At 64.8% G+C, this 40,821-nt stretch carries 38 protein-coding genes (1 of these 38 only partly in view); 29 read left to right on the top strand and 9 right to left on the bottom strand.

What is annotated here, in order from left to right; translation table 11 throughout:
• The 12 genes in view from C5689_RS09455 to C5689_RS09510 are tightly spaced (at most 13 nt apart) and all read left to right on the top strand, a layout consistent with a single transcriptional unit that may run on beyond the window.
• Positions 1–315: the 3' portion of a hydrogenase expression/formation protein gene (locus C5689_RS09455; protein WP_108917026.1), read on the top strand. 540 nt of this gene lie to the left of the window's left edge; the window shows 315 of its 855 coding nt (coding positions 541–855); the start codon falls outside the window, past its left edge; its stop codon occupies positions 313–315.
• Positions 312–509: a rubredoxin gene (locus C5689_RS09460; protein ID WP_108917027.1), complete on the top strand. Its 198-nt coding sequence runs from the start codon at positions 312–314 to the stop codon at positions 507–509. The genes C5689_RS09455 and C5689_RS09460 overlap by 4 nt, the downstream gene beginning before the upstream one ends.
• The gene (gene hybE / locus C5689_RS09465; protein WP_244594652.1) at positions 497–1,006 is read left to right on the top strand and encodes a [NiFe]-hydrogenase assembly chaperone HybE; all 510 of its coding nucleotides are present in this window, start codon (positions 497–499) and stop codon (positions 1,004–1,006) included. Before C5689_RS09460 ends, hybE begins: the two co-directional genes overlap by 13 nt.
• Positions 1,003–2,067, top strand: a complete 1,065-nt coding sequence (locus tag C5689_RS09470) for a nickel-dependent hydrogenase large subunit (protein WP_108917029.1) — start codon at positions 1,003–1,005, stop codon at positions 2,065–2,067. The genes hybE and C5689_RS09470 overlap by 4 nt, the downstream gene beginning before the upstream one ends.
• Entirely contained in the window at positions 2,060–2,401 is a 342-nt protein-coding gene (hypA, locus tag C5689_RS09475) for a hydrogenase maturation nickel metallochaperone HypA (RefSeq protein ID WP_108917030.1), read from the top strand. Before C5689_RS09470 ends, hypA begins: the two co-directional genes overlap by 8 nt.
• Positions 2,401–3,375 (top strand): hydrogenase nickel incorporation protein HypB, encoded by a 975-nt coding sequence (gene hypB / locus C5689_RS09480; RefSeq protein ID WP_108917031.1) that lies wholly within the window; start codon positions 2,401–2,403, stop codon positions 3,373–3,375. The genes hypA and hypB overlap by 1 nt, the downstream gene beginning before the upstream one ends.
• A gap of 13 nt (positions 3,376–3,388) precedes the next feature.
• The gene (hypF, locus tag C5689_RS09485; protein WP_108917032.1) at positions 3,389–5,581 is read left to right on the top strand and encodes a carbamoyltransferase HypF; all 2,193 of its coding nucleotides are present in this window, start codon (positions 3,389–3,391) and stop codon (positions 5,579–5,581) included.
• Positions 5,582–5,586: 5 nt separating this feature from the next.
• Positions 5,587–5,817 carry a HypC/HybG/HupF family hydrogenase formation chaperone gene (locus C5689_RS09490; RefSeq protein WP_024878496.1) on the top strand — a complete coding sequence of 77 codons (231 nt, stop codon included), beginning with the start codon at positions 5,587–5,589 and terminating at the stop codon, positions 5,815–5,817.
• A complete protein-coding gene (gene hypD / locus C5689_RS09495) occupies positions 5,814–6,947 on the top strand; it encodes a hydrogenase formation protein HypD (protein ID WP_108917033.1) in 1,134 nt (377 codons plus the stop codon). The genes C5689_RS09490 and hypD overlap by 4 nt, the downstream gene beginning before the upstream one ends.
• Entirely contained in the window at positions 6,944–7,993 is a 1,050-nt protein-coding gene (hypE, locus tag C5689_RS09500; RefSeq protein WP_108917034.1) for a hydrogenase expression/formation protein HypE, read from the top strand. The genes hypD and hypE overlap by 4 nt, the downstream gene beginning before the upstream one ends.
• A gap of 12 nt (positions 7,994–8,005) precedes the next feature.
• Positions 8,006–9,502 (top strand): sigma-54-dependent transcriptional regulator, encoded by a 1,497-nt coding sequence (locus tag C5689_RS09505; protein ID WP_174800224.1) that lies wholly within the window; start codon positions 8,006–8,008, stop codon positions 9,500–9,502.
• Positions 9,489–10,871, top strand: coding sequence for a PAS domain-containing sensor histidine kinase (locus C5689_RS09510; protein WP_108917035.1), 1,383 nt, complete (start codon positions 9,489–9,491; stop codon positions 10,869–10,871). Before C5689_RS09505 ends, C5689_RS09510 begins: the two co-directional genes overlap by 14 nt.
• A 63-nt stretch (positions 10,872–10,934) precedes the next feature.
• Here the strand turns inward: C5689_RS09510 and C5689_RS09515 are convergent, their stop codons facing one another.
• The 3 genes from C5689_RS09515 to C5689_RS09525 are packed head-to-tail and all read right to left on the bottom strand — an operon-like array spanning position 10,935 to position 16,878.
• Entirely contained in the window at positions 10,935–14,054 is a 3,120-nt protein-coding gene (locus C5689_RS09515; protein ID WP_108917036.1) for an efflux RND transporter permease subunit, read from the bottom strand.
• Between the two features lie 15 nt (positions 14,055–14,069).
• Positions 14,070–15,239, bottom strand: coding sequence for an efflux RND transporter periplasmic adaptor subunit (locus tag C5689_RS09520; RefSeq protein ID WP_108917037.1), 1,170 nt, complete (start codon positions 15,237–15,239; stop codon positions 14,070–14,072).
• Complete coding sequence (locus tag C5689_RS09525) at positions 15,229–16,878, bottom strand: efflux transporter outer membrane subunit (protein WP_108917038.1); 1,650 nt, start codon at positions 16,876–16,878, stop codon at positions 15,229–15,231. Before C5689_RS09525 ends, C5689_RS09520 begins: the two co-directional genes overlap by 11 nt.
• Before the next feature lie 170 nt (positions 16,879–17,048).
• Between C5689_RS09525 and C5689_RS09530 the strand changes: the two genes are divergently transcribed.
• Positions 17,049–17,684 carry a TetR/AcrR family transcriptional regulator gene (locus tag C5689_RS09530; protein ID WP_108917039.1) on the top strand — a complete coding sequence of 212 codons (636 nt, stop codon included), beginning with the start codon at positions 17,049–17,051 and terminating at the stop codon, positions 17,682–17,684.
• A gap of 93 nt (positions 17,685–17,777) precedes the next feature.
• On the opposite strand, the gene C5689_RS09535 is transcribed toward C5689_RS09530, so the two are convergent.
• The 3 genes from C5689_RS09535 to C5689_RS09545 form a co-directional block, all read right to left on the bottom strand.
• Complete coding sequence (locus tag C5689_RS09535; protein WP_108917040.1) at positions 17,778–18,179, bottom strand: four-helix bundle copper-binding protein; 402 nt, start codon at positions 18,177–18,179, stop codon at positions 17,778–17,780.
• Positions 18,180–18,204: 25 nt separating this feature from the next.
• The gene (locus C5689_RS09540) at positions 18,205–18,393 is read right to left on the bottom strand and encodes a DUF3008 family protein (RefSeq protein WP_108917041.1); all 189 of its coding nucleotides are present in this window, start codon (positions 18,391–18,393) and stop codon (positions 18,205–18,207) included.
• Between the two features lie 81 nt (positions 18,394–18,474).
• Positions 18,475–19,404, bottom strand: coding sequence for a DMT family transporter (locus C5689_RS09545; protein WP_108917042.1), 930 nt, complete (start codon positions 19,402–19,404; stop codon positions 18,475–18,477).
• Between the two features lie 134 nt (positions 19,405–19,538).
• On the opposite strand from C5689_RS09545, the gene C5689_RS09550 reads away from it, so the two are divergent.
• Complete coding sequence (locus tag C5689_RS09550; RefSeq protein WP_108917043.1) at positions 19,539–20,537, top strand: glycoside hydrolase family 3 N-terminal domain-containing protein; 999 nt, start codon at positions 19,539–19,541, stop codon at positions 20,535–20,537.
• Positions 20,538–20,553: 16 nt separating this feature from the next.
• Here the strand turns inward: C5689_RS09550 and nagA are convergent, their stop codons facing one another.
• Positions 20,554–21,714 (bottom strand): N-acetylglucosamine-6-phosphate deacetylase, encoded by a 1,161-nt coding sequence (gene nagA / locus C5689_RS09555; protein WP_108917044.1) that lies wholly within the window; start codon positions 21,712–21,714, stop codon positions 20,554–20,556.
• Positions 21,711–22,736, bottom strand: coding sequence for an SIS domain-containing protein (locus C5689_RS09560; RefSeq protein WP_244594653.1), 1,026 nt, complete (start codon positions 22,734–22,736; stop codon positions 21,711–21,713). Before C5689_RS09560 ends, nagA begins: the two co-directional genes overlap by 4 nt.
• Positions 22,737–22,897: 161 nt before the next feature.
• On the opposite strand from C5689_RS09560, the gene C5689_RS09565 reads away from it, so the two are divergent.
• The 11 genes from C5689_RS09565 (at position 22,898) to C5689_RS09610 (ending at position 36,073) form a co-directional block, all read left to right on the top strand.
• Positions 22,898–23,794 carry an N-acetylmuramic acid 6-phosphate etherase gene (locus C5689_RS09565; RefSeq protein ID WP_108917046.1) on the top strand — a complete coding sequence of 299 codons (897 nt, stop codon included), beginning with the start codon at positions 22,898–22,900 and terminating at the stop codon, positions 23,792–23,794.
• Positions 23,795–23,886: 92 nt separating this feature from the next.
• Positions 23,887–24,678 (top strand): TOBE domain-containing protein, encoded by a 792-nt coding sequence (locus tag C5689_RS09570; RefSeq protein WP_108917047.1) that lies wholly within the window; start codon positions 23,887–23,889, stop codon positions 24,676–24,678.
• 40 nt (positions 24,679–24,718) lie between these two features.
• Positions 24,719–25,585 (top strand): hypothetical protein, encoded by an 867-nt coding sequence (locus C5689_RS18210; protein WP_146188368.1) that lies wholly within the window; start codon positions 24,719–24,721, stop codon positions 25,583–25,585.
• Between the two features lie 173 nt (positions 25,586–25,758).
• Entirely contained in the window at positions 25,759–27,051 is a 1,293-nt protein-coding gene (locus C5689_RS09575) for an ABC transporter substrate-binding protein (RefSeq protein WP_244594654.1), read from the top strand.
• The gene (locus tag C5689_RS09580) at positions 27,048–28,367 is read left to right on the top strand and encodes a di-heme oxidoreductase family protein (RefSeq protein WP_108917049.1); all 1,320 of its coding nucleotides are present in this window, start codon (positions 27,048–27,050) and stop codon (positions 28,365–28,367) included. Before C5689_RS09575 ends, C5689_RS09580 begins: the two co-directional genes overlap by 4 nt.
• Positions 28,368–28,472: 105 nt before the next feature.
• Entirely contained in the window at positions 28,473–30,611 is a 2,139-nt protein-coding gene (locus tag C5689_RS09585) for a TonB-dependent receptor (RefSeq protein WP_108917050.1), read from the top strand.
• A 169-nt stretch (positions 30,612–30,780) separates the two neighbouring features.
• Positions 30,781–31,470 carry a histidine phosphotransferase ChpT gene (gene chpT / locus C5689_RS09590; protein WP_108917051.1) on the top strand — a complete coding sequence of 230 codons (690 nt, stop codon included), beginning with the start codon at positions 30,781–30,783 and terminating at the stop codon, positions 31,468–31,470.
• A gap of 158 nt (positions 31,471–31,628) precedes the next feature.
• Positions 31,629–34,235 (top strand): hybrid sensor histidine kinase/response regulator, encoded by a 2,607-nt coding sequence (locus tag C5689_RS09595; protein WP_108917052.1) that lies wholly within the window; start codon positions 31,629–31,631, stop codon positions 34,233–34,235.
• Entirely contained in the window at positions 34,232–34,774 is a 543-nt protein-coding gene (locus C5689_RS09600; protein ID WP_108917053.1) for a chemotaxis protein CheW, read from the top strand. Before C5689_RS09595 ends, C5689_RS09600 begins: the two co-directional genes overlap by 4 nt.
• Positions 34,774–35,139, top strand: a complete 366-nt coding sequence (locus tag C5689_RS09605; protein WP_108917054.1) for a response regulator — start codon at positions 34,774–34,776, stop codon at positions 35,137–35,139. The genes C5689_RS09600 and C5689_RS09605 overlap by 1 nt, the downstream gene beginning before the upstream one ends.
• Before the next feature lie 109 nt (positions 35,140–35,248).
• On the top strand, positions 35,249–36,073 hold the full coding sequence (locus C5689_RS09610) for a CheR family methyltransferase (RefSeq protein WP_108917055.1): 825 nt from the start codon (positions 35,249–35,251) through the stop codon (positions 36,071–36,073).
• Between the two features lie 181 nt (positions 36,074–36,254).
• Here C5689_RS09610 and ctrA read toward each other — a convergent pair whose 3' ends face one another.
• Positions 36,255–36,956, bottom strand: a complete 702-nt coding sequence (ctrA, locus tag C5689_RS09615; RefSeq protein ID WP_108917056.1) for a response regulator transcription factor CtrA — start codon at positions 36,954–36,956, stop codon at positions 36,255–36,257.
• A 625-nt stretch (positions 36,957–37,581) separates the two neighbouring features.
• On the opposite strand from ctrA, the gene rpmH reads away from it, so the two are divergent.
• The 4 genes from rpmH to yihA are packed head-to-tail and all read left to right on the top strand — an operon-like array spanning position 37,582 to position 40,711.
• Positions 37,582–37,716, top strand: a complete 135-nt coding sequence (rpmH, locus tag C5689_RS09620; protein ID WP_024878470.1) for a 50S ribosomal protein L34 — start codon at positions 37,582–37,584, stop codon at positions 37,714–37,716.
• A gap of 36 nt (positions 37,717–37,752) precedes the next feature.
• A complete protein-coding gene (rnpA, locus tag C5689_RS09625; protein ID WP_108917057.1) occupies positions 37,753–38,175 on the top strand; it encodes a ribonuclease P protein component in 423 nt (140 codons plus the stop codon).
• Positions 38,172–40,016, top strand: a complete 1,845-nt coding sequence (yidC, locus tag C5689_RS09630; protein WP_108917058.1) for a membrane protein insertase YidC — start codon at positions 38,172–38,174, stop codon at positions 40,014–40,016. Before rnpA ends, yidC begins: the two co-directional genes overlap by 4 nt.
• Positions 40,017–40,048: 32 nt before the next feature.
• Entirely contained in the window at positions 40,049–40,711 is a 663-nt protein-coding gene (gene yihA / locus C5689_RS09635; protein ID WP_108917067.1) for a ribosome biogenesis GTP-binding protein YihA/YsxC, read from the top strand.
• The last annotated feature ends 110 nt before the right edge of the window (positions 40,712–40,821 follow it).

Below are 40,821 nucleotides of genomic sequence, written 5' to 3' on the forward strand. Positions count from 1 at the left end.
GCGCATAAAGCCGGCGATCCGGCGCATGTCATCAATTTCTCGCTGCTGCCCGTGTCGGAGATCGACATGGAGCATTTGCAGCTCACGCTCGGCAATGGACCCGTGCAGCTTATCTCGCGCGGCTATGGCTCCGCCAAGATCACCGCGACCGGCGCCCGCAATGTGTGGTCGGTGCAATTCTTCAACGCCATGGGTACGATCATCCTCGACACGTTGGAGATCGGCGACACGCCCGCCGCGGCCTGCGCCGCCGACGAGGATTTCCACGATTCGGCGGAACGTCTGCGCGAGATTCACGAGGCCTATTTCACATGAGCGACGAAACGCTTCGCGATATCGCCCCCGACGCGCGCATGGAATGCGGCGTGTGCTGGCATGTCTATGATCCGGCCGAGGGCGATCCCGTCTGGCAAGTGCCGCCGGGCGTCGCCTTCGCCGATCTTCCCGCAGACTGGCGCTGCCCCGAATGCGACGCGCCGCAAGAGAAATTCTTGAGGTGCGAGAATTGAGCGACGCCGCGGCGAGAGGCGAGAAACTCGCGGATTTCTACCGCCGCGTCCATGAGACGTCGATGCGGGACTCCGGCCTCTGCAACGAGGCGCTCGCAGTGGAGCCGGTGGGCTTTCGCGACTTCGGCCCTTATGCGCTGGGCGTGATCGTCACGCCCTGGTTCGCCAATCTCGTCGTCACCGCGCCACGCGAGGGCGCCGATGCGCCCTTTCCCGATCCGGCGCGGCTGCAATTGCGCTTTCCGGCCGGCGACGTCGAATTCAATGTCAGCGAGATCGAGGGTTTCGGCCGCATCGCCGCCTGCTCGCTGTTCTCGCCCATGGATGATTTCGCCGATTACGAGGCGGCGCGGACCGCAGCGCGCGCGGCGCTCGACGCTCTGCTCGATCCCGCGATGAACGAGACGCCAAAGCGCGAGCCCGAGCCTACCGCGGCCCTCGATCGGCGCGCATTGTTCGGCGGCCGTCGACGCAGCGACGAAGAGGCCTCGCCATGAGCGTGGGCGCCGATCTCGGAGGGCTCGGCCCCGGCGCGATCTCCATCGTCGCCGAGCTCGCCGATGATCGCATCTGCTCGGTGCGCGTGCGCTCGAGCCGGCCCGCTCATCTCACGCGTCTGTTTCGCGGACGCCCCGCCGCGGAAGTCGCGCCGCTCGCCGGACGGCTGTTCTCCCTCTGCGGCCTCTCCCACGCTTTCGCCGCCTCGCGCGCCATCGCCGCGGCGCGCGGAGAAATGCGCAAGCCCACGCCGCAAAATCTCGTCGCGCTCGATTGCGAGCGCCTCTCCGAGACATTGCGCGCGCTGACGACAATGGCGGAGGACGCTGTTCCGCCGACGGCCCTGCGCGCGGTTCTGGCGCTGACGCGCGAGCTCGCGACAGGCGACGCGCGCGACCGCGGCGCGACCGCCGCCCGCCTGCGCGCCGAAGCGGCGAAGCTCGGCCTGCCGGACGCTTCCAACTCGGCCGCGAGCAGCGATACGCCTTTCGGCAAATTGTCGCGCGAGCTGGCGCGCAGCCCCGCCATAGCCGCGAGCGCGCCCGATACGCTGCGCGCGGAGGACGACGGCGCCGTGCTAGAAGGAATAAGGGCGCAGGGCGAAAGCTTCAGCGCTACGCCCAGCATCGCCGGCCGCGCACCGGAGACCGGCGCCTTCGCGCGTCATTGGCGCGAGACCGATCTCTCGCGCGGCGCAATCTGCGCGCGCTTTTCCGCGCGCATGATCGATCTCGATCGGCTCGTGACGCGCCTCTCCGACGGCGCCGAAGACGCCTCCCGCAGCGAGGCTCCCGCCACACGAGAAGCCTATTGCGCGGTCGAAACTTCACGCGGGAAGCTGTATCATTGGGTTCGGCTCACACCGGACGATAGGATCGAGAATTATGCGATCGTCGCGCCGACAGAATGGAATTTCCATCCCGCCGGACCTTTCGTCGCCGCTCTGCTCGGCGCGCGCATTCCGCGCGCCGCGGCGGCGCAGACGATCACACGGCTCGCAGGCCTCTTCGATCCCTGCGTCGCCTTTCGCGTCGAGATTCGCGAGGCCGCCTATGCATGAGATGGCGCTGACCGAGAGCATCGTCGAGCTGATCGAGGAAGAAAGCCGCAAGCAGGGCTTTTCGCGCGTACGCGTGGTGCGGCTCGAGATCGGCGCGCTCAGCCATGTGGAGCCGGAGGCGATCCGCTTCTGCTTCGAGGCGGTGGCGCATGGCGGAATCGTCCAGGGCGCGCGGCTCGACATTGTGCGCACTCCCGGCGAAGGCTGGTGCCTCGATTGCGCCAAGACCGTCGCCGTCGAAGAAAGATTTGGTCCTTGCCCGGACTGCGGCGGATACCATGTCCAAGTCACGGGCGGCGAGGATATGCGGGTGCAGGAACTGGAGGTCGACTAATGTGCACGGTCTGCGGCTGCGGAACTTCCAGCATCGAAGGAAAGCCAGAACATAGCCACGACCATCCGCATGATCATGCGCATGGCCACGCTCACGATCATCATCATGGTCATGACCACGATCACGATCACCACCATGACCACGATCATCATCATGATCACCCGCATCCGCACGATCATGACCATCATCATGCGCATGATGGCGATCACGCGCATGACGACCACGGCCATCGTCACGATTATGGCTCCGGCGCCGCGGGCGTTCATGTTCCCGGCCTCAGCCAGGAGCGTATCGTCCGCATAGAGCGAGATATTCTCTCCAAGAACAACGACCACGCGCGCGAGAACCGGGTGCGCTTCGAGCAATCCGGCGTCTTTGCGCTCAACTTCGTCTCCAGCCCCGGCTCCGGCAAGACGCAGCTTCTCGTGCGCACGATCACCGATCTGAAAGACCGCTTTCCCATTTCCGTCATCGAAGGCGATCAGCAGACGTCCAATGACGCGGAGCGGATCCGCGCGACAGGCGTTTCGGCCTTGCAGATCAACACCGGCAAGGGCTGCCATCTCGACGCGCATATGGTCTCTCGCGCGCTCGCCGAGCTCGCTGTCGCGCCCTCCTCGCTGCTCTTCATCGAGAATGTCGGCAATCTCGTCTGCCCCGCCGCCTTCGATCTCGGCGAGGCGCATAAGATCGTCGTGCTCTCGGTGACGGAGGGCGAGGACAAGCCGCTCAAATATCCCGAAATGTTCGCGGCCTCCGATCTCATACTGCTGAACAAATCCGATCTTCTGCCGCATGTGGAGTTCGACGTCGGGCGCTGTCTCGCCAATGCGTTGAAGGTCAATCCCGATTTGCAGACATTGGTCGTCTCCGCGCGCACCGGCGACGGCATGGCGGCCTTCTACGCCTGGATCGAGGCGCGCGCGGCGCGGGCCGCCGCGAGAAGCGCGCGCGCCGCCGCCGCGGCGAAGTGAGGAGAAAAGGCTTATGCCGTCGAGCGAGGCGACGAGGCTGAGATTGCGCGTGACCGGCGCCGTGCAGGGCGTCGGCTTTCGGCCCTTCGTGCATTCGCTCGCCGACCGCTACGCCCTCGCCGGCTTCGTGCGCAATGATTCGCAAGGCGTGCTGATGGAGGTGGAAGGCGCGCGCGTCGATGATTTCGTCGCGGCGCTGAAACGCGAGCCGCCGCCGCTCGCGCGCATCGACACGCTGGAATGCGAGACGATCACGCCGCTGCGCGACGCGAAATTCTCGATCGAGCCGAGCCGCGACGGCAAGACGCAGACGCGCATCACGCCGGACGCCGCCGTCTGCGACGACTGCCTGAGTGATCTCTTCGATCCGAAGAGCCGCTTCTATCTCTATCCTTTCGTCAATTGTACCCATTGCGGCCCACGCTACACGCTGACGCGGCGCCTGCCCTATGATCGTGCGCAAACCTCTATGGCGCCTTTCGCAATGTGCGAGGATTGCGCGCGCGATTACGCCGATCCGACCAACAGGCGCTTCCACGCGCAGCCGATCGCTTGCCCGAAATGTGGTCCGCGGCTCGATCATTCGATCGAGCAGATCGTCACGGCTCTCCAGAGCGGCGGAATCGTCGCGCTGAAAGGAATCGGCGGCTTTCACCTCCTCTGCGATGCGCGCAATGAAGCCGCCGTCGCCGAACTGCGCCGCCGCAAGGGCCGCGACGCCAAGCCCTTCGCCATTATGGTCGCCGACGCTGCGGCGGCGACGGGCGCCGGCCTCTTCGACGCGCAATCGCTACGCCTGCTGCAATCGCGCGCGCGGCCCATCGTCATCGTCGAAAAGCGCGAGGACTTCGCTCCCTCCATCGCGCCCTGCCTCTCGCGCATCGGCGTCATTCTGCCCTATGCGCCGCTGCATCGTCTGCTGTTTCACGCCGCCGCGGATCTGGCGCTCGTCGCCACCAGCGCCAATCCGAGCGGCGAGCCGCTGATCGTCGATGACGACGAGGCGCGCGAGAAGCTCGCCTCCATCGCCGATCTCATCGTCGGCCATGATCGCGCCATCGTCGCGCGCGCGGACGATAGCGTGATGTCCGTCATCGCCGGCGCGCCCGCTTTCTTGCGTCGCGCGCGCGGTTTCATTCCCGAGCCCGTCGCGCTTACGAATGACGGCCCCGACACTCTGGCGCTCGGCGCGCATCTCAAATCCACCATCACCGTCACGCGCGGACGCGAGGCTTTCGTCTCGACGCATATCGGCTCGCTCGACGATCGCGCGACGATCGATTTCTTTCGCGAAACCATCGCGCGAATGCTCGACATTCTCGATGTGAAGCCCGAGCGCGTCGCCTGCGATCTCCACCCTGATCTCGCCTCGACGCGCTACGCCGAAGAGACCGGCCTGCCCGTCATTCGCGTGCAGCATCACGCCGCCCATATCGCCGCGATCGCCGCCGAGCATAAAATCGAAGGCCCCGTCCTCGGCGCTGCGCTCGACGGCCATGGCTATGGCGACGACGGCGGCGCCTGGGGCGGCGAGCTGATGCTGGTCGATGAAGGCTATTGGCGCCGGCTGGGCCATATCGCGCCTCTGCCGCTGCCCGGCGGCGACCGCGCCGCGCGCGAGCCTTGGCGCATGGGCGTCGCCGCGCTCGCCGCGCAGGACCGCTGCGGCGATGTGTTCGATCGCTTTCCCGGCATGGAGCTCGCCGGCAAAGTGGCCATGCTGGCGAGCGCGCCAAATGTCGCGCGAACGACGAGCCTCGGCCGCATGTTCGACGCCGCAGCTGCGTTGCTCGGCGTGCGGCTCATGCAGCAATATGAAGGGCAGGCGGCGATGGAGCTGGAGGCGCTGTGCAAAAGCCCGCGCGCGCTCGACAATGGCTACCGAATCGAGAGCCACATTCTCGATCTGACCAAGCTCTTCGCCGCGCTGCTGAAGCCAGGCCTCTCCGCAGCGCAGGGCGCCGAGCTGCTTCATGGAACGCTGATCGAAGCGCTCGCGCAATGGCTCCGCGCGGCGGCGCAAGCGCGCGGCCATACGCGCGTCGCGCTCGGCGGCGGCTGCATGATGAACAAAATTCTCGCCGAGGGTCTCGTCTCGCGCCTTCGCGATTTTGGAATAGAAGCGCTGCTCGCACGCGCTGCGCCGACGAATGACGGCGGACTCTCGCTCGGCCAAGCCCATATTGCGCGAATGAGAAAGGTCTAACGCAGATGTGCCTCGCCATTCCCGCTCGCGTTGAGGAACTGCTGCCCGACGATATGGCGCGCGTCAGCGTCGATGGCGTCGGCAAGCTGGTGTCGGTCGCGCTCGTCGATGGTCTCGCGATCGGCGATTATGTCGTGCTGCATGTCGGCTATGCGCTCGCCAAGATCGACGAGGAAGAGGCGATGGCGACGCTTGCTCTGCTGCGCGAGGCCGCGGCGCTGGGAGACGCGCAATGAAGCATGTCGACGAATATCGCGACGGCAATCTCGCCCGCGCCATAGCGCAGCGCATCGCCGCAGAAGCGCAGAGCGATCGGCAATATCGCTTCATGGAGTTTTGCGGCGGCCATACGCATGCGATCTCGCGCTATGGCATTGAGGATCTGCTGCCCGAGAATATTCGCCTCATTCACGGCCCCGGCTGCCCCGTCTGCGTGCTGCCGATGGGCCGCATAGACGACGCCATTCGCCTCGCCGCGCGCGAGGAGGTGACGCTCTGCACCTATGCCGATCTGATGCGCGTGCCCGCCTCCGGCGGCTCCAGCCTGATGAAAGCCAAGGCGAACGGCGCTGATATTCGCATGGTCTATTCGACGCTCGACGCCATCGCCATCGCCGAGAAGGAGCCGCAGCGCCAAGTCGTCTTCTTCGCCATAGGCTTCGAGACGACGACGCCGCCGACCGCGCTCGCCATTCGCCTCGCGCAGAAGAAGGGCCTCAAGAATTTCTCGATCTTCTGCAATCATGTGCTGACGCCGGCGGCGATGCAGGCCATTCTCGACACCGATAATGGCGTCGAGATCGAAGGCTTCGTCGGCCCCGCGCATGTCTCCACCGTCATCGGCTCCGCGCCCTATCGACGTTTCGCCAGCGATTATCACAAGCCCGTCGTCATCGCCGGCTTCGAGCCGCTGGATGTACTGCAGGCCATTTTGATGCTGCTGCGGCAGATCAACGAGGGCCGCTGCGAGATCGAGAATCAATATCGCCGCGCCGTCACCGAGAGCGGTAACGCCAAAGCCATCGACGAAGTCGCGGAGATTTTCGACCTGCGCGAGGCCTTCGAGTGGCGCGGGCTCGGCGAGATTCCGCACAGCGCGCTGAAGCTGCGCGAAGCCTACGCCGACTATGACGCAGAGCGCCGCTTCGCCATGGAGACCAAGCCGGCGCGCGATAATCCGGCCTGCGAATGCGGCGCGATTCTGCGCGGGCAGAAGCGCCCGCAGGACTGCAAGCTGTTCGGCGTCGCCTGCACGCCGGAGACGCCAATGGGCTCCTGCATGGTCTCCTCGGAAGGTTCTTGCGCGGCCTATTGGGCTTATGGAAGATTCCGGCAATATCAAAACGAAGCGCGGAAAGCGTCATGAACAAGCATGAGCCGGGGGGCCGCAAGCTCGATCTCCGCAATGGCCGCGTGGAGCTATCGCACGGCTCCGGCGGACGCGCCATGGCGCGGCTGATCGGCGAGATTTTTTACGCCGCCTTCGACAATGAATGGCTCGCCGCTGGCAATGATCAAGCGGCCTTCGACATTCCCGCCGGACGCATGGCGATGACGACGGACGGCTATGTCGTCTCGCCCTTGTTCTTTCCGGGCGGCGATATCGGCAAGCTCGCCGTGCATGGCACGATCAACGACATCGCCATGGCCGGCGCGCGGCCGCTGCATATGTCGGCGAGCTTCATCGTAGAGGAAGGCTTTCCGCTCGCCGAGCTGAAGCTGATTGCAGAGAGCATGGGTGAAGCTTCGCGCGCGGCCGGCGTCGCCATCGTCACCGGCGACACCAAAGTGGTGGAGCGCGGCAAGGCGGATGGCGTCTTTATCTCGACGAGCTGCGTCGGGATCATTCCGGCCGGGCTCGCGCTATCAGGCGACAAGGCGCGGCCAGGCGATGTCGTGCTGCTCTCCGGCTCCATCGGCGATCATGGCGTCGCGGTCATGTCGAAGCGCGAGAATCTCTCCTTCGATACAGAAGTTCTGTCCGACACGGCGGCGCTGCACGAGCTCGTCGCCGCAATGGTGGAGACCGCTGGCGACGCGATTCGTCTGATGCGAGATCCGACGCGCGGCGGCGTGGCGGCGACGCTCAATGAGATCGCGCATCAATCACGCGTCGGCGTGCGCATCGACGAGAAAGCCATCCCCGTCGCGCCGCAAGTGGCCGCCGCCTGCGAGCTGCTGGGGCTCGATCCTCTGCATGTCGCCAATGAGGGCAAGCTCCTCGCCGTGGTCACGTGCGAGGCCGCCGATGCGCTGCTCGCCGCGATGCGCGCGCATCCGCTGGGCGCGCAAGCGGCGCGCATCGGCGAGATCGTCGCTGATGAGCATTGCTTCGTGCAGATGACGACCGCTTTCGGCGGCGGCCGCATCATCGACTGGCTCTCCGGCGAGCAATTGCCGCGCATCTGCTGAGCGAGAGGCGAGATGAACAAGCGCGAGAACCGCAGCGAGATGGAGAGCGAAGCGACGCCGATCTCCCGCGGCGCCACTGTGCTCATCGTCGACGACGAGAAGCGCTCGCTCGAATCGCTGCGCCGCGTGCTCGGCGGCGAGTTTCAGATCGTCTGCGCGAGCAGCGCCGCCGAGGCGGAGGCCGTGCTCGCCGGCGATTTGGTGCAGGTGATCCTCTGCGATCAGCGAATGCCGGGCGAGAGCGGCGTCGAATTTTTGACGCGCGTGCGCGAGCATTGGCCGGAGCCGGTGCGCATGATCATCTCCGGCTATACGGATGCGGAAGATATTATCGCCGGCGTCAATGAGGCCGGCATTTTTCAATATGTGACCAAACCCTGGGACCCCGACAAGCTCATCCAATCGGTGCGCGAGGCGGCGCAGCTCTACGCGGCGCAGAAGGATGGCGGCGCCGCGCCGCCGCTCGAGGCCAAGCCCTCGCATGAGCGATTACAGCGGCTCGCCAGCGACAGGCGCCGGGCCGAGCGACGCATGTTCGAATTCGGCCGCATCGTCCATGCGCCGGAAAGTCCGATGCGCCAGACGCTCGCGCTGGCGCGGCGCGCGGCGGAATACGACATCTCCGTGCTCATCACCGGCGCCTCGGGCACCGGCAAGGAGCTGCTGGCCCGCGCCATTCATCACGGCTCGGCGCGCGGCGAGAAGAGTTTCGTCGTCGAGAATTGCGGCGCGCTGCCGGATGAATTGCTCGAGAGCGAATTGTTCGGCTGTAAGAAAGGCGCGTTCACCGGCGCCTATCAGGATCGCGTCGGCCTGTTCGAGGTCGCCGATGGCGGCTCGATCTTTCTCGACGAAATCGGCGAGACCTCGCCGTCCTTCCAAGTGAAGCTGCTGCGCGTGCTGCAGGAAGGCGAAATTCGGCCGCTCGGCGCGCAGCGTCCGCGCCGCGTCGACGTTCGCGTCATCGCCGCCACCAATCGCAATATCGTCGCCGATGTGGAGGCGGGACGCTTTCGCCGCGATCTCTATTATCGCCTCGCCGCTTTTCCGATTCACCTGCCTCCCCTCAGCGAGCGGCGCTGCGATATCGCCATCATCGCCGCGCGCATACTCGTCGCCGTGAACCAGACCTTCAATCGGCGCGTGCCGGGCTTCGAGCCGGAAACGCTGCGGCTGTTGGAGCGCTATGGCTGGCCCGGCAATGTGCGCGAGCTGCACAATGAGATTCAGCGCATGGTGGCGCTGAGCGACGGCGACGCCAATCTGCCGCCAGGCCTGCTGTCGCCTTGCATAACCGATCATCGTGCGACGACCACATGCGACGACCAGCAGCGCTTCACGCTGAAGGAGCGCGTCGAGATGCTGGAATGCGCGTTGATCAAGGAATCTCTGGAGCGCAACGGACGCAACATCAGCCATGTGGCCGACGAGCTCGGACTGTCGCGCGTCGGCCTGCGCAGCAAGATCGCCCGCTATGACATCTCCCGCGTCGTCGATGACGAAAGCTGACGTCAAATCCTATGCCAAGCACGGCGATCTCATCGCGCTCGTCGCAGGCAAGGAGGAGATTGCGCTGTCGGAGGGCGGCGAGTCCGTCTGGCTCGAGGTCATCAAGAAGATGGACGAGGTCTATGCGGACCTCATCGGCTATGAGGCCGATCTCGAGCGCAAGAATGGCGAGCTGGAAGCAGCGCGCAATTTCATTCAGAGCGTCATCGCCTCCGTCTCGGACGTGCTGATCGTCTGTGACGAGCGCGGCGCCATTCTGCAAGTCAATCCCGCTTTCGAGGCGCTCGCTGGGCGCGGCGAGGAGGAGCTGAAAGGCGCCTCTGTGGCGACGCTGTTCATCGTGGAGGACGAGGCGCGCGCCGCCGCCATCGTCGCCGGACAGGCGCGCGAACCGACCAGCGTCGAATCGCGTTTCCGCACGAGCAACGGCCCGTCCGATCTGATGGCGATCAATTGCTCGCCTCTGTTCGATTCGGATGGGCGCAGAGCCGGCGCCGTCTTCACTGGCCGGCCGATCGGCGAATTGCGCCGCGCCTATGAGGCGCTGCATCGCGCCCATGTCGATCTGCAACAGGCGCAATCGCGCCTCGTCGAGCAAGAGAAAATGGCGAGCCTCGGCCGTCTCGTCGCCGGCGTCGCGCATGAGCTCAATAATCCGATCAGCTTCGTCTATGGCAATATTCATACGCTCGACCGCTATCGCAAGGCGATCGCCGCCTATCTCGAGGCGATTCATGCCGGCGCGAGCGCGAAGGAGCGCGAGACGCTGCGCCGCGCGAGCGGCATAGACGCCATTCTCTCCGATCTCCAGCCCTTGATCGACGGCACGCTGGAAGGCGCCGTGCGCATCAGCGAGATCGTCAAGAATTTGCGGCGTCTCTCCTTCAGCACCAAGGCGCCGCGCGAGGCGGTGTCATTGTCGAAAGTGGTGGAGACCGCCGCGCAATGGGCCTCGCGGAGCAAGAAGGCCAAAGCGCGCATCGTCGCCGATCTCGAGCCCGAGCTCTACGCCTCGGGACAGAGCGGCCAGATTCATTCGGTGCTGGTCAATCTCATCGACAATGCGCTCGACGCCGTGCGCGAGGTGGAGCAGCCGATCGTCTCCATCACCACGCGCGGCGAAGGCGATTGCGCGATCGTGGTCGTGGACGACAATGGCAAGGGCGTGCCGGAGGCGCTGCGCGGCCGGATCTTCGAGCCCTTCTTCACCACCAAGGCCGTCGGCGAAGGCACCGGGCTCGGATTGTGGATCAGCTATTCGATCGCCCATGAGCATGGCGGCTCGATCGAATACGAAGCGCCGCCCGAAGGCGGCGCGCGTTTCACGCTTCGATTGCCGCGCGCCGAGGACGGCGAGACGCGAACCTGAAGACCCGCGGCCCGGGGGTGGGGCGGTGGACCGCGAGTCTTCGGCTCCGCATATGCCGTCGCCTCAAGAGGCGACGACGCGAATCTTATTCTCGCCATGCGCGTCATGCGCATCATCGAAATCGACGGCGCTCGCTTCGCGCGTCTTCGAGTGATCTGCGGCGAGCACGAGATAGACCGCCGGCAGCACGAAGAGCGTGAACAATGTGCCGATCGACAGGCCCGAGGCGATGACGAGGCCCATATTGTAGCGCGAGGCCGCGCCGGCGCCGCTCGCCATGATGAGCGGCAGCACGCCGAGCACCATCGCCGCCGTCGTCATCAGGATCGGCCGCAGGCGGATCGAGGTCGCGTCTATGATCGCCTCATATTTCGACTTGCCGAGATGCTGCTGCTCATTGGCGAATTCGACGATGAGAATGCCGTGCTTGCTGATGAGGCCCATCAGTGTGACGAGGCCCACCTGCGTGTAGATGTTGATGCTCGCGCCGCCGAAGCCCAGCATGATGAAGACGAGCGCGCCGGCGATCGACATGGGCACGGAGACGAGAATGATGAGCGGATCGCGGAAGCTCTCGAATTGCGCCGCGAGCGCCAGGAAGATGATGATCAGCGCGAAGCCGAAGGTCACGGCGAAGCCGCTCGACTCCTGCACGAACTGCCGCGAGGCGCCAGCGTAGTCGATCGTGTAGGCGGGCGGCAGCGTTTGCGCAGCGACCTCTTTCAACGTCTCCAACGCCTCGCCGGCAATGACGCCCGGGGCAGCGACGCCGGAGATGGTGAAGGAGTTGATCTGCTGGAAGTGGTTGAGCGATTCCGGCACGACCATGGTCTGGAACTTCGCCACCGTCGACAGCGGCACGGAGGAGCCGTCCGCGGTCTTGATGTAATAGCTCAATATCTGATCCGGATTGAGCCGGAACTGCTGCGCCATCTGCGGGATGACCTTGTACGAGCGTCCGTCCAGCCCGAAATATTGCGTGTAGCCGCCGCTCAGCCCCGTGGTGAGCGCGCCGCCGACGTCGACCATTTTGAGCCCCAGCTGCGCCGTCTTCTCGCGATCGATGACGAGCGACATCTGCGGCTGGTCGATCTTCAGATCGGTGTCGAGGAACATGAACTTGCCCGTCGCCAGCGCCTTGGAGAGGAAGTCGCGCGAGATGTCGTTCATCTTCTCGAACGTGTCGGTGCTCTGCACCACGAATTGAATCGGCAGACCATTCGAGCCCGGCAGCGGTTGGGGCTGGAAGGTGACGAGACGCTGCCCCGGCACCGCCTGCGCCAGCTCCTGCTGCAGCGTCTGCTGCATCTGCTCGGCGCCGATCTTGCGCTTGTCGGCCGGCGTGAGAACGAGGCCGCCGAAGATGAGGCCGGGCGTGACGATCTGGAACGAACTCGTCATTTCGGGATGCTTGGCGAAGGTCTTGTAGACCTGATCGCCATAGAAGAGCTTCTGCTTCAGCGTGGCGTTGGGCGCGGATGTCGATTGCGCGAAGACGACGCCTTGGTCTTCGTTGGGCGCGAGCTCGTTCTTCGAGTTCGAATAGAGCCAATAGATGCTCACGAGCACGAGGCCGCCGAAAGCGAGCGTCACCGGGACGAAATGGAGCGAGCGCTCGAGCAGGCGCTGATAGCGCTCCTTGAGCCACTCCATTCTGGCGTCGATGGCGGCGACGATCTTCGTCTCCAGCGTCTCCTCGCCTTGTTGTGGCGCCTTCAGCACCAGCGCGCAGCTGACCGGAGAAAGAGTGAGAGCGATGATCGCCGAGACCGTCACCGAACCGGCGAGCGTGAAGGCGAATTCGACGAAGAGCGCGCCTGTGAGGCCGCCCTGAAAGCCGATCGGCACATAGACGGCGATCAGCACGATCGTCATGGCGATGATCGGCCCGGCGAGTTCGCGCGCCGCCTGCAAGGCGGCGTCGAACGGCCTCAATCCGTCGGCGAGATGGCGATTGACATTCTCGACGACGATGATCGCGTCGTCGACGACGAGACCGATCGCAAGAACCAGCGCCAGCAGTGTGAGCAGATTGATCGAGAAGCCGAGCGCCAGCAGAATGGTGAATGTGCCGATGAGCGATAGCGGAATGGCGACGATCGGTATGACCACCGAGCGCCAGGAGCCGAGAAACAGAAACACGACGCCGGTGACGATGAGGATGGCCTCGATCAGCGTGTGAATCACCTCGTCGATCGAGCTGTTCACGAAGTCGGTCGTGTCATAGACGATATCGCTGTTGAGCCCCTGCGGCAGCGATTTCAGAATATCCGGATAGGCCTCTTTGACGCCTTTGACGACATCGAGGAGATTGGCGTTGGGCGCGACGAGAATGCCGATATAGACCGCCTGCTTGCCGTTGAACGCCACGGCGGATTCGTAATCTTCCGAGCCGAGCGTGACATTGGCGACGTCGCGCAGCTTCACATTGGCGCCGTTCACCTGCTTGACGACGAGATTGCGGAACTCCTCGAGCGAATGCATCGAGGTCGCGGCGGTGAGCGTCACCTGCACCATCTCGCCCTTGGTCGAGCCGAGGCCGGCGATATAGTCATTGCCCTGCAACGACGCGCTGAGCTCGCTGGCGGTGAGGCCATAGGCGGCGAGCTTGACCGGATCGAGCCACGCCCGCAGCGCGAAAGTCTTGCCGCCGATGAGCTCGGCCGTCTGCACGCCCGGCACCGATTGCAGGCGCGGCTGCACGACGCGGATCAGATAATCGGTAACCTGGCTCGACGTCAGAATATCGCTATTGAAGCCGATATACATGGCGTCGGTGGTCTGGCCGATCTTCACCGTGATGACCGGCCGCTGCACGGCGGACGGCAGCTGATTGAGCACCGAATCGATCTTGGTGCTGATCTCGGTCAGCGCCTTGCCGGAATCATAGTTGAGCCGCAGATTGGCGGTGATCGTGCTCGTTCCGACCTGGCTCGTCGAGGTGAGATAGTCGATGCCGTTGGCCTGCGCGATGGCGTTCTCGAGCGGCGTGGTGACGAAGCCGGCGACAGTCGCGGGATCGGCGCCGAAATAGGAGGTCGTCACCGTGACGACGGCGTTTTGCGTACGCGGATATTGCAGCGTCGGAAGGGTGAAGAGCGAGCGCAGGCCCAGCACCAGGATCAGCAGGCTCACCACCGAGGCGAGCACCGGGCGACGCACGAAAATGTCGGTGAAACGCATATTCGTTGTCTCCGTTCACTGATCCACGGGCTTGGGATCGGGATCGACCGGCGGCTGCGGCGTGTCGGAAATTTTCAGCGGCGAGCCGTTTCTGAGCTTCACCTGTCCAGCGGTGACGACGGTCGCGCCTTCCGTGACGCCCTCCAGCACCGCGACCTCGTCGCCGCGCGTCGCGCCGAGGCGCACGAAAGCCTGCTGCGCGGAGAGGCCCGCGCCCTTGTCGTCGGCCGCCGCGCTCTTTTGAACGAGAAACACCGAATTGCCGAAGGGCGCATAAACGATCGCCGTCTGCGGCAGAGTGATGAGGCGCTCGGGATTTCCAGTCGCTATGTCGATCTGAGCGAACATTCCGGGCGTGAGCTTGTGATCGGCGTTGGCGAGGCTGGCGCGCACCTGAACATTGCGGCTCGCCTGATCGACCTTGGAGTTGATCGCGACGATTTTGCCGGTGAACTTCTTGCCCGGAAAAGCATCGACGCCGGCGTCGATCGATTGGCCGACCTCTATGCCGTTCAACGCCTGCTGCGGCAGAGTGAAATCGAGATAGATCGGATCGAGCGCCTGCAGCGTCACGATGACCGAGCCCGCGCCGATATATTGGCCGAGATCGACGCCGCGAATGCCGAGCCGCCCCCCGAAAGGCGCGCGCAGAGTCTTCTGCGCGATCACCGCCTCCTGCTGCGCGACTTCCGCCTCCGCGCTCTTGAGATTGGCGAGGTCGGTGTCGACGCTCGCCTGGCTCGCGGCGTGAATCTTCAGCTGCGCCTGATCGCGGCGAAGATTGACCCCGGCGAGCTCGGCGGAGGCCTTCAGCGCGGCGAGCCTGGCGATATCCGTGTCCTTGCGCAATTCCAGCAGCAGCTGACCCGCCTCCACTTGCTGACCGGACTGAAAGTGAATCTTCTCGACGATGCCGGACGCCTCCAGCGACAGATCCGCGCCGTTCACTGCGCGAAACGTGCCGACCGCAGTGAGCTTGGACCGCCATTCCTGAAATCCCGCAGTCGTGATCGAGACGGTCTGCGGCGGATTGGCCATGGAGGCGAGAAAGCCCTTGATCATCATGTTGCGGAAGGCGTTGAAGCCATAGAGTCCGCCAAAGACCAGCGCGACGATCGCGAGCATGATCGCCATCGGTTTCGCCAGGGCTCCGAAACGATCCTGCAGCAAGGTTCTAGCGACCATCTCGAGCGTCCTCCGCCTCTGCTCTGATCGCCGCGGCGATCGGCGATGTAGCGATTATATCCGTGGGCTTGGCCTGCGAGGCCGGCGTCTCGTCTATGCGGTTCCACCAGCCTCCGCCGAGCGATTGCAGCAGCGCCGCCGTATCGGCGAAGCGCGCCGCCTGCGCCTTGACGCGATTGAGCCGCGCATTGAGCAAAGTCTGCTCGGCGTTCAGCACGATCGAATAGGTCGTCGAGCCGGCGCGATATTGCGCGCGCGCGATCTCGAGACTCTCCGCCGCCGCCTTCTCCGCCGCCACTTGCGCGCGCAGCGTGCCGGCGTCGTGCTTCACGGCCTGCAGAGAATCGGCGACATTCTGGAAAGCGGAGATGACCGTGGAGCGATATTGCGCCGCCGATTGCTCGAAGGCCGCGACCTTGGCCTCGCGCGTGTGGAACAGCGAGCCGGCGTCGAAAGCCTTGCCCGAGGCCTGGGCGGCGAGCGTGTAGACCATGGTCTGCGGCGAGAACAGGGTGGTGAAATTCGTCGCCTGCGCGCCGCCCGTGGCGCTGAGCGTGAATTGCGGCAGCATATTCGCCGTGGCGACGCCGATCTCCGCGCTCGCCTGATGCACTTGATTCTCGGCGGCGAGAATATCCGGCCGCTGGCGCACCAGAGTCGAAGGCAGACTGACCGGCAATTCGCCAGGCAGGCGCAGGCCGGAAAGGTCGACGGCCTCGCCTTTGTCGGCGTTGGGAAGACGGCCGAGATAGGCCATCAGCAGATTGCGATTCTGTGCGCGCGCTTTTTCCAGCGGCGGCAGCGTCGCCTGCGCCTGCGCGAGCTGCGCGCGCTCGGACAGCACATCGGCCTGGCTGACGGCTCCGAGCTCGAATCGCTTCTCCAGCAGATCGAGCTGCGTGCGATAGGCGGCGATGAGATCGCGCGTCACCTTGATCTGCGAGGCGTATGAGGCGTCGGAGATCGCGGCGGTGACGACATTGGCGGTGAGCGCGAGATAGGTCGCCTCGAGCTGGAAACGCTTCTGCTCGGCGGCGGCCGTATCGCTCTCCAATGTGCGCCAGGATTTTCCGAACACGTCCGGCGAGAAGGACACGGACACATTAGCGTTGTGCAGCCCGTAGACAAAGGTCGAGGCCGAGCTGGACGAAGAAGACGACGACGACGAACTCGACGAGGAGATCCCGGCGTATTGCGCCGTCGTCGATTGCTGCCGCGTATAGCTGTCGCCGAGCGTGGCCTGCGGCAGAAAGGTGGCCGAATTGGCCTCTATCGTCTCGCGCGCCTGACGCAGCGCGGCCTCGGCCGCCATAATGTCCGGGTGATTCGCCACGGCCTCGGCGACCAGCGCCGATATTTGCTTGGAACGAAACAGCTTCCACCATTCTCCCGGCACGTCGCGGCCATGGGCGAAGCGTTGCGAAGCCCCGCCAGCGACCGCCGCCGCCTCCGTCCTGGCTCCGATCTTGCCATAGCCGGCGTCGGCGGGCGCCGGGGGCGGAACAAAATCCGGCCCGACAGCGCAAGCGGTGAGCGCCGAGGCCGCGAATGTGACTGCCCCAGCGGCGGCTGCGCGTGCTATCCCCCGCCTAGGCGCAGTTTTCGCTTCTCGGATAAGGCTTCGCGAAAATTTCGGCATGACCCTCTCGAAAACTGAACCGTTCAGTTTTAATATAAACGCAAAGGCAGAGTGTCAATGCTGAAACTGAACGGTTCAGTTTTTCCCGAGGCTGGCGAAGGCGCGCCGAGACTGAAAAAAGACCCGGGAACGGGCGAAGGGGACAGAATGGAACGGGCGGAACCGAGGATATGACCGAGGGAGCGGGATCGACCGCGACCGAGGCGTGCGCGGAGCATGTGCCGAACCGAAAGGAATGTCAGATCCTTTCGGCGGCGCGGACGCAATTTTTGGAGCAGGGCTTCGCCGATACGTCCATGGACGCGATCGCGCGCGCGGCCGGCGTGTCGAAAGCGACGCTCTACGCCTATTTTCCCAGCAAAGAGGCGCTGTTTCGCAATCTCATCGAGATCGAATGCAGCCAAAAATGCACCGATGTACCCGAGCCCGATTTCGGAGCCGGCGTCGAGCAGGCGTTACGCGAGCTCTGCGGACATTTCGTCGCGCGCTTCCTGACCAAGGAATGGGCGGCCTTTTTTCAAGCGGTGTCGAGCGAGCGCTGGCGCTACCCCGAACTCTGTCACCTTTATTTCAACAGCGGCAAGCAGAATGTCCTCGATCTGGTCTCCAACTATCTCGAGGAGGCGAAGGCGCGAGGGCTGCTCGCCATCGACGACGCCCAAATGGCGGCGGAGCATCTGTTGCATCTCACCGTCTCGGACCTGCCGATGCGCGTCGCGCTGGGATTGGACCTGCGCAGCGAGGCCGAATATCAGCGCGTGATGGAGTCTGGTCTCGCCGTATTTTTGAAGGCCTATAAAGCGTGAGCGCGATTCGCGCGACAGACGCGATGCTCTCCCCCTGACGGCAGGAGAGGGGCGAAGTCGCGATCGTTCGACGCGTTTCCAAACGTGTGCGGCCTAATGCGCGGAACCCATTGCGCGACGGCAGGCGCCTTCGCATTCCTTGCACACATCGGCGCAGATGCGACAATGCTCGTGATGCTTGGCGTGGCGGCGGCATTCCTTCTCGCAGGCGCGACACATATCGACGCAGGCTTGTAGAATGGCGCGCATCGCCGTCTCATCCGTCGCGCTGCGACGCGAGGCTATGGCGCCGGTCGCGAGGCATATGTCCGCGCAATCCTGATCGAGCCTGATGCAGCGACGCAGATCCGCGACATTCTCCTCCGAAAGGCAGGCGTCGGCGCAGACAGCGCAGGCCTGAGCGCAATCGAAACAGGCTTCGACGCAGCCGACGAGCGCCGCATCGGCGCGGCCGCGCATTTGCGGATGACTGGCGATGATGGCTTCCACATGCATTGAGGCGTCCTCCTCTATTGGGCAATCATGATTTGGCCGCGTGCTGTGGCTTGCCCTTGCGCTTGGTGGCGGCGAATTCCTCGAGCTGCTTCTCGCTCATCGAATCGAGCATGGAGCGCGAGGCTCCTTTGAGCTCGCTCTTCGGAATCTCGCCGCGCTTGGCCGCGAGCGCGGCGCCGGCCGCCATTTGCTGAGCCTTGGATTTGGCGGGCATGGACTCCCTCCCTTCGAATTTTCGCGCCGCGGGAAGGCGACGCGGGGCGGAGGATAACCCGCGCGGGCGGGCGTGGTTCCGTCAGCCGCGCCGCCCTATGCGCAGGCTGGGCGCTCTGCCGCCGCTCGCGAGATAAACGCCGAGAGAGACGCAGAGCAGCGCGATCTGCTCGATGAGCGACGGCGTTTCGCCGAGCAAGGGAATTGCGATCAGCGCCGCCATGGGCGGCACCAGCGCCGAGAAGGCGGCGCCGGCGGAAGCGCCGAGAAGCTCTATGCCCTTGCCGAACAGAAACAGCGCGACGATCGAGACCATGACGCCCTGAAACAAGGTCTGAATCACAATGTCGCGCAGCGGCGCATCCATGCCGTGCAGCCCGTGAAAGGCGAGATAGACGGGCCCGTAGAGAATGAGCGAGCCTGTCGACACTAGCGCCGCGGCGTGCAGCGAATCGAGGCCGGACGCGCGCAGCACGATGGCGTAGCCGGCCCAGACGAAGGCGCCGATGAGCAGCAGAATATGCCCCATCTGCGTGTCGCCGAACGATAAGGCCGTCGGCCCCGCTATGGCCGCGCCGCCGATGGCGATGAGCGCATAGCCGATGAGCCGGCTCGCGCCGAAGCGCTCGCGGGTCAGAAGAAACGACAGAAGCGCGACAAAGAGCGGCATGGAGCCCGGCAGCAGCGCGCCCGCATGAGCGACCGGCGCGAGCTTGAGCCCGCTGGCGGCGACGAGCACATAAGGCGCGCCCGCGCTGCAGACGAGAATGAAGAGACGCAATGCGCCGAGCCGCTCGAGCGCGAGCCCCTTGCGCAGCACGATCGGAAACAGCAATAGGCCGGCGGTGCCGAAGCGCAGCATTGTGAGATCATAGACGGAGAGCGTCGTCGTCACGCCGAGCCGTGTGACGACGAGCCAAGTCGCCCAGACAGTGACCGCGGAAACGCCGAACATCGCGCCTGTGGCGTATCGCGCCGTTTGCGGCGCGCCCTCGGCGACCTCCTCGCTCATCGCATATCTCCCGCTCGAAACTTCGCTGCGCCGCACTCATAATCGAGCGAGAGGGAAAGCGCGAGCTTCTCCTTTTCGCCGCAATTTCGCCCGGCGCGTTTGACGATGCGGCGCGATGCGCCATCTCAACTCGCATGTCCGCGCCAATTCCCATAGGCGAGCTCTTCCTGCTCGGCTTCCGCACGCCGCATGTTCCGCCCTGGCTGCGCGATTTCGCGCGCGACTATGGGCTCGGCGGCGTCATCCTCTTCGATTACGACTGCACGGATCGCAAATATGAGCGCAATATTTTCGATCCCGCGCAAGTGAAGGCGCTCTGCGCGGAGATACACGCGCTGCCGACGCGCCCGCTGATCTTCATCGATCAGGAGGGCGGCAAGGTGCGGCGGCTGAAGGAAGAACGCGGCTTCGCGCCGCTGCCGAGCGCGCGCCAATTCGGCCGGCTGACGGCGCAAGGACGGCTCGACGCATTGCGTCCGGCCTTTACGGAATTGCGCGATCTCGGCATAGACGCCGATCTCGCGCCCGTCGTCGATCTCGACATAAATCCAGACAGTCCCGACATAGGCTCGGCGCAGCGCAGCTTTTCCGCCGATCCGCGCGTGGTCGAGGATTGCGTCGGCGCGCTCGTCGAGGTCGCGCGCGCCACGGGGCTGAAGCTGTGTCTCAAGCATTTTCCCGGAACCGGCGGCGCCAAGGTCAATCCGCACGATCATGTGATGGATCTTTCCGACTGCCTCACCGATGCGCAGGTGAAGATATTCGAGACGCTGGCGCCGCGCGTTCCCATGGTCTTGTTCAGCCATGGCGTGGTGAATCAATGGGAGCAAGACACGCCCTGCTGTCTCTCTTCCGTCGCCGTGCGCAAATTGCGCCGATCGGCGCCGGGCGTCGTGATATTGACCGACGACCTTCAGATGCAAGGCGTGCAGAAGCTGATGACCACCGGCGACGCCGCATTATGCGCGCTACGCGCCGGCGCGGATTTCATCCTCATCGGCAATAATATGAAAGACGAGCAAGCGGAGTCGGCGCGCTATGCGCAAAATCTGCTCGACGCCTGCGCGAAGGATGCGTCGCTCGCCGACAATGCGCGCGCCGCGATCGAGCGCATAAGACGCCTGAAGGCGTGAAGCGCGCATCTCTCTTTCACCATTCGTCGGCGGAGCGCTCGCCGGCGACCCAGGTCGAAACGATGCGAAGAGTCTGCGGATCGAAGGCGGTCATATCGGCGCGATAGCCGGCGACGAGCCGGCCGAGCCTCTTGCCGAGCCCCAAAAAATTCGCCGGATTGGTGGAGGCGAAGACGAGCGCGCGCTCGAGCGGCAGATCGAGCAGCGACACGCAATTGCGCACAGCGCTCGCCATATCGAGCGAAGCGCCGGCGAGCGCGCCCTGCGCTGTCTCGCAGCGACCGTCCCGCACGAGAATCTCCTGGCCTTGCAGCGCAAATCCCTTCCCGCTTCCGCCGACCGGCGGCATTGCGTCGGTGACGAGCATGGGATGGCCGAGACCGGCGCGCAGAGCGAGACGCAGCATCGCCGGATCGACATGCTCGCCATCGACGATGAGCCCGTAATAGGCGGACGACGATTCGAGCGCCGCCGCGATCGGCCCCGGCTCGCGGCTGGCGAGCGGACGCATGGCGTTGAAGAGATGGGTGAAGCCGGTCAGCCCCTCCTTCATCGCTTCGCGCGTCTGCGCGTAATTCGCCATGGAATGGCCGAGCGCGACCTTGCAGCCGGCGGAAACGAGCTCGGCGATGAAACCCGGCGGCGTTTCCTCCGGCGCGAGCGTTACGAGCGATACGCCGCCACGCGGCGGCGCGAGCATGTCCACATGATGCGGCGAAGGCGCGCGGCGAAGATCGGCGCGATGCACGCCCAATCGCTCCGGCGAGATGAACGGCCCTTCGAAATGCACGCCCAGCACGCCGGGCGCATGAGGCATGATCTCGGTCACGGCGCGCTTGGCCGCGATCATCTTCTCATCCGTGTCGGTGATCAGCGTCGGCAGCAGCGACGTCGCGCCGAATTTGCGATGCGCATGGAGAATCGTCGCGATCGCCTGCGGCGTCGGCGCGTCATTGAACAGAACATCGCCGCCGCCATTCACCTGAATATCGATGAATCCCGGCGCGAGCCAGACGCCTTTCGGCAACTTGAGCACATCGGCGCCGCGCGGAATCTCACGGCGCAGAATGAGCGCGGCGATGTCATCGCCCTCTATCGCCACGGCGCAGTCGCGATGCGCCGATTCGCCGTCGAAGACGACATCGGCGGCGATCATCCGGCGCGGCTCCTCGCTCATCTTGTGCGCGTCACCTTCTGCAAATGGCGGGGACGATCGACATCGACGCCGCGCACGACAGCGAGTCGCGCCGCCATGGCGTAAAAGCTCTGAATGAGGCAGATGGCGTCGGTCTCGGGATGGTCGGGCGCGAGCGCCGGCAGGCGGCCGCGCGTCTCGTCCTCGCGATCGGTGGTGAAGAGCGCCGCGCCTTTGCCGCGCAAATCGTCGGCAAGACGGCGCATTCCGATCGCCGCTTCATCGGTCGGCGTCAGCATCAAGATCGGATAGAGCGGCGAGACCAGCGACACCGGCCCATGCATGAATTCCGCCGAGCTGAAGGCTTCGGCGTGGAGATTGGCGGTTTCCTTCAGCTTCAACGCCGCTTCGCGCGCAATGGCGAGCGTCGGCCCGCGCCCGATGGCGACGAGACTTTCCGCGCGCGCGAACGCCTCGACGAGGCGCGACCAATCGAGTTCGCAAGCGCGCGCGAGCCGCTCCGGCAGGCGCGCGAGCGCGTCATCGAGCGCGCGATCCTGCGACCATGATGCGACGAGACGCGCGAGCGCGGCGAGCGAAGCGATGAAGGTCTTGGTCGCCGGCACGGCGAATTCCGGCCCCGCCGCCATGGGCAGAACGAATTCGCATTGCGCGGCGAGATCGCTCTCCACTTCGTTCACGAGACAGACGGTGACGGCGCCGCTGCGGCGCGCGGCGGCGGCCAGCTCGATCAGATCATTGCTGCCGCCCGATTGCGAGATCGCCAGAAACAATTGGCCGTCGAGCCGCAGCGAGCCGCCATAGACGCTGGCGATGTTCGGCGCAGCGGCGGCGACGGGAACGCCGAGGCCGCGCTCGATGAGATGCTTGGCGAATGTCGCCGCATGAGCGGAGCTGCCGCGCGCGCAGGTGACGACGACGCGCGGATCGACAGCGCGCAAGCGCGCGACGAGCGGCGCGAGACGCGGAGCGAGCTGCTCCTGCTGCCGCGCGACCGCATGAGGCGCCTCGCGCGCCTCGATCGCCATTCGATTGTCTCGCATGATCATCGGCGGCTCTGCTGCAGCTTCGTCACGCCCCCCGCCCGCGCCTATATGTCACAAGAACGCGCTTCGGGCGAGCGCGAAATCCCCCTCGCGCGGCAGCGCCTTCGCTTGCGATTTCGCGTCGAGGGACGAATTCTTGTCTTCAAGGGAGACATCGCATGGAAACGGAGCGTCCGAGCCCGCGCTATTCGTCGATCGACGCATGGGAGCCGCGCGAGATTCTCGATGCGATGATCGAAGGGCAATTCGCCGCCGTCGCCGCCGTGCGCGCTGCGCGTCCGGCGATCGAGACCGCGGCGCTCGCCGTCGTGCGGCGCCTCTCGCGCGGGGGACGCATCGTCTATGTCGGCGCCGGAACCTCCGGCCGGCTCGCTGTGCAGGACGGCGCCGAATTGACGCCGACCTTCAGCTGGCCGCAGGAGCGCTTGCTGCTATTGATGGCCGGCGGCGACGATGCGCTGCTGAAAGCGGTCGAAGGCGCCGAGGACGAGGCCGAGCGCGGCGCCGAGCTGATGCGCCGCCATGCGATCGGCGAGGCCGATGTCGTCATCGCCGTCGCCGCCAGCGGCACGACGCCTTTCACGCTCGCCTGCCTGCGCGAAGCGGCGCGGCGCGGCGCACTGACCATCGGCGTCGCCAATAATCGCGATGCGCCGCTGCTCGCGGCGGCGGAACATGCGCTGTTTCTCGACACGGGCTCGGAGGCGATCGCCGGCTCGACGCGCATGAAGGCGGGCACGGCGCAGCGCATCGCCCTGCTGATGCTCTCCTCGCTGGTGATGATTCTGCAAGGACGCGTCTATGAAGGGCTGATGGTGGATGTGCAGGCCTCCAACAAAAAGCTCCTGCGCCGCAGCGAGCGCATTCTCGCGCGCCTCACGGGCGGCCGCGACGCCGCCGAAATAGACGCGGCGCTGCGTCGCGCCGATGGCAGCGTCAAGCTGGCCTATCTTCTTCTCCAGGGCCATGGACTCGATGAGGCGCGCGCCGCGCTCGAAGACGCGCGCGGCCATTTGCGCCGCGCCGTGAAGGCTCTGGCCGGCGCGCCGATTTGAAAAATCTTCGGCATCCGAGCCCCGACGGTTCGAATTTTGATGCGTATTCGACGAAGACGTATAATTATTCGCCGAAAAGGAATCGTGAGAGCATGACAGTCAACAAGATCGACGCGCTGCTGGCGCTTCGCAGCGAAGGGCGCTTTCTCGTCGGGCGCGATCGTATCAAGCTGCTCGAGGCTGTCGCCGAATATGGCAGCATCACCAAGGCCGCGAAGGTCGTGGGCTTCAGCTATAAGACGGCCTGGGACGCTGTGAACGCGATCAACAATCTGCTGCCGAGCCCCGCTTTTGTGACAAAGGCCGGCGGCCGTTCCGGCGGCGGCGCCGAGGTCACGGCGGAAGGGCGCCGGCTCATCGCCACCTTTCATCGTCTGGAGGAGCGGCTGTCGCGCATCTCCTCGCTCATCGCCGAAGAGGGCCTCGAGGATCAGGATGATTTTCTGCTCTGGAGCGTGGGCGTCAAAATTTCTGCACGCAATGTATTTCAGACGGAAGTCGTCTCGGTGAAGAAATGGCCCGTCGATGTCGAGGTTCTGCTGCGCGTCTCGCCGGAGACCTCCATTCACGCCATCGTCACAAACGATTCGGCGGTCGAGCTCGGCCTGGAGCCGGGACGCAAGACGCTGGCGCTGATCAAATCCTCCTTCGTCCATCTCACCACGCCCGAGCACACGCCCCCCGGCGTGCGCAATCAGTTCACCGGCGTGGTGCGGCGGCGAATCGACGCAGAGCGCAACAGCGAGGTGCTGCTCGACATCGGCGCGGGCAAGACGATGCACGCTGTCGTGCCGCGGCAGACGGCGGAAGATCTCGGCATAGCGGAAGGCGAGCGCGCCGTGGCCAGCTTCAGCCCGACCGACGTCATACTCGCGGTAGACTGACCTTGGCAGTCAATAAATAACAATTTCAAAGGACAGATTGATGAGCATTGAGTTACGAGACAAATTTATTGGCTACGTAGATATTCTCGGCTTTTCTTCATTGACATATGCCGTTGAAGAGGGGCGTCATTTTACATGGGATCAATTCGCAGAACTAATCAAGGCACTTGGAACGGAGTTTGATAAGAAAGCAATACACGATTATGGCCCGACCGTGTGCCCAACAGCGCCCCGCATCCAGAATAATTTAGACTTCCAACTGACGCAGGCATGGGATTCTGTTGTCATCTCTACCGAGACTTCTCCCGCCGGAGCGATTAGTCTTGTATCACACTGCTTCAAAGCCTGCGCTCGTTTACTTAGGCACGGCGTAATGTGCCGTGGCTACATCGCGCGCGGGAAAATTTTCCACCTGGATAATGTTGTTCTCGGCTCAGCTCACGTTAATGCAGTTATGAAGGAAAAGCATGTTTCCTTCTATCAACAAGAAGGGCAAGAAGATGGAACGCCATTCATCGAGGTAAGCCCTGATATCGTTGATTTCATAGACACACAATCTGACGAATGCGTAAAAGAGATGTTTTCTCGAATGACTTTAACCCATGACGGGCTTTGTGCAATTTTTCCGTTTAAGAGATTTAACGCCGAAGGCACCACAAGCGATTTGAACAAATTAAAAGCAAATAACATTGCTATTCGCAAAGAAATTCATATCCTCCAGCAGAGAGTCCAAAAGCTCGTTGAAACTAGCGCCGCCAAGGACATAGGCAGATCTCTTTGCTACCTACGAGCATTAGAAGAGCAGCTTCAAAGTTGCGACGAATTGGATCAGGACATTTCTGATTTACAGCAGCCGTTTGGCCACCGAATGACCGGAAGAGCGTTCCCAGGCCTCTTCCAGGATTGATAGGTGGTCGGCACCGACTGCAAGGAGCGCCGAACTTCCCGTTGGGTGGGCGAACTACGCCCTCGATTCGGAGAGCGCGGCGATTGACGTCGCCGCGGGCATAAGTATATGCTCTCGCTATGTATCATGAGCATATACCGACACAGAAAGAGTCTCGCCTGTCGAGGCGTAGCGTGCTCGCCGCACTGCTGTCTGCGCTCGGCGTCGCTCTGCTCGGCAGGCCCGCGCGCGCCGCGGACCAGCGCCTCGTGGTCGTCACCAGCTTCCCGGAAGAGCTGACGACTCGCTATGAATCCGAGTTCGAGAAGCTCCATCCCGGCGTTCACGTCCAATTCGTCTGGAAGCAGTCGCGCGACGCGCTCGCCATGCTGAGCGAGAGGGACCAGGGCGGCGCCGACGTCTATTGGGCGCCTGCTCTCGGAAATTTCCCTATATTGCGAGACCGCGGCGCCTTTCAGAAAGTCTCGGTCGACCGCGCCGCTCTGCCGGGGCGGCTCGGCGGGCAGCTTCTCTCGGATCCCAAAGGGCTGTTCGAAGCCTATGACGTCGCCGGCTATGGCATTGTCGTCGATCCGGCCGCGCTCGCCCGCGACGGGCTGAAGCCACCCGAGAGCTGGAGCGATCTCGCCGCGCCCGCTTACGCCGGACGCATCGTCATGCCGATTCCGGCCAAGGTCGGCTTCTCGCCGGCGCTCTATGACATCATCCTGCAGTCGGAGGGCTGGGAGCGCGGCTGGGCGTTGCTCGCCGAAATCGCCGGCGGCGCGGAGTTGCTCGGCTCCGGCGCCGGCCCGACGGCGGCCGTGAAAGAGGAGCGCGCGGCGCTCGGCCTGACGATCGACTTCTTCGCTTTCGGCGCGCTGGCCAATGGCGAGAAGATTTCCTTCGTCTATCCGCAGAAGACCGCCTTTCTGCCGGCCCATATCGCCGTCACCGCGGGGACGCGCCGCCTCGAGGCCGCCAAAGCCTTCGTCGATTACACGCTTTCGACCAAGGGCCAGAAGCTGATGATGGAGGCCGACAGCAGCCGCCATCCGGCCCGGCCGGACGCCTATGCCGACAAGCCGGCCGCCGTCGTCGATCCTTTCGCCCTGCCGCCGGGAACCTTCTATCCTTATGATTCCGAGATCGGTCGGCAGCGGCCCGGCGTCGTCAGCGTGCTGTTCGATTTCGCCATTACAGAGCGCCACGCCGAGACGCAGCGCCTGTGGCGCGCCATTCACGCCGCCGAGGCGCGGCTCGCCGCCGCCCCGGACGCCGCGGGAAGCGCCGCCGTCGCCAAGGCGCGCAAGCTCGCCGGCTTCACGCCCGTTACCGAGGCGCAGGCGAAAGACCCCGCTTTTCTCGATCGTTTTTCCAGCCGCGAGCTGAAGGACGGCGATCTCGCCGCCCGTTGGCGCGCAGAAATTTCATCGGCCCGAGCCGAGGCGCTGAGCCTCGTCGCCTCCGCCGAGCCGCGTCTGTGAGGCGGCGGCTTCTCCTCCCATTCGCGCTGTTCGTTCTGACCGCCGGCGCGCCCTATGAGAATCCCAAGCTCGACGGCGACGCTTTTTCCCGCCCCTTCGCCGGGCTGGACGAGGGGTTTTTGCGCGCCTTTCGGCAAGGGAACGCGTTGTTTCGCCAGGCCTGGGTCATCGGCCCTTCGCAGGATCAGAGCGAAATCACCGGGCTCGGGCCGCTCTATAATCGGCTCTCCTGCGTCGCCTGCCATGTCAAGAACGGCCGCGGCCCGGCGCCGGACCCGGAGAATGGGATCGCCCGCGCCATGGTGGTGCGGCTCGGCCTGCCCGGCCGCGACGCCCATGGCGGGCCGTCGCCGCATCCGACCTATGGCGGCCAGCTCAATCCGGAGGGCAATCCCGGCGTCGCCGGCGAAGGCCGCGCGATCGTGGCGTTCGACGAAGTCGAGACGCGCCTTCCCGATGGCGAGGCCGTTTCACTGAGTCGGCCGCGCCTCTCCTTTCGTGATCTCGCCTATGGGCCGCTCGGCGACGATGTGCGGATTTCGCTGCGCAATGCGCCTCCGGTCTTCGGACTCGGCCTGCTGGAGGCCGTGCCCGACGAGGAGATTTTGCGCTATGCGGCGGGCCAGAGCCGCGGCCGGCCGAACCATGTCTATGACATGGCGGCCGGCCGCATGGCGCTCGGCCGCTTCGGCCTGAAGGCCAATCAGCCCAATCTGCGCCAGCAGATCGCCAACGCCTTCGCCGAGGACATCGGCATCTCCTCCTATCTCTTCCCCGAGCCCAATTGCACCGCTGCGCAGCCGGAATGCCGCGCGGCGGCGGGACGGGAGATCGAACTCTCCGACGCGCGGCTCGAGGCTTCGCTCGCCTATATGCGCGGCCTCGCCGTTCCGGCCCGCCGCAATCTCTCCGATCCGCGCGTCGCCAAAGGCGAGACGCTGTTCCGCGATATCGGCTGCGCCGCCTGCCATCGCGAGACGATGACGCTCGGAGAGGTCGCCTACGCGCCCTGGCTGAGCGGGACGGAGATTCATCCCTATAGCGATCTTCTGCTGCACGACATGGGCGATGGGCTCGCCGACGGGCGCGAGGATTTCGAGGCCGGTCCGCGCGACTGGCGCACGCCGCCGCTATGGGGCCTCGGCCTCGCCGGGCGCTTTGGAACGCCCGCGGATTTTCTCCATGACGGCCGCGCCCGCAGCGTCACGGAAGCGATCCTCTGGCACGCCGGAGAGGCGGAGGACGCGGCGCAGCGGTTTCGCGGCCTGACGCGCGCGGAGCGCGAGGCGCTGCTCGCATTTTTGGGGTCGCTCTAATGGACGCGAAATCTCGATGAAGCGCGGAATCTGCCCCCTCTCCCGCTGAGCGGGGGATGGCTGGCGAGGGGGCGTCGGGACTATGGGACAATCGGGGGAAGAACGATGAAACTCAGCAAATTCGCGCCCTTGGGCGCCGCCAGCGTCGCCAGCGTCGCCGCGCTCATCGCGAGCGGCGCAACTCTCGCCGCCGAGCAGCCGCAGCCTTTCGATCTCGGCGAGATTCACGTCGGCCTCGAGCACAAGGCCCTTCCGCTCGACAAGAAGAAGGACGACGGCCCGGCGCCGCTGCAGCAGACCGACTCCTATGGCGGCGTGACAATCAGCAACCGCCAGAACGAGACCTTCCAGCGCGATTCGCTCGATCGCGCGGTCAATCTCGCCGCGGGCGTCGTCAGCAATTCCACCGGCAGCACGCGCAATGAGCAGAACATCTATGTGCGCGGCTTCGACCGCTGGCAGGTTCCGCTCACCATCGACGGCGTTCGCGTCTATCTGCCCGCCGACAATCGGCTCGACTTCGCGCGCTTCATGACGCCGGACGTCGCCGCAGTGCAGATCGCCAAGGGCTATGTCTCGGTGCTGGACGGGCCGGGCGGCATGGGCGGCCAGATCAATCTCGTCTCGCGCAAGCCGGCGAAGGAGATAGAGGGCGAGCTGCGCACCGGCCTCGAATTCGGCCGCGACGGCAGCTATGAGGGCATAAAGACCTATGCGCTGCTCGGCACGAAGCAGGATAATTATTATCTGCAGCTCAGCGGCTCCTGGCGCGATCTGCGCGGCTGGATGCTGCCGGAGAGCTATACGCCCACCAATAATCAGGGCGAGGGCTTCCGCGGCAATTCGGGGACCTATGATTGGAGCCTCAACGCCAAGGCCGGCTACACGCCCAACGACACCGACGAATATTCGCTGAGCTTCATCCGCCAGGACGGCAAGAAGGGCGCGCCCTATCACACGACCGACGGGCTGAACAGCCAGCGCTATTGGCGCTGGCCCTATTGGCGCGTGCAGAATCTCTATTTCCTGTCCAACACCAAGATCGGCGATTCGTCCTATGTGAAGACCAAGGCCTATTGGAGCAAGTTCGACAACGACCTCTTCTCCTACAACGACCCCTTCCTGGCCTATCAATCCTCGGCCAAAGCCTTCCGCAGCTATTATCAGGATTATGCGCTCGGCGCCGATGTGGAGGTCGGGCATGATTTCGGCGAGTTCGACACGCTGAAGATCGCCGGCCACTACCGCTTCGACGAGCACGCCACCTGGCAGGAATATTACGGCGTCAATGTCGCCAATAAATCGACCGGATGCGTCATAAACGTCATCTGCTTCACTCAACCGATCGTCTACACGCAGGAAGACACTTATTCGATCGCGGTCGAGAACACCTTTCATCCGACCAAGGACATCGATCTCGTCGGCGGCTTCGCCTATGACTGGCGCCATCTGCGCAAGGCAGATGATTTCGTGGTCGGCACGGGCGTCATCGGCTATCAGCTGCGGGATGTGCAGGCCCCCAATTTCCAGGGCGCGGCCATCTGGCGCTACAGCGACACCAACAAAGTCTATTTCAACGTCTCCGACCGCGAGCGCTTCCCCACCATCTTCGAGCGTTTCAGCTCGCGTTTCGGCGGCGCCACCTCCAACCCCGGACTGATGCCCGAGCGCGCGATCAATTTCGACATCGGCTGGGCGAGCGAGTTCGCGCCGGGCAGCCGCATTCAATTGGACGCCTTCCACTCCATCGTCCGCAATCTGATCCAATCCGTGCCGGCGCCCGCCTATGGCGCGAGCGTCACCCAGAGCCAGAATGTCGGCGACGCCAGCTTCTGGGGCGGGGAGGTCACGGTCGATTATCGCGCCTCCGACGAGCTGTCGCTGGGCGGCAATCTGACGCTGATGCGCCGCTCGGTCTATGCGCCCTACATCCTCAACTTCCAGCCGACGGGCGTGCCGGACGGCAAAATGTTCCTCTACGCCGGCTGGCGGCCTTTCGACGGGCTGACGCTGACGCCGAATGTCGAGATGAACAGCAATCGCTGGACCTCCAACACGGCGGGGACGATCTATTATCGGACCGGCGCCTTTTTCCTGGCCAATTTCACGGCTGAATATCAGCTGCATCCGAACTTCAAGATCGAAGGCGGGGTGCGCAACATGTTCGACACCGCCTACACATTCACCGACGGCTATCCCGAGGCGGGGCGCAGCTTCTTCCTCGGCGCCAAGGCGACGTTCTGAAGGCTCGCGTGGGGCTGGCCGCGCGCCGGCCGGCCCCGACGGCGACGCTTTGCAAGCGGGCGCGGCGCGGCTACCAATGGGGCAAATGGGCGCGGGTGATTCGTTTTAGCCGCGTTCCCGCTCTGGCCGGGGCCGCCATGGCGTTCCGGCAGATCATTCGGATGGCCTCATGACCAAATTCGCGCTCGACTCCCTCGATCTCGCCGCGCTGCTCTCCTCCCGCGTCTGCCATGACGTGATCTCGCCCGTCGGCGCCATCGTCAACGGGCTGGAGGTGCTGGAGGAGGAGAAGGACGCCGAGATGCGCGGCCATGCGCTGGCGCTCATCAAATCCAGCGCGGCGGAGGCGTCCGCCCGGCTGCAATTCTGCCGCCTCGCCTTCGGCGCCGCCGGCTCCAAGGGCGCCGAGATCGACACCGGCGACGCCGAGCATGTGACGCGCCAGCTGCTCGCCGACGAGCGCACCAAGCTCGAATGGAGCGTGCCGCGCGTGCTGATGTCGAAGAACAAGGTGAAATTGCTGCTCAATCTCTGCCTGATCGCCGATGCGGCGATTCCGCGCGGCGGCGTCATCTCGGTCGCCTCCACCGGCGCCGGAGACGAGGTCGCCTTCACCCTCGAGTCGAAGGGCGTGAACGCCCGCATCGCCGCGGCGATTCCGGCCCTGCTGGCCGGCGAGCCGGAGGAGGGCGTCGTCGACGCGCGCGCCATTCAGGCCTATTACGCCGGCCTCGTCGCAAAGGCGAGCGGGCTCGAGGTCGAAATCTCCACAGAGCCGGAGCATGTGACCATCACCGCGCGGCCGGCCGCCGCGCAGGCTGAGCAGGAGATCGAGACGCCGACGGCGCTCGAGGCCTGAGACGAGAGCGTCTCCGGCCGAAGCGGACGCCGGTTCGGCGCTGGAAACGAGTCGGAACGAGAACTCGGGGCCTTTCTGCGCTTCGACGACCACAGAAAGCCCGCGCCTTCGACCTCGAGCGTGGGAATTTCACTTCTCTTAACCAGAATGCGTCAAGAATGGCGTCGACGCTGCTCATGCGGCCCGAGATCGACGACGCCATGGACGAACTTCTCAACGATTTCCTCGTCGAGACCGCCGAGCACATCGATGCGGCGACGATGGAGCTCGTCTGTCTCGAGAAGGACCCGAGCGATCGGGCGCTCATCGCCAGCCTCTTCCGCCATGTGCATACGATCAAAGGCACCAGCGGCTTTTTGAAGCTGCCGCGCGTCGGCCGGCTGACCCATTCGACCGAGGCGCTCATCGGCGCGCTGCGCGACGGCGCGCCGGTCCGCGCCTCGCATGTCACGCTGATCTTCGCCGCCGTGGACCGCCTGAAGGATATTCTCGCGGAAATGGGCCGTTCCGAGGAAGAGCCCGCGGGCGACGACGAGGAGCTCGTCGTCGCGCTGGAGGACGCGACGCGACGCGCGCGCCTCGGCGAGGCCGAGCCGCCGGCGGCCGAAATCGCCGAAACGGACCTCGCCGCGCCGCTCGCGGAACCGCGCGCCGCGCAGCCGCCGAACGAGGCGCACGCCGCCGGCGTCGCCCATATCGGCGAGACGGTGCGCGTCTCGGTCAATGTGCTCGACCGGCTGATGGGCATCGTCTCCGAGCTCGTCTCCACCCGCAATCGGCTGCTCGAATTGTCGAGCGCTTGGGCCGGCGGCGACGAGGCGATGAGCAGCACGGTGCAGACGCTGTCCAATATCACCAGCGATTTGCAGGATGCGGTGATGAGCGCGCGGATGCAGCCGGTCGGACGGCTGTTCTCGACGCTGCCGCGCCTCGTGCGCGATCTCGCCCATGATCTCGGCAAGAAGATCGTCATCACGACGGAAGGCTCCGACACCGAGCTCGACCGGCAGGTGATCGAGCTCATTCGCGCGCCGCTGACCCATATCATCCGCAATAGCGCCGATCACGGCATAGAGCCGCCGGCCGAGCGCGCGCGCATCGGCAAGAACGAAACCGGCGTCATCACCGTGCGCGCCGCCTATGACGCCGGCCAGATCATCATCGACATCGCCGACGACGGCCGCGGGCTCGACGTCGCGCGCATCCACGCCAAGGCGCTGGCCAATGGGCTCGTCGGCGAGGCGGACATCTCCAAATTCACCGACAGCGAGCTGTTCGAATTCGTCTTCACGCCCGGCTTCTCGACGGCGGACGGCGTCACCAAGGTCTCCGGCCGCGGCGTCGGCATGGATGTGGTGCGCGAGAATATCCAGTCGATCGGCGGCTCCGTCTCGCTGACCTCGCGCTATGGCCGGGGCGCCTGCGTGACGCTGCGCATTCCGCTGACGCTCGCCATCACGCCGGCGCTGATCCTGACCAGCAACGGCTCCCGCTTCGCCATACCGCAGATGACCGTCGTCGAGCTCGTCGGCGTCGGCGACGGTTTCGAGCACGCGATCCAATATATTCATGACGCGCCGGTGCTGCGCCTGCGCAATGACGTGCTGCCGCTGCTCGATCTCTCCACGACGCTCGCGCTCGGCCGCCCGGCCGAGGAGGAGACGCGCGACGGCTTCGTCGTCGTGCTGCGCGTCGGCGCCGCGCGTTTCGGCCTGCTGGTCGAGACGATCGCCGATGTGCAGGAAGTCGTCATCGAGCCGCTGGTGAGCGCGCTGGCGCGTCTCGGCGTGTTCTCGGGCCAGACGATCCTCGGCGACGGATCCGTCGTGCTCATTCTCGATCCGGCCGCGCTGCTCGAACATGGCGGATTGCAGCGGCTGGCCGAGCGCCCGGCCGAAGCGGCGACGCCGGAAGCCTTCACGCCGCGGGCGGAGAAGACGCGGATCATACTGGTCAAGGCGGGCCCGGGCCCGCTGAAGGCGCTGCCTCTGTCCCTCGTTCTGCGCATAGAGGATGTGCCGCGCGAGCGGCTGATCCCTTCGGACGGGGCTTTCGTCATGGCCTATCGCGACAGCCTTCTGCCGATCATTCCGGCGACGGCGGATGTGGCGCTCGACCGCCCCTCCAGCCCGATCCTGGTGCTGTCCGGCGCGGGCCAGTCCATGGGCCTGCTCATAGAGGATATCGTCGACGTGACCGACGAAATTCTCGATCTGCAGCGGGAGAGCAATTCCCCGCATATCCTCGGCTCGATCCAGCTCGGCGGCGAGATCGTCGAATTTCTCGACGCCACTTACTACATGCGCATCGCCTGCCCCGCCGCCGTGGCGCGCGGCGTCAGCAAGCGGCATCGCATTCTGCTCGTCGACGACAAGGCCTTCTTCCGCGACATGCTGGCGCCGATTCTCGGCTCCGCCGGCTATGAGGTGACGACCGCGGCCTCGGCGCCGGAAGCCCTCTCCTTCTTGCGCAAAGGGCTCGCCGTCGAAGCCGTGGTGACGGATACCGACATGCCGGAGATGGACGGCTATAATTTCGCCCGCGCGCTGCATGAGCTGCCCGGCCTCGCCGATCTGCCGGTGGTGGCGCTCGCGGCGCAAGCCGCGCCGAGCGTGCTCGCCGCCGCGAAAGCCTGCGGCATCGCTTCCGTCACCGGCAAATTCGATCGCCGCGCGCTCATCGAATGCGTCGGCCGCCTGCTCGACAAGGCGGACACAGCGCCGCGCGATCTCGAATTGCGCATCATGTCGGAGCTCGCCGCATGACGCAGCAGCAACGCGAGACCAATGGACGCCGCCGGCCGATCGACGCGGCCAAGCAGCAGACCCGCAATTTCACCATAAAGGTTCGCGGTCAGAGCTTCGGCCTGCCGGTCGAATGCGTGAAGACGATCTTCCATGTCGACAAAGTGACGCCGGTCCCGCTAGCGCCGCGCGAGATCGCCGGCCTCGCCAATCTGCGCGGCCGCATCGTCACCGCGCTGCGGCTCGATCGCTGTCTCGAGCTCGACGGCGGCGACCGACCCGATTCGAAGCTCGCCGTCTGCATAGAGCACAATGGCGAGCGCTACGCTCTGCTCATCGACGAGACCGGCGACGTCGTCACCTGCGAGGAGGACGAGCGCATGGTCTGCCCGACCCATGTCGGACAGCAATTCATCGACGCCACCAACGCCTGCTACCGCCTCGACGACGATTTCCTGCCGATCCTCGACATTCCGGCGCTGGTGCGGCGCCTGTCGAGGCAGAGCGAGAGCGGCGGCCGCGACGGCCATTCGAGAGACGCATCCCGAGGAGGAGACTAATGAAGCAGATTCTGGTCGTGGACGATTCTGCGGTCATCCGCAAAGTCGCGCGCCGCATTCTCGAAGGAATGCAATTTTCCACCGTCGAGGCGGAGAACGGCCGCAAGGCGCTGGTCGCCTGCGAGCAGGCGATGCCGGATGCGATCCTGCTCGACTGGAACATGCCGGAGATGGACGGCGTCGAATTCCTGCGCGCGCTGCGCAAAATGCCCGGCGGGGCGGGTCCCAAAGTGGTGTTCTGCACCACGGAGAACGAGGCGAGCCATATCGCTCTGGCGATGGACGCCGGCGCCGACGAATATATCATGAAGCCCTTCGACCAGCATGTGGTGCGGTCGAAGCTCGAGGATATCGGCGTCATCTGAGCCCGAACGGCAGCAACAGGGACGCTCTCGCGAGCGACGGCGCAATGCGGAAACGGGCGGCGGTCCGCGTTTTTCGACCCGGCGCGGAGACTGCGGCGGGGAGGCTGGAATGAGCCTCGCCTTCGCGCGCCTGCGGCGCCTCATCGGCTCGGTCGCCGGCATTTCGCTCGGCGCCGACAAGCTCTACTTCGCCCAGAGCCGGCTCGAGCCGATCATGCGGGCGCATGAATGCCGCGATCTCGCCATGCTCATGCGCCTCATCGAAAAGCACGAGGACGAGGCGCTGCTGCAGCGCGTCGTCGAAGCGATGACGAATAACGAAACCTCGTTTTTCCGCGACCGCGTTCCCTTCGAGAAGCTGAGGCAGGAATGGCTTCCCGAACTGATGGCGCGGCGCGGCGAGCCGCGCCGCCTGCGCATTTGGTCGGCCGCCTGCTCGACCGGACAGGAGCCCTATTCCATCGCCATGGCGCTCGCCGAATCGGAGCCCGATCTCGAGGACTGGACGATCGAGATCCTGGCGACGGATATTTCGGAACTGGCTCTGGAGACGGCGCGGCGGGGCGTCTATAGCCAGTTCGAGGCGCAGAGGGGCCTCACCACGGCGCGGCTGCTGCGCCACCTCGAGCCCTTCAAAGGATATTGGCGCGTCAATGACGCGCTGCGGGCGCGCGTCGCCTTCCAAAAGCTCAATCTGCTCGACGAATTTCGCGACGCCGGACCTTACGACATCGTCTTTTGCCGCAATGTGCTCATGTATTTCGAACCCGATGTGCGGCGCGACGTCATGACGCGCCTGTTCGGCGCGCTGGCGGAAGACGGCGTGCTGATTCTCGGCGCGGCGGAGACGATGGAGTTCGACGAGCGCTTCACGACATCGACCTCCGGCGACTGCCGCATTCTGCCACGCCGGCGCCGCGCCGCCATCGCGTGATCCGCGCGGCTTCGTCGGGCGCGATTCGGGCAGCCAGTCTCATGAGTTCTCGTTTCGACGCGTTTCCAACGCCGAGCCAGCGTCCGCTTCGGCTGGAAACGCTCTCGAAGCCGGATGAGCGGCAAAAATGCAAAGGGGCCCGGCGAGGGCCCCTTTGCATTTCGTCGCTCCGGCTTTGGGCTCAAGCGGTGATGCGCTCGTCGGCTTCGCTCGGCTCGCGCAGCACATAGCCGCGGCCCCACACCGTCTCGATGTAGTTGCGGCCTTCGCTGGCGTTGGCGAGCTTCTTGCGCAGCTTGCAGATGAACACGTCGATGATCTTGAGCTCCGGCTCGTCCATGCCGCCGTAGAGATGGTTGAGGAACATCTCCTTGGTGAGGGTCGTGCCCTTGCGCAGCGAGAGCAGCTCGAGCATCTGATATTCCTTGCCGGTCAGATGCACGCGGGCGCCGGAGACCTCCACCGTCTTCTGGTCCAGATTGACGACGAGATCGCCCGTGGTGATGACCGATTGGGCGTGGCCCTTGGAGCGGCGCACGATGGCGTGAATGCGCGCCACCAACTCGTCCTTGTGGAAGGGCTTCGTCAGATAATCGTCAGCGCCGAAGCCCAGACCCTTCACCTTGTCCTCTATGCCGGCGAGGCCGGACAGGATCAGAATCGGCGTCTTGACCTTGGCGACCCGCAAGGTGCGCAGCACCTCATAGCCGGACATGTCGGGCAGATTCAAATCGAGCAGGATGATGTCGTAATCGTAGAGCTTTCCGAGATCGATGCCCTCTTCTCCGAGGTCCGTCGTATAGACGTTGAAATTCTCGGATTTGAGCATGAGCTCGATGCTTTGAGCGGTCGCGCTGTCATCCTCTATCAGTAAAACGCGCATTTTCGATCCCCACCCAGCTCCACCAAATCTGCCCCCGGACGCCGTCGCGCCGCCCGAGCGTCGACGATGCGCCGAGATTCGTCGGGCGCGCGCCGAGTTCTATGTCTATTTGTCGAAACGCTAAGCGGTAATGGTTAACAAACCCTGACCTTCGGCCCGGCGGCAAACCAGAACCTCGATCGTCGACGGCTGGAGGAGCCGCCACGAGCCAGAACAGCGTCTCTCGAGGGGGACGAATCGACCGGCTCCCTCATTTATACAAGCCGCTCGCGCGGCTGCGAAGCGCTCCGGCGCTACGCAAACTCCGCGGCGAAAGCTTCACGAAAGCCCCGCGACGCCGTGGTTCGCGCTGCGCTGCGCGATTGACTTATGCGCGGGCTTTCTCCTATATGCCGGCGCGGCGTCGGAAAGACGCGTTTCGTGCGGGGGCTTGCGCGCCCACAAAAATGCGGATGCAGCCGGCCGCGGGCGAGACGCCCGACGAGACCTGAACACAAGATCGAGGGCCGTGGCGGCGGCCGGCCGATGACGAGCTGTCGGCGCGAGGCGATGTCGACGCGAGCGCTGTCGGCGCGCGCGGCGGGACGGCTCTTCGATCGGCGACCTGAGCGAGCGGAGACCCAAGGTGAAGAGAACTTATCAACCCAGCAAATTGGTGCGCAAGCGCCGCCACGGCTTTCGCGCCCGCATGGCGACCGTCGGCGGCCGCAATGTCCTCGCGGCGCGCCGCGCCCGCGGACGCAAGCGCCTGTCCGCCTGATTTCGCAGGCTTCTCGGCCGAATGAGGACGAGAGGCATGAGCGAGAACATCCCGACCGAAACGCGGAAGACGAAGCCGCGACGACTGCGAAAACGGCGCGAGTTTCTGCGCGCCGCCAAGAGCGGGCTCAGTCGCGGCGCGCGCGCCTTCAAGCTGCAGGCGGCGGCCCGAGAGGGCGAAGATTCGGAGGCGCCGCGCTTCGGCTTCACCGTGACGAAGAAAGTCGCCGGCGCCGTCGGCCGCAACCGTATCCGGCGCCGATTGAGAGAGGCGCTGCGGCTCTGTGGCGCATCCGGTCTCCCGGGCTATGATTATGTCTTCGTCGCCCGGCCCGAGGCATTGACGGCGCCTTTTCTGGAATTGACGGCGCAAATCGCGGACGGACTGACGAAGCTCAGGCCGGGCGACAAGACCCGGCGCCACCATCGCAACTCCAAAGACAGGCCGCAGGCGTCATGAACGAATATACGAAGAATGTCCTCATAGCGGCCGGCCTGTCGATGCTGGCGATCGCCGGCTGGGATTATTTCTACGCTTTCCCCAAGCTCGAGCAGCAGCAGAAGGAAGCGCAGCTCGCGCAGCAGCAGAGGCCCGCGGCGCAAAAGCCCGCCGCCAAACCCGCTGATCAGTCCGCCGCCGACAAAGCCGCGCCTCCGGCCGCCCGGCAGCCACAGCAGAACGTCGCCGCCGCCCGGCCCGCGCCCAAGACGCGCGAGGCCGCGCTCGCCGAGAGCAAGCGCGTCTCCATCGACACGCCCTCCATTTCCGGCTCGATCGCGCTGAAAGGCGGACGCATCGACGACGTCTCGCTGAAAAATTATCACGAGACCGTCGATCCCACGAGCCCGATCATCGTGCTGCTCTCGCCCGAGGGCGCGCCGCAGCCCTATTACGCCGAATCGGGCTTTCTCGCCTCCGACAAGGACACGGCGCCGCCCGCTCTGCCGACCAGCGAATCGCTATGGAGCGCCGATCACGATCAGCTCGCCGTCGGCCAGCCGCTGACGCTGTCCTTCGACAATGGCCAGGGCCTCGTCTTCAAGCGCAAAATCGCGGTCGACGATCAATATATGTTCTCGGTGACCGACAGCGTCGAGAATCACGGCCAGAGCCCCGTCACCATCTATCCCTATCTGCGCGTGTCGCGCATCGGCGCGCTGCAGAGCGCCGGCTACGCCGCCCTGCACGAAGGCTTCGTCGGCGTCTTGGGCGAGGCCGGCCTGCAGGAGCTGAAATTCGAGAAGGTCGAGAAGGAGCCGCACGCCACAAAGTCTTTCGAAGCGACCGGCGGCTGGCTCGGCTTCACCGAGAAATATTGGGCGGCCGTGCTGGTGCCGCAGCAGGATCGGCCGCTGGTGGCGCGCTTCTCGGCTTCGGGCGCCGGAACGACCAAGGCCTATCAGGCCGATACGGTCGAGGCGCCGCTCACGATCGCGCCGGGCGCCTCGGCCTCGGTCGCGTCGCGCATCTTCGCCGGCGCCAAGGTCGTCGACACGCTCGACGCCTATGAGGGCCAGGGCATCAAGCTCTTCGACCGACTCATCGATTGGGGATGGTTCTACTTCCTCACCCGGCCGATGTTCCGCATCATCGACAGCCTGTTCCATGTGCTCGGCAATTTCGGCCTCGCCATTCTGGCCGTCACCGTGCTCGTCAAGATCGCCTTCCTGCCACTCGCCAACAAGAGCTATCTGGCCGTCGCCAAGATGAAGGAAATTCAGCCCAAGATTCAGGCGCTGAAGGAAAAATACGGCAGCGACAAGCAGGCGATGAGCCGCGAGCAGATGGAGCTGTTCCGCCGCGAGAAGGTCAATCCCGCCGGCGGCTGCCTCCCTGCTTTGCTGCAAATTCCAGTGTTCTTCTCGCTCTACAAGGTTCTGATCATCACCATCGAAATGCGCCATGCGCCCTTCTATGGCTGGATCAAGGACCTCTCGGCGCCGGACCCGACCAATATCTTCAACCTCTTCGGCCTCATCCCCTTCGATCCGACCCATATTCCGGTCTTCGGCTCGTTTCTATGGCTCGGCGTTTGGCCGCTCGTCATGGGCGTCTCCATGTGGGTGCAGATGAAGATGAATCCGGAGCCGACCGACGAAATCCAGAAAATGGCCTTCGGCTGGATGCCGGTGATCTTCACCTTCTCGCTCGGCAGCTTCGCCTCCGGCCTCGTGATCTATTGGACCTGGAACAATGTGCTCTCGGTCGCGCAGCAATGGGTCATCATGAAGCGCGCGGGCGTGAAGTTCGAGCTGTGGGACAATCTGAAAAAGACGTTCACCTTCAAAAAGGCCGCCTGATCGCAGGGCGCGCCGCACCCTTGGATCACGCTTTGAACGAAACCCGCGACGAGGATTTCACCGAGCCGGGCCGGCTGCTCTTCGCCGGCCCGTGCGATTTCATATTCGCCAGCGCGAAATCCGGCGATCTGCCGCCGATCGGCCCGCCGGAGATCGCCTTCGCGGGCCGCTCCAATGTCGGCAAATCCTCCCTCCTCAACGCTCTCACCGGCCGCAAGACCTTGGCCCGCGTCTCCAACACGCCGGGGCGCACGCAGCAGCTCAATTTCTTCGCTCTCGGCGCCGCGCCGGGCGCGGAGCCGCTGCGCCTCGTCGATATGCCCGGCTATGGCTACGCCGCCGTCGGCAAGGAGAAGATCGCCAATTGGACACGGCTGATGGAGGAGTTTCTGCGCGGCCGCGCCTCGCTGGCGCGCGTCTTCGTGCTCATCGACAGCCGCCGCGGCGTGAAGGATCTCGATGAAGAGATGTTCGATCTGCTCGACCGCGCCGCAGTCTCCTATCAGATCGTGCTGACGAAACGCGACGAGTTGAAGGTCTCCGAGCGCGAGGCCGCCGTCGCCGCGGTGGAGGCTGCGCTGGCCAAGCGCCCCGCCGCCTTCCCGCGCCTCGCCCTCACCTCCTCGCGCACAGGCGAGGGCGTCGCCGAGCTTCGAGCCGGGATCGCGCGGCTCTTGGCAGAACGAAACGCTTGAATATTGCAGTCTCGTCAGTTCTAAGACGGGCGAGTCGAAGACTGCCCCCACCCTCCCCTTGCAGGGGGAGGGTGGGGGCAGTCTTCGACTCGCCCGTCTTAGAACTGACG

Source organism: Methylosinus sporium (assembly GCF_003113265.1).
GTDB lineage: Bacteria > Pseudomonadota > Alphaproteobacteria > Rhizobiales > Beijerinckiaceae > Methylosinus > Methylosinus sporium.

What these genes read in the sequence shown, in the direction of transcription:
- C5689_RS09545 (WP_108917042.1), bottom strand. Translation starts at nt 19,404, where the DNA reads ATGAGCGAGGAGGTCGCCGAGGGCGCGCCGCAAACGGCGCGATACGCC.
- C5689_RS09565 (WP_108917046.1), top strand. Translation starts at nt 22,898, where the DNA reads ATGGAAACGGAGCGTCCGAGCCCGCGCTATTCGTCGATCGACGCATGG.
- chpT (WP_108917051.1), top strand. Translation starts at nt 30,781, where the DNA reads ATGACCAAATTCGCGCTCGACTCCCTCGATCTCGCCGCGCTGCTCTCC.
- hypA (WP_108917030.1), top strand. Translation starts at nt 2,060, where the DNA reads ATGCATGAGATGGCGCTGACCGAGAGCATCGTCGAGCTGATCGAGGAA.
- hypE (WP_108917034.1), top strand. Translation starts at nt 6,944, where the DNA reads ATGAACAAGCATGAGCCGGGGGGCCGCAAGCTCGATCTCCGCAATGGC.
- hypD (WP_108917033.1), top strand. Translation starts at nt 5,814, where the DNA reads ATGAAGCATGTCGACGAATATCGCGACGGCAATCTCGCCCGCGCCATA.
- C5689_RS09600 (WP_108917053.1), top strand. Translation starts at nt 34,232, where the DNA reads ATGACGCAGCAGCAACGCGAGACCAATGGACGCCGCCGGCCGATCGAC.
- C5689_RS09525 (WP_108917038.1), bottom strand. Translation starts at nt 16,878, where the DNA reads ATGCCGAAATTTTCGCGAAGCCTTATCCGAGAAGCGAAAACTGCGCCT.
- C5689_RS09490 (WP_024878496.1), top strand. Translation starts at nt 5,587, where the DNA reads ATGTGCCTCGCCATTCCCGCTCGCGTTGAGGAACTGCTGCCCGACGAT.
- C5689_RS09460 (WP_108917027.1), top strand. Translation starts at nt 312, where the DNA reads ATGAGCGACGAAACGCTTCGCGATATCGCCCCCGACGCGCGCATGGAA.
- C5689_RS09470 (WP_108917029.1), top strand. Translation starts at nt 1,003, where the DNA reads ATGAGCGTGGGCGCCGATCTCGGAGGGCTCGGCCCCGGCGCGATCTCC.
- C5689_RS09570 (WP_108917047.1), top strand. Translation starts at nt 23,887, where the DNA reads ATGACAGTCAACAAGATCGACGCGCTGCTGGCGCTTCGCAGCGAAGGG.
- C5689_RS09520 (WP_108917037.1), bottom strand. Translation starts at nt 15,239, where the DNA reads ATGGTCGCTAGAACCTTGCTGCAGGATCGTTTCGGAGCCCTGGCGAAA.
- nagA (WP_108917044.1), bottom strand. Translation starts at nt 21,714, where the DNA reads ATGAGCGAGGAGCCGCGCCGGATGATCGCCGCCGATGTCGTCTTCGAC.
- C5689_RS18210 (WP_146188368.1), top strand. Translation starts at nt 24,719, where the DNA reads ATGAGCATTGAGTTACGAGACAAATTTATTGGCTACGTAGATATTCTC.
- hypF (WP_108917032.1), top strand. Translation starts at nt 3,389, where the DNA reads ATGCCGTCGAGCGAGGCGACGAGGCTGAGATTGCGCGTGACCGGCGCC.
- C5689_RS09505 (WP_174800224.1), top strand. Translation starts at nt 8,006, where the DNA reads ATGAACAAGCGCGAGAACCGCAGCGAGATGGAGAGCGAAGCGACGCCG.
- C5689_RS09540 (WP_108917041.1), bottom strand. Translation starts at nt 18,393, where the DNA reads ATGCCCGCCAAATCCAAGGCTCAGCAAATGGCGGCCGGCGCCGCGCTC.
- C5689_RS09585 (WP_108917050.1), top strand. Translation starts at nt 28,473, where the DNA reads ATGAAACTCAGCAAATTCGCGCCCTTGGGCGCCGCCAGCGTCGCCAGC.
- C5689_RS09515 (WP_108917036.1), bottom strand. Translation starts at nt 14,054, where the DNA reads ATGCGTTTCACCGACATTTTCGTGCGTCGCCCGGTGCTCGCCTCGGTG.
- C5689_RS09550 (WP_108917043.1), top strand. Translation starts at nt 19,539, where the DNA reads ATGTCCGCGCCAATTCCCATAGGCGAGCTCTTCCTGCTCGGCTTCCGC.
- yidC (WP_108917058.1), top strand. Translation starts at nt 38,172, where the DNA reads ATGAACGAATATACGAAGAATGTCCTCATAGCGGCCGGCCTGTCGATG.
- hypB (WP_108917031.1), top strand. Translation starts at nt 2,401, where the DNA reads ATGTGCACGGTCTGCGGCTGCGGAACTTCCAGCATCGAAGGAAAGCCA.
- C5689_RS09595 (WP_108917052.1), top strand. Translation starts at nt 31,629, where the DNA reads ATGGCGTCGACGCTGCTCATGCGGCCCGAGATCGACGACGCCATGGAC.
- ctrA (WP_108917056.1), bottom strand. Translation starts at nt 36,956, where the DNA reads ATGCGCGTTTTACTGATAGAGGATGACAGCGCGACCGCTCAAAGCATC.
- C5689_RS09530 (WP_108917039.1), top strand. Translation starts at nt 17,049, where the DNA reads ATGACCGAGGGAGCGGGATCGACCGCGACCGAGGCGTGCGCGGAGCAT.
- C5689_RS09605 (WP_108917054.1), top strand. Translation starts at nt 34,774, where the DNA reads ATGAAGCAGATTCTGGTCGTGGACGATTCTGCGGTCATCCGCAAAGTC.
- C5689_RS09535 (WP_108917040.1), bottom strand. Translation starts at nt 18,179, where the DNA reads ATGCATGTGGAAGCCATCATCGCCAGTCATCCGCAAATGCGCGGCCGC.
- C5689_RS09560 (WP_244594653.1), bottom strand. Translation starts at nt 22,736, where the DNA reads ATGCGAGACAATCGAATGGCGATCGAGGCGCGCGAGGCGCCTCATGCG.
- C5689_RS09610 (WP_108917055.1), top strand. Translation starts at nt 35,249, where the DNA reads ATGAGCCTCGCCTTCGCGCGCCTGCGGCGCCTCATCGGCTCGGTCGCC.
- rnpA (WP_108917057.1), top strand. Translation starts at nt 37,753, where the DNA reads ATGAGCGAGAACATCCCGACCGAAACGCGGAAGACGAAGCCGCGACGA.
- C5689_RS09510 (WP_108917035.1), top strand. Translation starts at nt 9,489, where the DNA reads ATGACGAAAGCTGACGTCAAATCCTATGCCAAGCACGGCGATCTCATC.